52 protein-coding genes, 1 tRNA gene and 1 riboswitch (2 of these 54 only partly in view) are annotated in these 56,866 nt (G+C 66.0%); of the genes, 29 read left to right on the top strand and 24 right to left on the bottom strand.

Annotated elements, in window-relative coordinates; all coding sequences use genetic code 11:
- From IP86_RS05145 to IP86_RS05165, 5 genes are all read left to right on the top strand, one after another.
- Positions 1-476, top strand: partial view of a phosphoketolase family protein gene (locus IP86_RS05145; RefSeq protein ID WP_054161439.1) — the 3' end only. 1,879 nt of this gene lie to the left of the window's left edge; 476 of the gene's 2,355 nt are visible here — the last part of the coding sequence; the start codon falls outside the window, past its left edge; it ends in the stop codon at positions 474-476.
- Between the two features lie 154 nt (positions 477-630).
- Positions 631-1,128: a response regulator gene (locus IP86_RS05150; protein WP_054161440.1), complete on the top strand. Its 498-nt coding sequence runs from the start codon at positions 631-633 to the stop codon at positions 1,126-1,128.
- A gap of 416 nt (positions 1,129-1,544) precedes the next feature.
- Complete coding sequence (locus IP86_RS05155) at positions 1,545-2,417, top strand: CheR family methyltransferase (protein WP_054161441.1); 873 nt, start codon at positions 1,545-1,547, stop codon at positions 2,415-2,417.
- A 13-nt stretch (positions 2,418-2,430) separates the two neighbouring features.
- Positions 2,431-2,751 (top strand): hypothetical protein, encoded by a 321-nt coding sequence (locus IP86_RS05160; RefSeq protein WP_054161442.1) that lies wholly within the window; start codon positions 2,431-2,433, stop codon positions 2,749-2,751.
- 144 nt (positions 2,752-2,895) lie between these two features.
- Positions 2,896-4,137, top strand: a complete 1,242-nt coding sequence (locus IP86_RS05165; RefSeq protein WP_054161443.1) for an EAL domain-containing response regulator — start codon at positions 2,896-2,898, stop codon at positions 4,135-4,137.
- A gap of 28 nt (positions 4,138-4,165) precedes the next feature.
- Here IP86_RS05165 and IP86_RS05170 read toward each other — a convergent pair whose 3' ends face one another.
- Both IP86_RS05170 and IP86_RS05175 read right to left on the bottom strand, forming a co-directional pair.
- Complete coding sequence (locus IP86_RS05170) at positions 4,166-6,787, bottom strand: hybrid sensor histidine kinase/response regulator (RefSeq protein ID WP_082363855.1); 2,622 nt, start codon at positions 6,785-6,787, stop codon at positions 4,166-4,168.
- Positions 6,784-7,833 carry a tripartite tricarboxylate transporter substrate-binding protein gene (locus tag IP86_RS05175; RefSeq protein ID WP_082363857.1) on the bottom strand — a complete coding sequence of 350 codons (1,050 nt, stop codon included), beginning with the start codon at positions 7,831-7,833 and terminating at the stop codon, positions 6,784-6,786. Before IP86_RS05175 ends, IP86_RS05170 begins: the two co-directional genes overlap by 4 nt.
- A 289-nt stretch (positions 7,834-8,122) precedes the next feature.
- Between IP86_RS05175 and IP86_RS05180 the strand changes: the two genes are divergently transcribed.
- Positions 8,123-8,752, top strand: a complete 630-nt coding sequence (locus IP86_RS05180; protein WP_054161444.1) for a response regulator transcription factor — start codon at positions 8,123-8,125, stop codon at positions 8,750-8,752.
- Between the two features lie 403 nt (positions 8,753-9,155).
- Here the strand turns inward: IP86_RS05180 and IP86_RS05185 are convergent, their stop codons facing one another.
- Positions 9,156-9,938, bottom strand: coding sequence for an SDR family oxidoreductase (locus tag IP86_RS05185; RefSeq protein ID WP_054161445.1), 783 nt, complete (start codon positions 9,936-9,938; stop codon positions 9,156-9,158).
- Positions 9,939-10,046: 108 nt separating this feature from the next.
- On the opposite strand from IP86_RS05185, the gene IP86_RS05190 reads away from it, so the two are divergent.
- A complete protein-coding gene (locus tag IP86_RS05190; protein WP_054161446.1) occupies positions 10,047-10,808 on the top strand; it encodes a glucose 1-dehydrogenase in 762 nt (253 codons plus the stop codon).
- Positions 10,809-11,008: 200 nt separating this feature from the next.
- On the opposite strand, the gene IP86_RS05195 is transcribed toward IP86_RS05190, so the two are convergent.
- Complete coding sequence (locus IP86_RS05195; protein ID WP_054161447.1) at positions 11,009-12,613, bottom strand: GMC family oxidoreductase; 1,605 nt, start codon at positions 12,611-12,613, stop codon at positions 11,009-11,011.
- Between the two features lie 78 nt (positions 12,614-12,691).
- The gene (locus tag IP86_RS05200) at positions 12,692-14,125 is read right to left on the bottom strand and encodes a coniferyl aldehyde dehydrogenase (protein ID WP_054161492.1); all 1,434 of its coding nucleotides are present in this window, start codon (positions 14,123-14,125) and stop codon (positions 12,692-12,694) included.
- Between the two features lie 275 nt (positions 14,126-14,400).
- Here IP86_RS05200 and IP86_RS05205 point away from each other — a divergent pair.
- A tRNA-Met gene (locus tag IP86_RS05205) sits at positions 14,401-14,477 on the top strand.
- A 55-nt stretch (positions 14,478-14,532) separates the two neighbouring features.
- On the opposite strand, the gene cobF is transcribed toward IP86_RS05205, so the two are convergent.
- The 3 genes from cobF to cobT form a co-directional block, all read right to left on the bottom strand.
- Positions 14,533-15,288, bottom strand: a complete 756-nt coding sequence (gene cobF, locus IP86_RS05210) for a precorrin-6A synthase (deacetylating) (protein ID WP_054161448.1) — start codon at positions 15,286-15,288, stop codon at positions 14,533-14,535.
- Positions 15,289-15,369: 81 nt separating this feature from the next.
- Positions 15,370-16,137, bottom strand: a complete 768-nt coding sequence (cobS, locus tag IP86_RS05215; protein WP_054161449.1) for an adenosylcobinamide-GDP ribazoletransferase — start codon at positions 16,135-16,137, stop codon at positions 15,370-15,372.
- On the bottom strand, positions 16,134-17,195 hold the full coding sequence (cobT, locus tag IP86_RS05220) for a nicotinate-nucleotide--dimethylbenzimidazole phosphoribosyltransferase (RefSeq protein ID WP_054161450.1): 1,062 nt from the start codon (positions 17,193-17,195) through the stop codon (positions 16,134-16,136). The genes cobS and cobT overlap by 4 nt, the downstream gene beginning before the upstream one ends.
- A gap of 172 nt (positions 17,196-17,367) precedes the next feature.
- A riboswitch (cobalamin riboswitch) is annotated at positions 17,368-17,573 on the bottom strand.
- 224 nt (positions 17,574-17,797) lie between these two features.
- Here cobT and IP86_RS29565 point away from each other — a divergent pair.
- Complete coding sequence (locus IP86_RS29565; protein WP_254984333.1) at positions 17,798-17,932, top strand: hypothetical protein; 135 nt, start codon at positions 17,798-17,800, stop codon at positions 17,930-17,932.
- A gap of 52 nt (positions 17,933-17,984) precedes the next feature.
- On the opposite strand, the gene IP86_RS05225 is transcribed toward IP86_RS29565, so the two are convergent.
- From IP86_RS05225 to IP86_RS05235, 3 genes are all read right to left on the bottom strand, one after another.
- Entirely contained in the window at positions 17,985-18,422 is a 438-nt protein-coding gene (locus IP86_RS05225; RefSeq protein ID WP_054161451.1) for a DUF2147 domain-containing protein, read from the bottom strand.
- A 135-nt stretch (positions 18,423-18,557) separates the two neighbouring features.
- Positions 18,558-19,931, bottom strand: a complete 1,374-nt coding sequence (locus IP86_RS05230) for an MATE family efflux transporter (RefSeq protein ID WP_054161452.1) — start codon at positions 19,929-19,931, stop codon at positions 18,558-18,560.
- A gap of 104 nt (positions 19,932-20,035) precedes the next feature.
- Positions 20,036-20,560 (bottom strand): GNAT family N-acetyltransferase, encoded by a 525-nt coding sequence (locus IP86_RS05235; protein ID WP_054161453.1) that lies wholly within the window; start codon positions 20,558-20,560, stop codon positions 20,036-20,038.
- A gap of 126 nt (positions 20,561-20,686) precedes the next feature.
- Here IP86_RS05235 and IP86_RS05240 point away from each other — a divergent pair, with 126 nt between their 5' ends.
- The 3 genes from IP86_RS05240 (at position 20,687) to crcB (ending at position 23,386) form a co-directional block, all read left to right on the top strand.
- The gene (locus tag IP86_RS05240) at positions 20,687-21,922 is read left to right on the top strand and encodes an MFS transporter (RefSeq protein ID WP_054161454.1); all 1,236 of its coding nucleotides are present in this window, start codon (positions 20,687-20,689) and stop codon (positions 21,920-21,922) included.
- A 353-nt stretch (positions 21,923-22,275) separates the two neighbouring features.
- Positions 22,276-22,872, top strand: a complete 597-nt coding sequence (locus tag IP86_RS05245) for a superoxide dismutase (protein ID WP_054161455.1) — start codon at positions 22,276-22,278, stop codon at positions 22,870-22,872.
- A gap of 139 nt (positions 22,873-23,011) precedes the next feature.
- Positions 23,012-23,386 carry a fluoride efflux transporter CrcB gene (gene crcB / locus IP86_RS05250; protein ID WP_054161456.1) on the top strand — a complete coding sequence of 125 codons (375 nt, stop codon included), beginning with the start codon at positions 23,012-23,014 and terminating at the stop codon, positions 23,384-23,386.
- A gap of 544 nt (positions 23,387-23,930) precedes the next feature.
- On the opposite strand, the gene IP86_RS05255 is transcribed toward crcB, so the two are convergent.
- On the bottom strand, positions 23,931-24,425 hold the full coding sequence (locus tag IP86_RS05255) for a CinA family protein (protein WP_054161493.1): 495 nt from the start codon (positions 24,423-24,425) through the stop codon (positions 23,931-23,933).
- Between the two features lie 267 nt (positions 24,426-24,692).
- Here IP86_RS05255 and IP86_RS05260 point away from each other — a divergent pair, with 267 nt between their 5' ends.
- A complete protein-coding gene (locus tag IP86_RS05260) occupies positions 24,693-26,483 on the top strand; it encodes an acyl-CoA dehydrogenase family protein (protein ID WP_054161457.1) in 1,791 nt (596 codons plus the stop codon).
- A gap of 123 nt (positions 26,484-26,606) precedes the next feature.
- Here the strand turns inward: IP86_RS05260 and IP86_RS05265 are convergent, their stop codons facing one another.
- The 5 genes from IP86_RS05265 to IP86_RS05280 form a co-directional block, all read right to left on the bottom strand.
- Positions 26,607-28,076, bottom strand: a complete 1,470-nt coding sequence (locus IP86_RS05265) for an amidase (protein WP_054161458.1) — start codon at positions 28,074-28,076, stop codon at positions 26,607-26,609.
- A gap of 473 nt (positions 28,077-28,549) precedes the next feature.
- Positions 28,550-29,419 (bottom strand): cell envelope integrity protein TolA, encoded by an 870-nt coding sequence (gene tolA, locus IP86_RS05270; RefSeq protein ID WP_054161459.1) that lies wholly within the window; start codon positions 29,417-29,419, stop codon positions 28,550-28,552.
- Between the two features lie 51 nt (positions 29,420-29,470).
- Complete coding sequence (locus IP86_RS27965; protein ID WP_082363859.1) at positions 29,471-29,644, bottom strand: DUF1328 domain-containing protein; 174 nt, start codon at positions 29,642-29,644, stop codon at positions 29,471-29,473.
- 170 nt (positions 29,645-29,814) lie between these two features.
- Positions 29,815-31,359, bottom strand: coding sequence for an acyl-CoA synthetase (locus IP86_RS05275; RefSeq protein ID WP_054161460.1), 1,545 nt, complete (start codon positions 31,357-31,359; stop codon positions 29,815-29,817).
- Between the two features lie 217 nt (positions 31,360-31,576).
- Positions 31,577-32,752, bottom strand: coding sequence for an acetyl-CoA C-acetyltransferase (locus tag IP86_RS05280; RefSeq protein WP_054161461.1), 1,176 nt, complete (start codon positions 32,750-32,752; stop codon positions 31,577-31,579).
- Between the two features lie 132 nt (positions 32,753-32,884).
- Between IP86_RS05280 and IP86_RS05285 the strand changes: the two genes are divergently transcribed.
- The 9 genes from IP86_RS05285 to IP86_RS05325 all read left to right on the top strand — a co-directional run bounded on the left by IP86_RS05285 (position 32,885) and on the right by IP86_RS05325 (position 44,598).
- The gene (locus IP86_RS05285) at positions 32,885-33,556 is read left to right on the top strand and encodes a TetR family transcriptional regulator (protein WP_054161462.1); all 672 of its coding nucleotides are present in this window, start codon (positions 32,885-32,887) and stop codon (positions 33,554-33,556) included.
- Between the two features lie 586 nt (positions 33,557-34,142).
- Positions 34,143-34,901: an SDR family NAD(P)-dependent oxidoreductase gene (locus IP86_RS05290; protein ID WP_054161463.1), complete on the top strand. Its 759-nt coding sequence runs from the start codon at positions 34,143-34,145 to the stop codon at positions 34,899-34,901.
- Positions 34,902-35,139: 238 nt separating this feature from the next.
- Entirely contained in the window at positions 35,140-35,946 is an 807-nt protein-coding gene (locus IP86_RS05295; RefSeq protein WP_054161494.1) for an enoyl-CoA hydratase/isomerase family protein, read from the top strand.
- Between the two features lie 78 nt (positions 35,947-36,024).
- Positions 36,025-37,899 (top strand): AMP-binding protein, encoded by a 1,875-nt coding sequence (locus IP86_RS05300; protein WP_054161464.1) that lies wholly within the window; start codon positions 36,025-36,027, stop codon positions 37,897-37,899.
- 177 nt (positions 37,900-38,076) lie between these two features.
- Positions 38,077-39,204 (top strand): acyl-CoA dehydrogenase family protein, encoded by a 1,128-nt coding sequence (locus IP86_RS05305; RefSeq protein ID WP_054161465.1) that lies wholly within the window; start codon positions 38,077-38,079, stop codon positions 39,202-39,204.
- A gap of 165 nt (positions 39,205-39,369) precedes the next feature.
- The gene (locus IP86_RS05310) at positions 39,370-40,617 is read left to right on the top strand and encodes an acyl-CoA dehydrogenase (protein ID WP_054161466.1); all 1,248 of its coding nucleotides are present in this window, start codon (positions 39,370-39,372) and stop codon (positions 40,615-40,617) included.
- A gap of 201 nt (positions 40,618-40,818) precedes the next feature.
- A complete protein-coding gene (locus IP86_RS05315; RefSeq protein ID WP_054161467.1) occupies positions 40,819-42,066 on the top strand; it encodes an acyl-CoA dehydrogenase in 1,248 nt (415 codons plus the stop codon).
- A gap of 179 nt (positions 42,067-42,245) precedes the next feature.
- The gene (locus IP86_RS05320) at positions 42,246-42,944 is read left to right on the top strand and encodes a nitroreductase (protein ID WP_054161495.1); all 699 of its coding nucleotides are present in this window, start codon (positions 42,246-42,248) and stop codon (positions 42,942-42,944) included.
- A 598-nt stretch (positions 42,945-43,542) separates the two neighbouring features.
- Complete coding sequence (locus IP86_RS05325) at positions 43,543-44,598, top strand: pyridoxamine 5'-phosphate oxidase family protein (protein ID WP_197279634.1); 1,056 nt, start codon at positions 43,543-43,545, stop codon at positions 44,596-44,598.
- A 49-nt stretch (positions 44,599-44,647) separates the two neighbouring features.
- On the opposite strand, the gene IP86_RS05330 is transcribed toward IP86_RS05325, so the two are convergent.
- A complete protein-coding gene (locus tag IP86_RS05330; RefSeq protein WP_054161469.1) occupies positions 44,648-45,430 on the bottom strand; it encodes an enoyl-CoA hydratase/isomerase family protein in 783 nt (260 codons plus the stop codon).
- Between the two features lie 265 nt (positions 45,431-45,695).
- On the opposite strand from IP86_RS05330, the gene IP86_RS05335 reads away from it, so the two are divergent.
- The 3 genes from IP86_RS05335 to IP86_RS05345 all read left to right on the top strand — a co-directional run bounded on the left by IP86_RS05335 (position 45,696) and on the right by IP86_RS05345 (position 47,896).
- Entirely contained in the window at positions 45,696-46,370 is a 675-nt protein-coding gene (locus IP86_RS05335) for a Crp/Fnr family transcriptional regulator (RefSeq protein ID WP_054161470.1), read from the top strand.
- An 18-nt stretch (positions 46,371-46,388) separates the two neighbouring features.
- Positions 46,389-47,294 (top strand): DUF6537 domain-containing protein, encoded by a 906-nt coding sequence (locus IP86_RS05340; RefSeq protein WP_054161471.1) that lies wholly within the window; start codon positions 46,389-46,391, stop codon positions 47,292-47,294.
- 197 nt (positions 47,295-47,491) lie between these two features.
- Positions 47,492-47,896, top strand: a complete 405-nt coding sequence (locus IP86_RS05345; RefSeq protein WP_054161472.1) for a DUF3307 domain-containing protein — start codon at positions 47,492-47,494, stop codon at positions 47,894-47,896.
- Positions 47,897-48,113: 217 nt separating this feature from the next.
- Here the strand turns inward: IP86_RS05345 and IP86_RS05350 are convergent, their stop codons facing one another.
- On the bottom strand, positions 48,114-48,509 hold the full coding sequence (locus tag IP86_RS05350; RefSeq protein WP_054161473.1) for a hypothetical protein: 396 nt from the start codon (positions 48,507-48,509) through the stop codon (positions 48,114-48,116).
- A 232-nt stretch (positions 48,510-48,741) separates the two neighbouring features.
- Between IP86_RS05350 and IP86_RS05355 the strand changes: the two genes are divergently transcribed.
- Positions 48,742-49,167: a hypothetical protein gene (locus IP86_RS05355; protein WP_054161474.1), complete on the top strand. Its 426-nt coding sequence runs from the start codon at positions 48,742-48,744 to the stop codon at positions 49,165-49,167.
- Here the strand turns inward: IP86_RS05355 and IP86_RS05360 are convergent.
- Both IP86_RS05360 and IP86_RS05365 read right to left on the bottom strand, forming a co-directional pair.
- The gene (locus tag IP86_RS05360; RefSeq protein WP_054161475.1) at positions 49,164-49,496 is read right to left on the bottom strand and encodes a YkgJ family cysteine cluster protein; all 333 of its coding nucleotides are present in this window, start codon (positions 49,494-49,496) and stop codon (positions 49,164-49,166) included. The genes IP86_RS05355 and IP86_RS05360 overlap by 4 nt on opposite strands.
- 69 nt (positions 49,497-49,565) lie before the next feature.
- Complete coding sequence (locus tag IP86_RS05365) at positions 49,566-50,186, bottom strand: pyridoxamine 5'-phosphate oxidase family protein (protein ID WP_054161476.1); 621 nt, start codon at positions 50,184-50,186, stop codon at positions 49,566-49,568.
- A 98-nt stretch (positions 50,187-50,284) separates the two neighbouring features.
- On the opposite strand from IP86_RS05365, the gene IP86_RS05370 reads away from it, so the two are divergent.
- Positions 50,285-51,202, top strand: a complete 918-nt coding sequence (locus tag IP86_RS05370) for a LysR substrate-binding domain-containing protein (protein WP_054161477.1) — start codon at positions 50,285-50,287, stop codon at positions 51,200-51,202.
- Positions 51,199-51,849: a DNA oxidative demethylase AlkB gene (gene alkB / locus IP86_RS05375; protein ID WP_054161478.1), complete on the top strand. Its 651-nt coding sequence runs from the start codon at positions 51,199-51,201 to the stop codon at positions 51,847-51,849. Before IP86_RS05370 ends, alkB begins: the two co-directional genes overlap by 4 nt.
- A 9-nt stretch (positions 51,850-51,858) precedes the next feature.
- Here the strand turns inward: alkB and lldD are convergent, their stop codons facing one another.
- Both lldD and IP86_RS05385 read right to left on the bottom strand, forming a co-directional pair.
- On the bottom strand, positions 51,859-53,022 hold the full coding sequence (gene lldD, locus IP86_RS05380) for an FMN-dependent L-lactate dehydrogenase LldD (RefSeq protein ID WP_054161479.1): 1,164 nt from the start codon (positions 53,020-53,022) through the stop codon (positions 51,859-51,861).
- Between the two features lie 9 nt (positions 53,023-53,031).
- Complete coding sequence (locus IP86_RS05385) at positions 53,032-53,775, bottom strand: FCD domain-containing protein (protein ID WP_054161480.1); 744 nt, start codon at positions 53,773-53,775, stop codon at positions 53,032-53,034.
- Positions 53,776-53,930: 155 nt separating this feature from the next.
- Between IP86_RS05385 and IP86_RS05390 the strand changes: the two genes are divergently transcribed.
- The gene (locus IP86_RS05390) at positions 53,931-55,847 is read left to right on the top strand and encodes an FUSC family protein (protein ID WP_197279636.1); all 1,917 of its coding nucleotides are present in this window, start codon (positions 53,931-53,933) and stop codon (positions 55,845-55,847) included.
- Here IP86_RS05390 and IP86_RS05395 read toward each other — a convergent pair.
- Positions 55,825-56,866, bottom strand: the 3' portion of a protein-coding gene (locus tag IP86_RS05395) for a thiamine pyrophosphate-dependent enzyme (RefSeq protein WP_054161481.1). Its footprint extends 584 nt past the window's final position; only the last 1,042 of its 1,626 coding nucleotides appear in the window; its start codon lies beyond the right edge, outside the window; its stop codon occupies positions 55,825-55,827. The two genes, IP86_RS05390 and IP86_RS05395, sit on opposite strands and share 23 nt — an antisense overlap.

Consider the following 56,866-nt stretch of genomic DNA (forward strand, 5'->3'; position numbering starts at 1 on the left):
CGGTCGAGACGCTGGCGGCGGTCACGCTGCTGCGCGAATACGTGCCGGACATCCGGATCCGCGTCGTCAACGTCGTCGACCTGATGGTGCTGCAGCCGAGTTCGGAGCATCCGCACGGCTTCGACGACCGCCGCTTCGACGAATTGTTCACCGCCGACAAGCCGGTGATCTTCGCGTTTCATGGCTATCCCTGGCTGATCCACCGGCTCACTTATCGCCGGCACAATCACTTCAACATTCACGTCCGCGGCTACAAGGAAGAGGGAAGTACCACGACACCGTTCGACATGGTGGTGTTGAACGATCTCGACCGCTACCGGCTGGCGCTCGACGCGATCCGCCGGATCCCGCGGCTGGCCAGCGAAGTCGAAGCGGCCACGTCGCGCTACTGGGCGACGATGCAGCGGCACAAGCTCTACATCGCCGAGCATGGTGACGACATGCCCGAAGTGCGCGATTGGCGCTGGCCAAGCTGATCACGCTCGAATTGTCCAGAAGCCGCTAAGTCGCCGTCAACCACCGATCGAGCCGATCGGTCTGGCGGCGGCGCGCGGCCGATGAATTAACCAACGCTTGCAACCGGCCCGATATGCCTGCTGCCGTGAACTCAACGGCGAAAGGAGCGGGCCGATGGACACGCGCGACCATGATGCGGCGCATCCGGAGATCGGAGCCGATCGACTACTCGGCTTGCTGAACCTGCTGGTGATCGACGATGATGCCGTGCAGCGGATGCTGATCGCCGGTGCGGCCGAGAAGGCGGGCTACGCGGTGACCCATGCGACGTCGTGCGCCGAGGGCACCGCGCTGATCCAGCAGCGCCCGTTCGACTGCGTCACGCTCGATCTGATGCTCGACGACGGCGACGGCAGCGACGTGATGCGGGCGATGGCCGGTGCGCATTATGCCGGCCCGCTGATCGTGATCAGCGGGATGGATTCCGAACGTCGCCGGGCCTCGCGCGCGCTCGCCCGCTCGCTCGGCATGGACCTGCTGCAGAGCTTCCCGAAGCCGATCGACCTCGCTGCGCTGCGGATTTCGCTGGCCAACATCCGCAGCAATGTCGCCGGGCTGCCGATCGTGCATTCCTGGGGCGAGGTCTGCGGTCCGCGCTTCGAGCACGGCTAGGGCCGTATCGCCTTCGTGCAGGCGGCCGTGCAAGGCTTCTTGGGAGATGCGCGGCCTCGCAAGTTTACTCGGCCGCATCGCTTCGGGCGGGCTATTCGGCGGTGTGAGTCGGACTGATCAGTCGGTGTGCTGGTACGACTACGGGGGGCAAAAATTAACGAGAGTGAAGGCCAATCACAGCTAGAGCAGTCAGGACGTGAGTTCCGGGTCGACAGGTCGTTGTCAAACCCGCCACCGGAAGGTCGAAAAAGGCGCTCTGGAATGGATGACTTCACTCTGCAACGCGGCGCCGGCCTGCCGGCCTGGACGAGGTCCGCCGCGACGCTTTGCGAGGCCGTCACCGTGGCGCCGTGCGTCGGCCTCTCAACCGCCCTTCATCGCGATACGTCGTGCGCGAACGTGCCAGGAAGGATCCCATGACCCCGCTCGACTACGACTATCTGCAGAAAATCCTGAAGGACAGGTCCGGGTTGATGCTGTCGGCGGACAAGAAATATCTGCTGGAGAGCAGGCTGCTGCCGCTCGCCCGCAAGGCCGGCGTCGCCGGCATCAGCGAGCTCGTGCAGAAGATGAAGGCCGGCTCCGAGACGTTGATCCACGACGTCGTCGAAGCGATGACCACCAACGAGACCTTCTTCTTCCGCGACAAGACGCCGTTCGATCACTTCAAGGACAGCGTGATCCCGGAACTGATCAAGGCGCGCGCCGGGCGGCGCAGCCTGCGGATCTGGTGCGCCGCGTCGTCGACCGGGCAGGAGCCGTACTCGCTGGCGATGCTGCTGAAGGAGAAGGCGGCCGAACTCGCCGGTTGGCGCATCGAGATCATCGCCACCGATCTGTCGCCCGAGGTGCTGGCGAAGTCGAAGAACGGCCTCTACAGCCAGTTCGAGGTGCAGCGCGGCCTGCCGATCCAGCTGCTCGTCAAGTACTTCAAGCAGGACGGCATGATGTGGCAGCTCAACGCCGACGTTCGCGCGATGGTGCAGTTCCGGCAGTTCAACCTGCTGCAGGACTTCGCGCCGCTCGGCAAGTTCGACGTCATCTTCTGCCGCAACGTGCTGATCTATTTCGACCAGGCGACGAAGTCGGACATCTTCAACCGCCTGATGAAGGCGAACGAGCCGGACGGCTACCTGTTCCTCGGCGCGGCCGAGACCGTGGTGGGGCTGACCGACAGCTACAAGGTCTGTCCGAAACGGCGCGGCGTGTACCTGCCCAACGTGGCTGCTGCCGCGGCGCCGGGGCTTGCCGCCGGCGGCTTCAAGCCGGCGGGCTTTGCCGGGCGCTAGCGGAGGGTTCGGGTTGACCACGGAGAATATCGGCACCGAGCGTGTGGCATTCGGGCGTGGCTACGCGGTCTGGATCATGGGGATCGACGGGACGTGGCGCCGGAGCTGCGTGCTCAAGGCCGTCTCCAGCTTCGAGGCGGAACTCGAGCTCGAGGGCTCGATCGAGGGGCTCAACCTCAAGGAATTCTTCCTGCTGCTGTCGTCGACCGGCCTCGCCTATCGCCGCTGCGAACTGATCCGCGTCAACGGCTCCGAAATCGACGTGCGCTTCCTCAAGACCAAGAACAGGTCCGGCAGGCCGCTGGGCACCCGCGACGATCGCATGGATTCGTGACCCGCCGCGAGGGGAAAGCTAACCATTCGGCCGTTCCGCCGCCCGGTTGTATATTCGCAGAAGACTTCTTTTATGAGAAACGATTAGCGTTCCCGAGAGAGGTCTTGGCGAGACAAGATCGATGACTTTCTTGCGGACGCGCGGATGATGGACGGCGATCGAGCACCCACGCTACGGATCCTCGTGGTCGACGACGACCCGGTGCAGGGCGCCGTGATCTGCGGTGTCTGTCACCGGCTCGGCCATCAGCCGGTGTTCGCGGCGTCCTATCAGGCCGCGGCGGATCTGATCTCCGGCGACACGTTCGATTGCTACACGCTGGATCTGTCGCTCGGCGACCGCGACGGCATCGAGCTGTTGCGCCTGATCGCGGCCGACAGCGGTGGCCGCCGGGTGATCGTGATCAGCGGCTGCGATCAGCGGATTCTCAGCGCCACGGTGCGGATGGCGCACGCCGCCGGCATCGTCGACGCGGTGTCGCTGCCCAAGCCGATCGATCTGCGCTCGCTGCGCGAGGCCCTGACCTTCGACGCCGCCGGCCGCTCGTCGGCGCGGCAGCGCTCGGAGACGAGCGCGCGCCCGATCAGCGCCGAGGATCTGTCGCGCGGCCTCGCCGGCGACGAACTGTATGCGGTGTTCCAGCCGAAAGTGCATCTCGGCAGCGGGCAGGTGGTCGGCTGCGAAGCCTTGGCCAGATGGGACAGCCCGAGCTTCGGCGCGGTGAGGCCCGACGTGTTCATTCCGCTCGCCGAGCGGAGCGGCGCGATCAAACCGATCACGCTGCGGATGCTGCGGGAATCGATGCGGATGGCGCGGCGGTTTGTGCGACAGGATCCGTCCTTCGTGGTCGCCGCCAATCTCTCGGCGACGCTGCTGACCGACACCACGATCCTGCAGGAGATCGAGCAGATGCTCGACGAGACCGGCGTGCCGGCGCGGTCGCTGATGATCGAGGTGACGGAGTCCACCGCGATGTCGGACGTCGATCGTGCCATGGACGTGCTGCTGCGGCTGCGGATCAAGGGTGTCGGAATCTCGATGGACGATTTCGGCACCGGCTATTCGTCGCTGTCGGCGCTGGCCCGGATGCCGTTCAGCGAGCTCAAGATCGACCGCTCCTTCGTCAAGGACTGCCTGGTCGATCCGGACATGTGGAAGGTGGTGGCCGCCTCGGTGGCGATCGCGCATCAGTACAAGATGAAAGCCGTGGCCGAAGGCATCGAGGATCCCGAGACCTGGCGGGCGCTGGCCGAACTCGGCTGTGACATCGGGCAGGGCTACGGGATCTCCCGCCCGCTGAAGCGCGATGCGTTCGACGGCTGGTATCGCGCCTGGAACGCCGAGGCGTCGGTCCCGGCGCGCGGCCGGCGGGCGCAGGCGGAGTAGCTAGCTCCCTCGCCGACGCGGCCCGGCGTCAGGCGGCGCACTCCACGAGGCGATCGTCGCCCGCCGGAGCCTGCCGGGCAGCCGCAAAGGTCGCCTTGATCTGCCCGACCAGCGCGAGGTAGTCGGTCTGCGACAGTTCTGGAGCACGGCGTTCGAGATCGCGGGCGAGACCGGCCAGGCGATCGAGGCCGAACGTACCCGCCGCGCTCTTCAGCGAATGCGCTTCCCGCTCGATCCGGCGGCGGTCGTCCGGAATTCCCAGCGTGTCGAACAAACGCAGCCGCGCCTCGGTGTCGCGAATGAACACCGCGAGCACATCGCGGCTGGCGTCTTCGCCGATCTCGGCGACCAGATGCGCGAAGGCGGTCTTGCCGACATAGAGGCGCTTCGGCGCCCCGGTCTCGGAGGCCGGGACGGTCGCGCGCGGAGCCTGGCTGGTCGTCTGGTCGCGGGGAGGCGGCGGCGCCATCGTCGTCGCGGGGGCCGCCGGCGTGCTCGCGGCGGGCGCGGGCGGCAGCACGCGGAGGATCGCGTCGATCAGGACGTTCTTGCGGACCGGCTTGGCGATGTAATCGGTCATGCCGGCCTCGCGGCACGCGGCTTCGTCCTCGGCGAAGGCGTTGGCGGTGAAGGCGATGATCGGCACGGTCGCGAGCGCGCCGCCTTTGGCGCGGATCGCCCGCGTCGCTTCGAGCCCGTCCATCTCGGGCATCCTCATGTCCATCAAGATCACGTCGTAGTTGAAGCGGGTCGCGGCGGTGACGGCCTCGGTGCCGTCGCAGGCCGTGTTGCTCTGGATCGCGAACTCGCCGAGCATCCCCGCTGCCACGGCGCGGTTGGTCGGGTTGTCATCGACGATCAGCAGGCGCAGCGGCCGTCCGCCGGCCGCGATGCGTGCGCTCAGCTCCTGATATTGCGCCTGATGATCCTCCTCGATCGCGGGGAGATCGGCCGTCAGCGGGAAGCTCAGCGCGAAGCGGAACGACGAGCCGCGGCCGGGCGTGGACGTCACGCTGATCTTGCCGCCCATCTGCTCGACCAGCCGGCGGCTGATCGCGAGGCCGAGCCCGGATCCGCCGAAACGCCGGCGGATCGAACTGTCGGCCTGGACGAAATCGCTGAACAGCGACTCGATCTTTTCCGGATCGATGCCGATGCCGGTGTCGCTGACGGTCCATTGGATCCGCGCCGAGGCGCCGTCGTTCGCCAGACATTCGGCCGCGACAACGATCGTGCCGGACGGCGTGAACTTCACCGCATTGGAGATCAGATTGAGCATCACCTGGCGGATGCGCCCCGGGTCGCCGACCAGCGCGTCCGGCAGATCGTCGCTCAATTCGGTGCGGATGGTCAGGCCCTTGGCGGCCGCCCGCGGTCCGATCACGTAGAGCGGATGCTCGACGATCTTGCGCGGCGAGAACGGGATCAGTTCGAACGACAGCCGTCCGGCTTCGAGCTTGGAGAAATCGAGGATGTCGTCGAGGATCTCCAGCAGGCTGTCGCCGGCGTCGTGGATGCTGATCACCGCCTGGCGCTGCTCGGCATCCAGCCTGGTGTCGAGCAGGTTGCTGGTCAGGCCGAGCACCGCGTTCATCGGGGTGCGGATCTCGTGGCTCATCATCGCCAGGAAGCTCGATTTCGCCGCGCTGGTCGCTTCGGCCGCTTCGGCATAGACCGCCTGTTCGTTCCACCACCGGGCGATCGCGATGCTTCCGGTCAGCACGATCAGCGAGGTCAGCACCGACATCACCAGCAGCAACGTCGCCATCTCGTCCCAGCTCTGCAGCGCGCTCTCCTCGTTCTGCGTGACCGTGACCATCACCGGATAGTTCGGCAGCATCCGGGCGGATCGCAGCCGGGCCTTGCCGCCTGCGGTGGCGGCAGCCTCGCGCACATTGCCGCCGGCCTGCTGGGCCCGCCGGCCGCCCGCCTCGAGTTGCGGGCCGGCGCCGTCGCGATGCGGGTAGCTCGCCAGCACGACGTCGTCGTTGCGCACCAGCGAAGTCTCGGTGTCCGGGCCGAGCGTCGTCGCGGCGAAGAAATTCTCGAAATATTGCTGGGACATCGCGCCCAGCAGCAGGCCGATGAATTGACCGTCGGGGCCGTTGAGCCGCCGGGCGATGTAGATGTTCCAGGACCCCGTGCTCCGATTGCGCACCGGCATGCTGATGAAAGTCTCGAGGTTGCGGTCGGTGCTGAGCGCCTTGAAGTAGTCCCGATCGGCGACGTTCACGTCAGGAATCGGCCAACTGCGGGAGAAATTGAGCAGCTTGCCGCGATCGTCGATCATCGTCACCGCGTCGACCTGAGGCAGCCCGCTGACTTTTTCCTTGAGCAGCATGTGGGTGGTGTAGTCCGACATCGCCTTCCGATACGACTCGCTGTCGGTCACGCCGCGGCGCGCCAGATAATCGCTGACGCTGGACAGCACGAGGTCCAGCGATTTGAACGAGCGGTCGGCCTCCTCGGCGAGCGTCAGGCTGTAACGCTGCAGGTTGGATTCCGCGGTCCGCACGATGCTTTCGCGCAGATTGCTGAGGAACACGACGTTGGTGCTCATGATCGAAACGATCAGCGCGACGGCCACCAGCCGGAGCGCGATCTGGGAGCGCTTGAGTCGCGGCCGGATCGAGGTGGGAAGTTCGGTCATGGGCCCGCCCGTTGGTCGTCGGGCGCCAGCGCGGATTTCAGATGCCGTTTCCAGCGTAGAACCTCCTCGTCGACGTGACGGCCGAGCGCGGCCGGGCTGCGCTTGCCGGGCGGCGGAATCTCGCCGGCGAGAGCGGTCAGTTCCGCGCGGACCGAAGGATCGTCGAGCGCCTGGCCGAGGGCCGCGTTGAGGCGTTCGATCGGTTCGGGCGGGGTGTTCCGCGGCGCGAACAGCGCGTGCCACGCCGAAATATCGAAGTCCGGGAGGCCGGCCTCGGCGGCGGTGGGCACGTCGGGCAGGGCGGCACTGCGCCGACCGGCGGCGATCGCCAGCGCCCGGATTTCGCCGGCACGGATCCGATCGATCGAATTGACGATCTGATCACACATGTAGTCGACCCGCCCTTCGAGAAGCGCCTGGAGCGCAGGGCCGGTGCCCTGAAACGGCTTGGCCGTCGAATGCACATTGCCGATCGATTCCAGCAGGGTGCAGGCCGCGTGCGAGATGGAGCCGGCGCCGGCATGGCCCATCGTGGTTTCCGGATGATCGTGCAGGTGCCGGATCAGCTCGGGGAGGGTGCGCACCGGGAGCTGGTTGCGCGCGATCACCAGCACCGGCATTTCGACCACCAGGCCAATCGGGGCGAAATCCTTCGCGGGGTCGTAGGGCAGATGCGGATAGACCGCCGGCGCGCTGCCGTGCGTCCCCATCTGGCCCATGATCAGCGTGTAGCCGTCGGGCGGGGCGCGCATCGCGCGGGTCGCCGCGGTGGTGCCGCCGGCGCCGACCACGTTCTCGATGATCACCTGCTGCCCCAGCGTCATCGCCAGATGCGCGCCGACGATCCGGGCGACCGTATCGGTCGGTCCGCCCGTCGCGAACGGCACGATCACGGTGATCGTTCGGGTCGGATAGGTGGCGAAGCCCGGCGTCGCGGTCAGGGGTATGGCGAGCAAGCAGAGCATCGCGCGTCGCAGCCAGCCCACCAGGTTGTCCACCCGTGAGGTCGGCTTGAGCGCGGCCGCGCTTGCTCGAATCTGCTTCATGGTGCTATGCGAACAATGAGTTTCTCATTCATGAATATGTCGCTGACGAATGAGTAGCGTGAGGTCGGGGCAGCGGACGAGGCGTTCGCCATCGTGAACATCGGCGTGATATTTTTCACGGGAGATCGCTTCGCTCAACTGCGGCGGAAGCAGATAGCACCATCGTTCTCTTGGTTTCGTATTTCATTGTAACGATTTGGTTTTGTCTGGGCGTTAAGTTGTTTCCTCGGACTAATACGAGGTCGTTGCGTTAATTGCGTTCGTTTCAAAGCTGTTTGGAGGTCGATCGATGAATGAGAAGCCGTCAGGGGGGGAGGTCTTCGTCGTCGACGACGATCCGGCCGTCCGCGAAACGCTCTCGATCGTGTTGTCTGCGGCGGGTTACGAAGTCATTTGTTTTCCCGATGGCGAGTCGCTGTTGTCGGTCGCCCACAGCCGTAACCCGGCCTGTATTCTGCTCGACGTTCATATTCCCGGCCGATCAGGTCTCGACATTCTGGCCGAGCTGCATGCCGAGGATTACCCGGCGCCGATCTTCATGATTTCGGGAAAAGGCGATATCGCGATGGCGGTCAACGCCATCAAGAACGGCGCTCTCGACTTCATCGAGAAGCCGTTCCGCGGCAAGGAGATCGTCAGCCGGGTCGAGGAGGCGATCGAAGCATTCCAGCGCCGCCGGGAGCCCGGCAAGGTCGCCAAGGCGCCGTCCTATAACTTCCCCGGCAAGGAACCGCTGACGCTGCGCGAGCGCGAGGTGCTGGAGTTGTTTGCGTCCGGCAACACCAACAAGGAGGCGGGCCGCCAACTCGGCATCAGCCCGCGCACCATCGAGTATCACCGCGCCAACATCATGAAGAAGCTCGGCGCCCGCAACGCCACCGACCTCGTCCGCATCGTGATGACGGCACCGCGGGCGTAGGGCGGTCGGGCTCTGATAGAAACCGAGCGTAACTGGCCATTTGCGGCGTTGCCACAATCACACCCTCATGGCGAGGAGGCGCGAAGCGCCGTCTCGAACCATGGGCCGCAGGTACTGTGCGGCCCATCCTTCGAGACGCCCGGCTGCGCCGGGCTCCTTAGAGCCTGACCGGAAACTCATGCAGCAGAATCAGCTGCGTTTTCCGTCATTGCGAGCGAAGCGAAGCATTCCAGAGACGCCGAGCGCGGGGCTTCTGGATTGCTTCGTCGCTTGGTTCCTCGCAATGACAAACATTCAAGGCCGTATTTCTCGGATCGAACTTCCGGCCAGGCTCTCAGGATGAGGACGCAGTGCGCGGGTCAGGGCATGTCGCCTTGACCAATCGAAGCCCCTATCGCCGCTCTCACAGCGTGCCGGGGAAGGCGCCGCCGTCGAGCAGGATGTTCTGGCCGGTGATGTAGCCGGACCGCGCGCCGCACAGGAATGCGCAGGCGAGGCCGAACTCCTCCGGGTCGCCGAACCGGCCGGCCGGGTTCTCGTTCATCCGCGCCTGCAGGATCTGTTCGGGCGTGGTGCCGGAGGCCTTGGCCTGACCCGCCGCCACGCCGCGCAGCCGGTCGGTGTCGAACGGGCCGGGCAGCAGCGCATTGATCGTCACATTGTGCCGCACCGTCTTGCGCGACAGGCCGGCCACGAAGCCGGTCAGGCCGGTGCGTGCGCCATTGGACAGGCCGAGCACGTCGATCGGCGCCTTCACGGCGGCCGAGGTGATGTTGACGATGCGGCCGAACTTGCGCTCGATCATCTTGTCGACGGTCGCCTTGATCAGCTCGATCGGCGTCAGCATGTTGGCGTCGAGCGCCTTGATCCAGTCGTCGCGGGTCCAATCGCGGAAATTGCCGGGCGGCGGGCCGCCGGCATTGTTGATCAGGATGTCGGGCTCCGGGCAGGCCTGCAGCGCTGCGGCGCGGCCCTCCCGCGTGGTGATGTCGCCGGCGACCTCGAGGACCTCGACATCCGGATAGGCCTTGCGCAGCGCGGCGGCGGCCGTGGCCAGCGCGTCGGCGCCGCGCGCCGTCATCGTCACATGCACGCCCTCGGCGGCCAGCGCCTCGGCGCAGGCGCGTCCCAATCCCTTGCTCGATGCGCACACCAGCGCGCGGCGGCCCTTGATTCCCAGATCCACGTTTCACTCCCGGATGATCGGCGATGTCGGTGAGGCCGGCACTCTAGCCATCCCGGTCCGGCATGGTAAGGGGAGGGCAACGCATAACGCATCAACGGGAAACGCGGCATGGATCAACTGTTCGACGTCAGCAACGAAGTCATTCTGGTCACCGGCGCCTCGCAGGGCCTCGGGCGGCAATTCGCCCGCGTGCTCGCCGAGCGCGGCGCGGCCGTGGTGCTCGCGGCGCGCCAGACCGACAAGCTGAAAGCGCTGGAACAGGAGATCAAGGACAAGGGCGGCCGCGCCGTCGCGGTGCAGATGGACGTCACCGATCTGGCGTCGATGGCGAGCGCGCTCGATCAGGCCGAAGCAGCACTCGGCCCGGTCACCGTTCTGATCAACAACGCCGGCGTCGCCACCGAGAAGCTCGCGGTCGACACCAGCGAAGCCGATTGGGACAAGGTGATCGGCGCCAACCTCAAGGGCGCGTACTTCCTCGCCACCGAAGTCGCGCGCCGGATGATCGCGCGCCAGCAGGGCGGCAACATCGTCAACATCGCCTCGGTGCTCGGCCAGAGCGTGCTGAAATTCGTCTCGCCCTACGCGATCTCCAAAGCCGGCATCATCCAGGCCACCAAGGCGATGGCGCTCGAACTCGCCAGCTCGCGCATCCGCGTCAACGCGCTGGCGCCCGGCTACATCGACACCGACATCAACCGCGACCTGTGGGCGACGCCCGCCGGCGAAAAGCTGATCAAGAGCATCCCGCAACGCCGCGTCGGCCACGAAAGCGACCTCGACGGCGCGATTTTGCTGCTGTCGTCGAACGCGTCGAGGTACATGACGGGCAGCGTGGTGACGGTGGATGGCGGGTTCTTGCTGGGGTAGTTCGTCGCGTCAGCGAACGCCAGCTCGCCCTCTCGTTCGTCATTCCGGGGCGCGCGTAGCGCGAACCCGGAATCCATAACCCCTGCGCTATCGGTTAAGCAGGGTGTATCGACGGCCGCGCGACACAACAGGCCGCAGTGCGTATGGATTCCGGGCTCGCGAGCTACGCTCGCGCCCCGGAATGACGGGGAGGGGCGGTGCTAACGCATCTCCCCCCTGATCAAATCCGCCGCCTTCTCGCCGATCATGATCGTCGGCGCGTTGGTGTTGCCGCCGATCAGGGTGGGCATCACCGAGGCGTCGACGATGCGGAGGGCTTCGAGGCCGCGGACCTTGAGGTGCGGGTCGACGACGGCGGTGGCATCGTTCGCCGCGCCGATCTTGCAGGTGCCGACGGGGTGATACACGGTGTCGACGCGGGCGCGCAGGATGGCGCGGATGTCGTCGTCGGTGCGGACGTTCGCGGTGAACAGGTCCTTCTGCTGCAGAGCGCGCAGCGCCGGCGTCTCCATCAGCCGCTGAGTCGTCTTGTAGCCGGCGACCATCGCCTCGAGATCGTCCGGCTCGCCGAAGAAGTTCGGATCGATCCGCGGCGGCGCCAGCGGATCGGCGCTGCTGAGGCCAACGCTGCCGCGGCTCTTCGGGCGCAGCAGGCAAACGTGGCACGAGAACCCCGTGCCCCAGTGCCGCTTGCGGCCATGATCGTCGACCATCGCCATGCCGAAATGCAGCTGAATGTCCGGCACGTCGAGGTCCGGCCGCGTCTTCAGGAAGCCGCCGCATTCGGCGAAGTTGGTGGCGAGCGGACCGCGGCCTTCGCGGCGATATTGCCCGATGGTCGAGAGCAGCCGGCCGATACCGGTGAAGCTGGTGCCGGTGAAATACGGCGCGTCGGACTGATAGGCGAAGATGAAGTCGGGATGGTCCTGCAGATTTTGCCCGACGCCGGGGAGGTGATGCACGGTCGCGATGCCGTGCCGCTGCAGCATCTCGCCGTCGCCGACGCCCGACAATTGAAGTAATTGCGGCGTCTGGAACGCGCCCGAGGCGAGGATCACTTCGCGGCGCGCGCGCAGCTGCCGGATCTCGTTGTCCTTGCGGAATTCGACGCCGACGGCGCGGCCGCCCTCGAATAGAATCCGCGTCGCCTGCGCGCCGGTCTCGACCCGCAGGTTCGGCCGTGTCGCCATGTACGGATGCACGTAAGCCCGCGCGGCGCTCCAGCGTTCGCCGTCGTGCTGCGTGAGCTGATACAGGCCGAGGCCTTCCTGCTCCTCGCCGTTGAAATCGTCACGCACGCGGAACTGCGCCTCGCGTGCCGCCTGCAGGAAGATCTCGTGCACCGGGTTGTCGGTGCGCAGCCGGTTGACATGCAGCGGCCCGCTCTGGCCGTGATACGCGCCGTTGAATTCGGCGTTGTTCTCGGAGCGCTTGAAGTAGGGCAGCACGTCCGCATAGGACCAGCCGTCGGCGCCGAGTTCGGCCCAGTGGTCGTAGTCCCATTTGTGGCCGCGGATATACACCATGGCGTTGATCGCCGACGAGCCGCCGAGTGCCTTGCCGCGCGGCTGATAGCCGATCCGGCCGTTCAGCCCCGGCTGCGGCACCGTCTCGAAATGCCAGTTGTTGAGCTTGCTCGGCACCATCAGCGACAGCGCATAGGGCGTCTTCACCACCCAATTGTCGCCGGGGCCGCCGGCTTCGAGCAGCGCCACGGACGTGCCGGGATCTTCCGACAGCCGACCGGCCACCGCGCAGCCGCCCGAGCCGCCGCCGACCACGACAAAGTCATGCGTCTCCGTCATCGTTTCCTCCTGGATTCTTGTTGTTAGTTAGCCGCGCCGGCTCTGCGTCCGGTCGCTGGTCGTCAGGTCGTCGTCAGCTCAGGACAGCCATCGCAGCACTTTCGACAGCCGCGCGATCTTGCCGCCGTAGGGCGGATAGAGATCGGCGAAGCGGTTGTACGGCGAGCGATAGAACACCGGCTTGAGCTGGCTGAACGTGTCAAAACCCCATTCGCCGTGATACGCGCCGCTACCCGAGGCGCCGACGCCGCCCATCGGCTGGTTCTGTTGCGCGAAGTGCACCAGGCAGTCGTTGATGGTGACGCCGCCCGACACCGTGCGGGCCAGCACCTCGTCGCGCGCGGCGTCATCGGTGCCGAACCAGTACAGCGCCAGCGGCCGGTCGCGGCCGTTGATGAAGCGGATCGCCTCCGCCGGGTCATCGACGCCGAGGATCGGCAGCAGCGGGCCGAAAATCTCTTCCTGCATGATCTTCATGTCGGGCGTGGCGCCGAGCACCAGCGTCGGCGGAAACTTGCGACGGCTGCTCCACGCCGGATCGTCGGCGGATGCCGGCTGCAGCAGCTTGGCACCCTGCGCGGCGGCGTCGTCGACCAGTCCCTTCAGCCGCGCATAATGCCGGTCGGCGATGATCGAGGTGTAGTCGGTGTTGCCCGGATCGCTGCCGAACATCGTCTGCATCGCGGCGCGGATCTTCTCGGCCAGCGCGTCGACCTTGTCGCGCGGCGCCAGCACGTAGTCCGGTGCGATACAGGTCTGGCCGGCGTTCATCAGCTTGGCATAGGCGATCCGCGGCGCGACCTCGTCGAGATCGGCGGAGCGGTCGACGAGCGTCGGCGACTTGCCGCCGAGTTCGAGCGTCACCGGCGTGAGGTTGCGCCCTGCGGCCTCGGCGACGATGCGGCCGACCCGGGTCGAGCCGGTGAACATCAGGTGGTCGAACGGCAGCCGCGCGAACGCCTCGGCGATGCCGTCCTCGATCCCGGTCACCACCATCTCGTCGGCGTCGAATTTGGCCGCCACCGTCTCCTGCAGCAGCGCCGAGAACGCCGGCGACAATTCGCTCGGCTTGATCATCACCCGGTTGCCCGCGGCCAGCGCGCCGATCGCCGGCGCGATGGTCAGCTGCAGCGGATAATTCCACGGCGCGATGATGCCGACGACGCCGAGCGGCTGCGGCAGCAGCCGATTCTGCCCCGGCCAGAACTGCAGCTCGGTCTTCACCTTGCGCGGCGCCATCCAGCGCTTGAGGTGCTTGGACGTGTGTTTGATGTCGCCGAGCAGGCTGAGTGTCTCGGCGATCAGCGTCTCGACCGCGCAGCGATGGCCGAAATCGGCCGAGATCGCCTGCTCGAATCGTTTTTCGTTGTCGGTCAGCAGGCTGCGCAGCCGCTTCAAGCGGTCGAGCCGCTGCTCCAGCGTCGCCGGCGGATCGGTGCGGGAGCGCTCGACCATGCGGTGAAAGCGGTCGTGCAGGGCATTGGCCCCGAAACCGGTCAACGGCTGGTCCATGGTGCGCTCCCGATCCGGCCGGCTGTTCTGAAATGGGCCGGTTTCGGCGAAGTCTTGCAGGCGCGCCGCCGGTCCGCAACCGCATCCGGTTCCGGCCGTCATATAATCTTGAAAATCTGCGTCGCGGGGCTTCCCAAATCCCCCGCGCGTTGCTAGACACCCCTCGCGCCCCGGGCACTGCCCCGGGCCCCTTCTCAGGAAGCTTCCGGGAGGATCGATCGACGCCCTTGGGCGTTGATGGTCATCTGCTTTCTGTAGATCGCGCAAAGGTTTAACGCGGGGTGGAGCAGCCCGGTAGCTCGTCAGGCTCATAACCTGAAGGTCAGAGGTTCAAATCCTCTCCCCGCAACCAAATCGAACCCCGGTCCTCGCGGCCGGGGTTTTGTTTTGCGTGGCACCCGGCGCCGCTATCCGCCCCTGCGCAGCAGATAAATATCCATCACCCACCCCTTCGCCTCGCGCACCTGCCGCCGGGTGCGGCTGATCGTGTCGGCGACCTCTTTCAGCGGGCCGGAGATCAACACTTCGTCGGCGAGGCCGAGATTGGCGGCCCAGTAGATCTCGAGGTCGGCGGGGTCGATCTTGGCGAAGGTCTCGTCGCCGTCGAGCATCACCACGGTGCTGTCGGCGTCGATCGGCAGGCCCGCGGCGAGCTTGCGGCCAGTGGTGATGGTGATCGGTTCGCCGATGCGGTTGAGCGCGATGCGGTGCCGCGCCGCGAGCGCCTGCACGGCGGTGATGCCGGGGATGATCTCGTAGTCGATCGCCAGCCCCTGCGCGCGCAGCCGGTCGAGGATGCGCAGCGTGCTGTCGTACAGCGTCGGATCGCCCCACACCAGAAACGCGCCGGTGTCGCCATCGGCGAGTTCGCCGGTCAGCAGCGCCGCGTAGCGCGCCGCGATGGCGGCGTGCCAGTCGTCGACCACGGCGCGATAATCGTCGCCGGCCGGTGCGCGCTGCGGGATGTCGATGCTGACGAAGCGCGCGCCCGGCGCCGTGATGAAGCGGCGGCAGATGGCTTCGCGCGCCGTCTTCAGCTCGGCCTTCTCGGCGCCCTTGTCCGGCAGGAAGAACACGCTGGCGCGGTTCAGCGCCTCGACGGCCTGCAGCGTCAGGTAGTTGGGATCGCCGGGGCCCATCCCGATCAGGAGAAGTTTGCGCATCGGGCGTGTCCTATCGGTGAATGAATGGCGAAGAGAGATTGCGCGTTCGCGCGCGGAATGACGGCGGGGAGGGGGTGCGAACTAACCATGGCCGGCGATCGCCGCGACGCCGAGCAGCAGGCCGATCTGGGTGAGTTGTTCGGTGGCGCCGAGCACGTCGCCGACATAGCCGCCGATCAGCCGCGCGGCGGCGAGCGCCGGCAAGGCGCCGAGCGCCACCGCGCCGATCAGTCCGCAGGCGGCGGCGCCGGGCTCGGCTGCGACCAGCCACGCCACACCGAGCAGCGTCAGCATCGCGGCGACGGCTGCCTTCGCCGGATCGAGCTGGTGGTCCGGATAGCTGAGCTTGGCGGTCGCGACATTGCCCGCATAGGGCAGCGCCGACATCACCAGCAGGATGCCGGCGCGTCCCATGCTGTGGGCGGCGACCAGCGCGGCCGCGCCCAGCCAGGGCGGCAGCGTCGCCAGCACGGCGATGCGCAGCACGACGCTGCCGAGCAGCGTGATCGCGCCGTAGCTGCCGATCCGGCTGTCCTTGATGATCGTCAGCCGTTGCTCGCGGCTGCGGCCGCCGAACAGCCCGTCGGCGGTGTCGGCGATGCCGTCCTCGTGCAGCGCGCCGGTCAGCATCACGCCGGCCAGCACCGCCAGCACGGCGGGCACCAGGCCCGACCAGATCGCCGAGGCCGCGATCAGCACGCCGCCGCAGGCAAGCCCGATCAGCGCACCGACCAGCGGGAAGTACTTCGCGGCCGGCAGCAGCCAGTCGTCGTCGAACCGCGCTCCGGGCGCGGGCAGCACGGTCATGAATTCGACCGCATTGAGGAAAGGGCGCAGCTCGCGGGTCACGACGCCGGTCCGAGCGCGGCGAGGACGTCGGACAGATCCGCCAGCTCGGTCAGGATGCCGGCGGCGGCGCGCAGCAGCGGCACCGCCATCAGCGCGCCGGTGCCTTCGCCGAGCCGGAAGCCGAGATCGAGATACGGCGTCGCCGCCATCGCCTCGAGCAGCACCGCGTGGCCGCGCTCGGCCGAGCGATGCGAGAACACGCAATAGTCGCGCGCCTCCGGATGCAGCCGCACCGCGACCAGCGCGGCGGCGCTGGCGATGAAGCCGTCGATCACCACGGGCCGTCGCTTCGCCGCAGCGGCCAGCACCGCGCCGGCCATCATGGCGATCTCGTAGCCGCCGAATTCGGCCAGCACCTCGAGCGGTGCGGTCGCGGCCGTGCGCGCTGCCGCCATCTCGGCGATGGCGCGCTTGTGCGCGACGCCGGCCTCGTCGAGGCCCGCGCCGCGGCCGACGCAGTCGGCAACCGGCGTGCCGGTGAGGCGATGCGCGAGCAGCGCCGCCGACGTCGTGTTGCCGATGCCCATTTCGCCGATCGCCACGACGTCGACGCCGCCGTCGATCGCGTCCGACACCAGCGCGATCGCGGCGCTGAGCGCGCGGCGGGCGTCGTCGATGCTCATCGCCGGCTCGCGGCTCGCATTGCGGGTGCCATGGCCGATCTTGCGGTCGATCAGTCCGGGATGCGGCGGCAGATCGGCGGCGATGCCGGCATCGACCACGCACACTTCGGTGGCAGCGGCTCTGGCCAGCACGTTCATGCCGGCGCAGCCGGACAGATAGGCAGCGACCATCGCCTGCGTCACGCTGGCCGGGTAGGGCGAGACGTTGTCGGCAGCGAGGCCGTGATCGCCGGCGAACACGAACACCATGGCGCGCGCTGCACGCGGCGGCGCCGGGTGCCAGATCAGTCCGAGCTGAACGGCGAGATCCTCCAGCCGGCCGAGCGAGCCTGGCGGCTTGGCTTTGGCGTCGAGCCCGGCGCGGAGCGAAGGTTCGAGTGCGCGATCGACGGCAGCGATCGACAAGGTGGCGAGATGGTCGAGTGGTGCGTGCATGGTGCGGAATCGGTGCGGCGGGATGGTTCGGATGCGAGCGGACGACGCGGCGGACCGCGTCGCGCCCCGCGGGACAGCAGGCGCGGGCATCGGTGATCGGGCGCGGCCGTGGCGGACTATGGTGTGAACGGGAGCGGCATCGGAACGTCCTTCTTCGACCCACCGTCGAATGGCATTGCGCAGCTCTCCGGCCGGTCTCCTGGCTCGCGGATGTTGTCCCGATCGCCTTCCCGGGCCGGGGAGACGGCCACAGTGGCGGTGTGATCGGAGACGATCCGCTTACAGTTGCGGGGGCAGCCGCGGCCTCGGCGATCGCTCGCCTCACCGCATTCCCGTTTCACCCTTCCGCAGAAGGGCACCGAAGAGGCCCGGACAAGAGCACGCCGCCCGAGCGGACGCAATGCCGGCCGCCGCCTGCGGGCGCCGCGTCAGACGAAGGTGCAACGGCTCGTCAGCGTCGCGGCGTGTCGCGGATTTTTGACGCGGGGGGCGGTGCCTGCCTGGTCGTGACGCGCTATAAGGTCGCGCCCGGAGCGGGCCGCGGCCCGCAGCGGCGGCTCCGCCGGATCCCGGACAGCTCCGCCAGATGGAAACCTGATCGCTTGAAATCGCTCGGCATCATCGTTCTGCTGGCCTTGGCGGTTTTCGCCTATGGCCTGTATTCCGACGTCACCCTGACGCGCTGCGTGCGCGGTACGGTTTCGGCCGCGCTCGGCCTTTGCGCCAGCGGCGAGTGAGCCGCCGCTGCCGGTCGATACAGTTCTGAATCGTCGGACGAAGTGACGCGCGTCAGCGCCCCTCGAAGGTCCAGTTCTCGCCGCCGCACAGCGAGCCGACGCAGCCCTCGACATGCAGCGAGGTCGGGCCGGTGTGCGACAGGCTGGCCTCGTAGGTCTTGCCGTCGTCGGCGTTGTAGATGTGGCCGGACCATTTGCCCTGCGACACCGGCCGCATGTCGCCGAAGATCTGCAGCCCGATCACCGGCCGCGAGGCACGGGCCGGATCGGGATTTTTGTCGTCGATCTGCGGCTTGCCAGTGTTCGGATCGATCGGCTGGCGCAGCCACACGATCGTGCCGCACAGCGCCGCGCCGCAGCTCTTGATGCGCACCTTGGCATCGCCGGCCTGCGTCAGCCAGGTGCCCTGCGGGCCGGCCGATTGCGCGTGCGCGGCGGGCGCCAGCAAGGCGAGCAACGCGGCGGCGAAGAATGCGGATCGGGTGGTCATCTGTCCTCCAGGCATCGTCCAGCGCGCAACACGTCGCGTCGGTGCGGTGGCAGCGCGTGAATAGCAGAGGAGGTGGATTCGTGGCAAAGGCAAGGCGGACACAAACAAACACAAGATGCGCAGGTCCTGTGCGATTCACTTGACCCAGCGTGTCAGGTAGATCGCCATCACGGTGCCGAGCCCGTACACCACCATCGCAAGCGTCACCAATGCGAACAGCGTCCAGGCCGGCGCGCCGCTCGCCATCAGCGCCGCACCGCCGATCGCGACCAGCAGCAGCCGGGCGGTCGAGGCCAGCACCGGGCCGCCGACCTTCGCGGCGCCCTGCGAGGCGAAGTACAGCGTCACGCCGAGGCCGAAGAACGCGAAGGACGGGCCGGCCCAGTGGAAATAGGCATGGGCTGCCGCAGTCACCGCAGGATCGGCGGTGAACAGCGACACCCACAGCGCCGGTTGGATCGCCAGCACCAGGCCGATCACCCCGAGGATCACCGCCGACACGGCGCCTGATGTCCACGCGACACGCCGCGCCCGGGCGATCTGACCGGCGCCGATCGCCATGCCGACCATCGGGATCGAGGCGACGCCGACCGCGAACGCGATCGGGATCAGCAGGAATTCCAAGCGCGAGCCGATGCCGTAGCCGGCCAGCGTCGCGGTGCCGTAAGTGGCGAGAATCTTGGTGAAGATCAGGATGGTCAGCACCGATTGCAGCGGCGACAGGCAGGCCATCGCGCCGACCTTGAGGATGTCGATGAACAATCGTCGCTCGAACGTGAAGGATCTGAAGCGCAGCTTCAGCCGGGCGCGGCCGCTCGCCATGTAGCCGATCAGAAACAACGTGCCGAGCGTCCAGGCGATGAGTTGCCCGGAGGCGACGCCCGGCATGCCGAGCCGCGGCATCCCGAACAGGCCGAGGCCGAACGTGCCGCCGATCGTGATCTGCAGCACCGCGACCGCCATCAGCGTCGCCGAGGGCAGCACCATGTCGCCGGTGCCGCGTAGCACAGAGGCGAGGGTGTTCACGAGCCAGATCGCCACCGCGCCGGAGAACAGCACCACCGAGTAGCTGAAGGCCTGCTCAAGCACTTCGCCGCGGCCGCCGAGCAGCGTGTACAGCGATCGGCCGAACAGCTGCATCAGCAGCGTGAAGGCCAGGCCGCCGCCCAATCCGATGATCAGGGCGTGCAGCGCCAGGACCTCGGCACGAACCCGATCGCCGGCGCCGAGCGCGCGGCTGATCGCCGAGGAGACGCCGCCGCCCATCGCGCCGGCCGACATCATCTGCGTCAGCATCGCGAACGGAAACACCAAGGCCATCGCGGCGAGCGGCTCGGTGCCGAGCCGGCCAATATAGGAGGTCTCCGCAATCGACACGACGGCGGTGCCCACCATGGCGATGGCGTTCGGAATCGCCAGCCGCGTCAGCGTCGGCAGGATCGGTGCGTCGAGCAGCTGGTTCGGGGCCGCAGCGGGCAGGGGCGTACTCACCGGTGCGTCGATCGTCATGCGTGTCCTGCCTGTACGGACCGCTCCTCGGCGGCGGTCTTCATAATATTATGATCGACATATCAAGCGCGCGCAAGCGGTCTGCCGTGCGCCGGACGCAGGCGTCACCAGGGCAAACCGCAGAGGTCCAGCGTGCCGCCGCGAATCTTGCGCCGAAGATCGATCTGCAGCGGCATCAGATCGCGATACGGCGCCTTGCCGCCGCGCTGCTCGGCGACGATCTCGCCGTCGTAGCGCTGCCAGCCGCGCGCCAGGAAGAAACCGGCCTGCGGCTCGCCGCAGAACAGCAGCCCGCAATCGATCGCTTCGTGATCGCGCAGCGTTTGAACCGCGGCCCGGAGTGCGATCGCGCCAAAACCCTGCCGCCGGCTATCGGCGCGCGTCACCAGGCTGCCGAGACCGCCGACCTGGCACTTGCGGCCGTTCCAGCTCACGATCCGGATCGTGACGCCGACATGGCTCACCAGCTCGCCGGACGATTCGACCAGCACCCGCAGCGTCGGGTGGGCGGTCTCCGGTCCGGTCCGCTGCGGCGTCGTCTCGGCGCCCGCCGGCCACACCGATTCGAGCAGCGGCCGCACCATCGGCCACGCCGCCACGCCCGACAGAATGTCGATCTCGATCGTCATCCGCTCTCCTGTCACCGAACCCCTGCGTTCTGTGCAGGACCACGATACCGGTTGCAAGGATGGTCAAACACCGCGTTTCAGGGCATGAGTATGCTTAAAATGACGTCACCCAGAGGAAATCGTCCTATGAAGGCTTCAGAGCTCACCTCGTTTCAGCGCTGGTCGATCCTGATCGGCGCTTCGGTGCTGCTGAGCCTAGCGATGGGCATGCGGCAGAGCTTCGGTCTGCTTCAACCCTCCGTGATCCGTGACGTCGGTATCACCAGCGCTGACTTCTCGCTGGCGACGGCGCTGCAGAACATCATCTGGGGCGTCACCCAGCCGATCGTCGGCCTGATGGCGGACCGCTACGGTTCGCGCTGGGTGATGCTCGGCGGCGTGGTGATCTACGCGGCCGGCCTGGTGCTGATGATGATGGCCGACTCGGCGCTGACCTTCACGCTCGGCTGCGGTGTGTGCGTCGGCATCGCGCTGTCCTGCACCGCCTCGAGCATGACGATGACCGCGACTTCGCGCACCGTGTCGCCGGCCAAGCGCAGCGTCGCGATGGGTGCGGTGTCGGCGGCGGGCTCGCTCGGCCTGGTGCTGGCGTCGCCGCTGGCGCAGACGCTGATCACCACCTCGGGCTGGCAGATGGCGCTGATCGGCTTCCTCGGCCTCGCCGCGGTGATGTTGCCGTCGGCATTCTTCGCCGGCCGCTCCGACAAGATCGACATCGACAAGGCCGACGACAGCGAGCGTTCGGCCGGCGAGGTCGTGCAGTCGGCGCTCGGCCATTCCGGCTTCATGGTGATGGCGATCGCGTTCTTCGTCTGCGGCCTGCAGCTCGTGTTCATCACCACGCATCTGCCGAACTATCTGGCGATCTGCGGGCTCGACCCGTCGCTCGGCGCCAGCGCGCTGGCGACCATCGGGCTGTTCAACGTGCTCGGCTCCTACGTGTTCGGCTGGCTCGGAGGCCGCTATCCCAAGCAGTATCTGCTCGGCGGCATCTATATCGTGCGCTCGCTGGCGATCGCGGCGTATTTCTACTTCCCGGCCTCGGCCACCACCACGCTGGTGTTTGCCGCGGTGATGGGCGCGCTGTGGCTCGGCGTGATCCCGCTGGTCAACGGCCTCGTCGCGCAGCTGTTCGGGCTGCGCTACATGGCGACACTCACCGGCATCGCCTTCCTCAGCCACCAGGTCGGCTCCTTTATCGGCGCCTGGGGCGGCGGCATGATCTACGATCACCTCGGCAACTACGATCGCGCCTGGCAGGCCGCGGTGCTGATCGGCCTGATCGCCGGCACCGCCCAGATGCTGATGAACGTCCGCCCGCCACGCCGCCGCGAGGAGCTGGCGGTGCCGGTCACGGCGTGAGGAGTCGAAGCTCGGCCACAACTACACCCTCATGGTGAGGAGGCGCGCAGCGCCGTCTCGAACCATGGGCCGCGAGTCGGACGTGGCCCCACCCTTCGAGACGCCCGGCTTTGCCGGTCTCCTCAGGATGAGGAGTCAGTGCCTCCGGCTGCGGCCCGTTCGGTGAGGCGCAGCGCGCTCCGGTAAGATCACCCATCAGCGGTAACTGCTCCGGTACGCTCAGCATCTTGCGCCGATGACAGCCCTGCGACAGGGCGTTGCAATTCAGAATAGATATTGGGTCCAGCGGCGGAACCTTCTATAAGGGAGGCTCGTTAAGAAGCCGTCCCCCACCATTGTGGAAATGATGACCCATGACCTTCACGCTTCCTGAGTTGCCTTACGCCTACGACGCGCTCCAGCCCTACATGTCCAAGGAGACGCTGGAATATCATCACGACAAGCATCATCAGGCCTATGTCACCAACGGCAACAACCTGCTGAAGGGCACCGAATTCGAGGGGAAGTCGCTCGAAGAGATCGTCAAGGGCTCGTTCGGCAAGAACGCCGCGCTGTTCAACAACGCCGGCCAGCACTTCAACCACATCCATTTCTGGAAGTGGATGAAGCCGAATGGCGGCGGCACCAAGCTGCCGGGCGCGCTGGAAAAGAAGATCAACGAAGACCTCGGTGGCCTCGAGAAGTTCAAGGCCGATTTCGCCGCGGCCGGCGCCGGCCAGTTCGGCTCGGGCTGGGCCTGGCTGTCGGTCAAGGACGGCAAGCTCGAAATCTCCAAGACCCCGAACGGTGAGAACCCGCTGGTGCACGGCGCCACGCCGATCCTCGGCGTCGACGTCTGGGAGCACTCCTACTACATCGATTATCGCAACCGCCGTCCCGACTATCTGAAGGCGTTCGTCGATAATTTGATCAACTGGGAATACGTCGAAGAGCTGTATTCGAAGGCGTAAGCGCCGCGGCTCAATCACCGATTGAAATCGAAAAGGCGGCCTCGTGGGCCGCCTTTTCTTTTGATCGCAGCGCCTCTTGCGAGCGCCGGCCGGCTGCGTCACAACGTCTCGCCGGCCTCGCAACGTGGAGAGACGTGGAATGGTTTATCTGCTCGTATTCCTCGGTGGCGGACTGGGGACGATGCTGCGTCACCTCGTCAATACGGTGAGCGCCAGGATGTTCGGAACGGCGTTCCCGTATCACACGTTCTTCATCAACGTGTCGGGCTCTTTCATCATGGGTCTGATCGCCGGCTATTTCGCCTTCAAGGCCGGCTCGCCGCAATCCGTCCGGCTGTTCCTGATGACTGGCATCCTCGGCGGCTACACCACCTTCTCGGCGTTCTCGCTCGACGCCGCACTGCTGTACGAACGCGGCGCCGTCGGCCTGGCGCTGCTCTACGTGCTCGGCTCGGTGGCGCTGGCGATCGGCGGCCTGTTCGCCGGCATGGCCCTGATCCGCGCGATTACCTGAGCCGCGGCGTCACCCTCAGCCTCTCCGTCATTGCGAGTTGGGACCGACGAGCGCGTCGACACGCTTGGATGAAAGAACGCTGCCGCGCGAAAACCTCTCCCCGCGCGCGGGGAGAGGTCGGATTGCGCAGCAATCCGGGTGAGGGGGCGCCTACGCAAGCCTGAGCGCCTGCGATCCTGGGGCCCCGATGGCCCAACAAACTCGCGCTCGGCCTTGCTGAGACGCCCCCTCATCCCACCCTTCTCCCCGCACGCGGGGAGAAGGAGCAGGCCGTGCTCGCGGCGTGGCCTCGATCCAATCGAACTCTGACGTTGGCCAGCGCTTTAGCGATGCTGGGGACGCGGAAGAATCAGACCTTGTAGACGCCGGTATCACGAAATCCTCTCTAGGTATTTTAGTAACTTCTTTCTTCCTAGGAGCGGCAGCGACGAAGCAATCCATGCCGCACGCGTGGCGCTGGATTGCTTCGCTTCGCTCGCAATGACGGGGAGCGGACTTCGAGATAACTGCTGCTTCTTCGCGCGCTGCGCGTTGAGCTGATGCGTCAGGGTCGCTGCGAAAGATTGTGCAACAAAAACGTCAGCGCCGTGCTGGCGAAGACGTGCATGTTGTCGAGCCGGTCGGCGCTCGCGGTCTCCAGCGTCATCACCGCATTCGCAGGACCGGCGACGGCGATGCAGGTGTGGCCGGCGGCGTCGCCGTAGCGGTTGCCGCCCGGACCGGCGGCGCCGGTCTCGGACAGTCCCCAATCGGCGCCGAGCCGGCCGCGGATCTGCCTCGCCAGCAATTCGGCATAGGGCTCGGACGACGAGCGTACGCCCTCGACCTTCATGTCGGCATCCGGAATATCCATCAGCACGCGCCGCGCCTGCCGCGTGTACACCACCGCCGATCCGAGGAAGTAGGCCGACGCGCCCGGCACCGCGAGCAGCGCCGCCGCGATCAATCCGCCGGTCGATGATTCCGCCACCGCGATCGTCTGCTTTTGCGCGATCAGGTGCAGCGCGACCTTTTCGGCCAGGGGAACGAGGTCTTTCATGATTGCAACTCCGGCCTTGCCGCGCGTGCGCGAGCCCGTCCTGATCAGTGACTGCCGCCGGCGAATCCGGCCCGAACTGGCCGACAGCTGAGCGGAATTGTCCGGATCCGGCAATCCGATATTGAACCGCGTGCGGCGAGACGCAATCCGATGCGGCCGCGCAGCGCGGCGCATTGGGCTATGCCGTCGCGGCGGCTTGCGGGAACGGGCGGCTTTGTGTCTCACTCCGGTCCGACAGCGTTCCGCCTCCAACCACAAGAGACGCAGATGTCCGCAGGGAACACCCAAGGCGCCGCCGCTGTGGCGGCCGCGCCCCGCAATGCCGCGAACCTGATCGCGCCCGACACCACAGGGCTCAACTTCTATCGCGCCGATCCGTCGCTCGCCGATCTGTTGCGTATCCATCTGCCGGCCGATCTGGTCGCGCATCTCGAGCCGCATCTCGACCGGCTCGGCGAACTCGCCGGCGGTCCGCTCGATGAGTGCGCGCGGCTGGCCGATCGCCACACGCCGATCCTGCATCAGCGCGACCGCTTCGGCCGCGATGCGCAATCTATCGAGTATCACCCGGCCTATCGCGAACTCGAGAACGCGGCGTTCGGCACCTTCGGCATCCACGCGCTGTCGCACCGCAAGGGCATCATGGGCTGGCCGGAGGTCTATCCGGTGACCGCCAAGCATGCCTTCACGCTGCTGTTCAACGAAACCGAATTCGGCATGGGCTGCCCGATCAACGTCACTGACGGCTGCGCCAAGCTGCTGTCGAAATTCGGCGATGCCGCGCTGAAAGCGAAGTATCTCGACGGCCTGACCCAGACCGACATGAGCAAGCTGACTCAGGGCGGTCAGTTCATGACCGAGAAGGAGGGCGGCTCCGATGTCGGCACGTTGACCACGGTCGCGGTCTCCGAAGGCGATCACTGGCGGCTCTACGGCGAGAAGTGGTTCTGCTCCAACGCCGACGCCAAGGTGGTGATGCTGCTGGCGCGGCCGCAGGGCGCCGGTCCTGGTACACGCGGCGTCGGCCTGTTCCTGATGCCGCGCTTCCTCGACGATGGTTCGCCTAATCACTATCGGATCGTGCGGCTGAAGGACAAGCTTGGTACACGCTCGATGGCGTCGGGCGAGATCAAGCTCGAAGGCGCGATCGCCTATGCGGTCGGCAAGCTCGATCGTGGCTTCGTGCAGATGGCCGAGATGGTGAACTCATCACGCCTCTCCAACGGCGTGAAGTCGACCGCCCTGATGCGCCGCGCCTGGCACGACGCCATCACCGTCGCGAAGAACCGTGTGGTGTTCGGTCAGCGCATCGTCGACCTGCCGCTGGCGCGACGCCAACTGATGAAAATTCTGCTGCCGACCGAGCAGGCGATGTCGATGAGCTTCCTCACCGCCGATGCGCTCGACCGCGCCGAGGCAGGGAGTCAGGATGCCGCAGCCTTACTCCGCATCCTGACTCCGACATTGAAGTTCCGCGCCACCCGCGACGCCCGCAAGGTCTGCGGCGACGCCTTGGAAATGCGAGGCGGTATCGGTTACGTCGAGGAATTCGCGACTGCGAGGCTGTTGCGCGACGCCCATCTCGGATCGATCTGGGAGGGCACCGGTAATATCGTCGCGATCGATGCGCTCAAGCGGGCGATCGGCCGTCATGGCGCGGAGTCGGCACTTGCCGCTGATTTGCATGCGCGTCTGGACGATGCCACAGGTTTGCCCCAAGCCTGGAGCGACCGTTTGCGCGGCCTGATCGACCGCGCCATCGGCTTCGCTCGCGAGGTTGCGGGCCATGCCGAGAACGAGTCCGACGCCCGCCGCGCTACCAGCGCGCTGTACCACGTCGCCAGCGCGGTCTCACTGGCGTGGGAAGGCACCAAGATCGCCGCGATGCGCGGCGACGCCCGCCGCGCGCTGCTGTCGCGATTAGTCGTCGAGCATCGGCTGTATGCGCCCGACCCGTTCAAAGGCGGCGACGGCAAGACGGAGTTCGCGATCGCCGAGCTGCTGCTCGGCGAAGCCGATGCGCCGATGGATAAGGTGGCGCCGATGCTGACGGCGTAAGGCCGCACGTACAGCCTCTCCCCGTCATTGCGAGCGCAGCGAAGCAATCCAGCGTCGAGCACCGCGCTGGATTGCTTCGTCGCTTCGCTCCTCGCAATGACGGAGAGGTTGACCCAGTGATAACTAATCCACAAACGCCTTCGGTGGAACAAACCCGCCGAATTCCTGCTCGATCAGTTCGGCGAGCTTCAGCGGCGTGCGGTCTTCGAGCCAGGGGCCGACGATCTGCACGCCGATCGGCAGGCCTTCGCTCGACATGCCGACCGGCAGCGCCGTTGCCGGCAGGCCGGGCAAAGTGGCGATACCCGGCCACACCAGCTGATCGACATAAGGATGCGGCTGGTTATCGATCATGATGCGGCGTTCTTCCTGCGGCTCGTGATGATCCTGCGGATAGGCCGGCGTCGGCATCACCGGGCAGATCACCGCGTCGAACGACTTGAACAACTCGCGCCACTGCGCGCGCAGGCCGGTGCGGCGGCCGTCGGCAATCACCCAGTCGCGATGGCTCAGCACCATGCCGCGCAGGCGTTCGGCGCCGAGGCTGTCGTCGGCCGCATCGAGCTTGGTTACCGCGTTCTGCACGTCGGCGAGAACTTCCGGCGCGAAGCTTGCGGCAAGGAACGACAGCAGCATGCGCATATACACGCGCGAGGTTTCCGCGAGATCGGGCAGCAGCGGCGACTGACGGGTGATCGATACGCCGGCCTTGGTCAGGTTGCTCGCCAGCGTGTCAATCGCTTGGCGCACACTGGAGCCGGTCGGCAGCAGCGGATGCTGGTCCAGTATCAGCACGCGGAAGTCTTTCATCGCCGTGTGCCGCGCGGCCGGCAGGTCGAGCTTGTAGCCGATGCCGTCGAACACCGGATCCGGGCCGGCGATGACGTCGAGTAGCAGCGCGAGGTCGGCGGCGGAGCGCGCCATCGGTCCGATTACCGACAGGTCGCGATTGGACGGCAGCGGTGGCAGTCCGGGCGGCGTGTGGCCGCGTGCCGGACACAGCGCGAAGGTCGGCTTGTGCGCATAGATGCCGCAGTAATGACCCGGCACACGCAGCGAGCCGCCGATATCGGAGCCGAGCGACAGCGCGCCGAAGCCCGCCGCCAGCGCCGCCGACGAACCGCCGGACGAGCCGCCCGGCGTGCGGCTGAGATCGTAGGGGTTGTTGGTGGTGCCGTAGATCTCGTTGTAGCTCTGCCAGTCGGCGAGCGCCACCGGCACGTTGGTCTTGCCGACGATCACGCCGCCCGCCGCGCGTACACGCTCGATGGCGAGCGCATCGGTCTCGGCGACGAAGTTCTTCTGATCGGGGAAGCCCCAGGTGGTCGGCAGGCCGGCGACGTTGAAGCTCTCCTTCACGGTCATCGGAATGCCGAGCAACGGTTCGCGGCCGCCGCGCGAGAGCGCGAGATCGGCAGCGCGCGCCGTCTGCAACGCACGGTCGAAATCGCGGACGCAGATGGCGTTGACCTTGTCGTCGTGGCGCTCGATGCGGTCGATCGCCTCCTGGGTCAATTCGACGGCCGAGACTTTCTTGGCTTTCAGGGCGGCGCTGAGTTCGGTGGCGGTGGCGAAGCTGGTTTGCGATGTCAAAGGTTTCACTCCCGATGGCTGTCAGCCATATGCCATGCGGGCCAAGCTCAACGCAAATGCCGCTCAATAGCGGGATCATTCGATCGGCTCCGGGGCGACCAGGGTCAACGCCGCCATTCAGCAACAGATCGCCTGCGACGCGCAGGCGCGCCCCGGGCATTTGATCTTAATCAAGGATGATAGTTCGTTGGGAATGATCTGCTGCTGCAGACGTCTATGCCGCTGTCGATTAGTCGACCCGACCAGTCTTGCTATCGCGAAGATCAATTTCGGGTTGTGGCGGCACGGGGCATTGTTGCACGGAATTGAGCGATTTTGGTCGGCGCTGCCGATAGTTAGCTGCCTCGAAAGCCGGCTCGCGAGCCGTCTCGCAGGCTGTCGCAGCGTAAAGAGTCTCCCTAGACTTAAAGCTCCGGCTTCGGCCGGAGCTTTCTTTATGTGGGGATCCGGCAATCCACCGCGACACCCGACGGTCAGCCGCCGTGGAAGTTCTGCGGCGTAAAGTCGAGGTCGAGGACTTTCCACTCCTTGTACTTGTCCGCCGGCAACATGGAATAGGGCTGGCACGCGGTCAGCGCCTGGATCGCACCCTTCATCAGCGCCGGACCTTTGGTGGAGGCGCTGGCTTCGATCACGAACGGCTCCTGCGCCAATCGCCCGTCAGGCAGCAGCGGCACGCGCAGAATGATCTTCACATTGTCGGTGGGCGCGACGCCGGGCGGCAGTGTGGCGCAGGACTTCAGCTTGCGGCGCAGCGCGGCGATCGCATCGGCGCTGATGTCGGCGGCGATCTCCGCGGGCGCATCGAAGGTTGGATCGGCCGGCAGCCCCAGCGCGACCGAGTATTTCACCGTCAGATCCGGCTGCTGTGGGATCGCAGCCGGAAACGCCGCCGGCGTCGAGCTTGACGGGGAAGGTGGCTGAGACGTCGCGGGCGTCTGCGGCGACTCCGCCGCCGGCGCGGGTTTAGTGGGGGCTTCAGCCTTCTGCGGCTGACGTTCGGATGTGGCCGGCTCCGGCTTCGCCTGCTCGGGCTTGGATGCTTGTTGGGGCGCTGGTTCAGGCGCCGCTGGTTTGGTTTCGGCTGCCGGCGTCTCGCTTGGCATCTCCAAGGCCGGCTTCATCTCCGGCTTCGGTTCAGGCTGCGGCGGCGCCTCGTCGGCTGTGACGACATCCACTTCGACCCGCTGCTCCGGCACGTCGGCAAACGGCCGGACTTCGGCCAGCAGCAGCACGGCCGCCACCAGCCCCAGATGGGCCAGAACGGAAACCGACAGACCGGAGCGAAGCTTGGCGAACGAGATCATCACATGGACCGGGGCGAGGCGCCTGCCGGACAGCATAGCGCGTCGCCCTCGGTCGATGGACTCCGATCTTTGCCGGAACGCCGGCCGTCAGAACACCAGCTGACCGGCGGTGAACGCCAGAATCAGGAACAGCAGGAACAGCGCGAGGGAGAGGAAGAACAGCAGCTTCGAGATCCGCGCTGCACCGGCGGCGATATTGGTGAAGCCGAAGAAGCCGGCCACCAGCGAGATGACCAGAAAGATGATTGCCCATTTCAACATGTTCGATGCTCCCAGCGGCCCTTCCGTCTCGTGGTGAGACGTCTTCCTCGCGCGCGCTGCAGGAACAAACGCCGCGGGCTTCGGTTCCCGCGGCGTCACTAGTTCTAGTTCCCTGCGAAGCGGGAAGATGCTGCAACCTGTTCAGACAGCCGCAGCCGTCCGTGTGCTGTTCACGCCGCGGCGGCTTCCTTCTTCGGCCAGTAGCGGTCCTTGAGGTGGCGCTTGACCAGCTTGCCGGTCGGCGTGCGCGGCAGCTCGGTCTCGAAGTCGATCGAGCGCGGGCACTTGATCGGCGACAGGTGCTCGCGGCAGAAGCCGATCAGCTTGGCCTCGAGATCCTTGCCGGGTGTCACGCCTTCGCGCGGCTGCACCACGGCCTTGACCTCTTCGCCCATCTCCTCGTTCGGCACGCCGAACACCGCGACGTCGGCGACGTCGGGATGCGTCAGCAGCACGTCCTCGGTCTCCTGCGGATAGATGTTCACGCCGCCGGAGATGATCATGTAGCTCTTGCGGTCGGTGAGATACAGGAAACCCTCGTCGTCGAGATAGCCGACGTCGCCGAGCGTCGACCAGCCCTTGTCGTTGTAGGCGTTTTTGGTCTTGTCCGGATCGTTGTGATAGCTGAACGACGGCGCGTCGGCGAAATACACGGTGCCGATCTCGCCGACGGGCTGTTCGTCGCCGGTCTCGTCGAGGATCTTGATGGTCCCGACCACGGCCTTGCCGACCGTGCCGCGATGCGTCAGCCATTGCTGCGAGGTCGAGACGGTAACGCCGTTGCCTTCCGAGCCGGCATAGTACTCGATCAGGATCGGCCCCCACCATTCGATCATCTTGGCCTTGACGTCGACCGGGCAGGGGGCGGCGGCGTGGATCGCGCCCTTCAGCGTCGACACGTCGTAGCGGGCGCGCACCTCGTCGGGCAGCTTGAGCATTCGCACGAACATCGTCGGCACCAGCTGCGACTGCGTGACCTTGTACTTCTCGACCAGCGCCAGGAATTGCTCGGCGTCGAAATGCTCCATGATCACCGAGGTGCCGCCGAGCGTGGTCGCCATCATGTTGAAGCGCAAAGGAGCTGCGTGATACAGCGGCGCCGGCGACAGATAGATGCTGCCTGCGTTCATGCCGCACATCTTCTCGCACAAAAGGCGCAGGAACGGGCTCGGCACGTCGATGGCGTTGCCTTCGAACTCGCGCTTGATGCCCTTGGGGCGGCCGGTGGTGCCCGACGAATACAGCATGTCGTAGCCGGCGACTTCGTCGGCGATCGGCGTGGTCTTTTGCGCGCCGGCCTCCTTGTCCCAGGAGCGGAAGCTCGCGGCCGGCTCGTCGACCATGAAGAACTCGACGCCCGGCAACTTGCCGACCAGCGGCGCAATCGCTGCGGAGCCCTGGGGCGAAGTGATCACGACCTTGGCGCCGCAATCCTGCACGATGTAGGCGATTTCGTCCTGCTTCAGGTAGCGGCTGATCGCCGTATAGTAGAGCCCCGAGCGCTGCGCTGCCCAGCAGATCTCCATGAATTCGAGGCGGTTCTCCATCAGCAGTGCGATGTGGTCGCCTGCCTTCAGGCCCAGCGAGCGAAACAGGTTCGCACCTTGGTTCGAGCGCTCGTCGAGCTGCCGGTAGGTAATGGCCTTCCCGGTCGATGCCATCTGATAGGCGATCTTGTCGGGCGTATTGCGGGCATGAATCGACGGATGCGTCATGAATGTTTCCTCTTGGTGATGCGGCGGATTGCTTTCCGCTCTGAAGTTGTTCGGCGTGCCCCGGATGCAGTGCGCTGCGCCGCTCTTGCGGCGTGGTGCGCTGCTGATCCGGGGCCCCGGTGCTTATTGCCGGCGCTCGACCGGGGTCCCGGATCTGCGGCGCAGCGCTTTGCGCTGCACCTTGTCCGGGACACGGGGGTGGCGTGATACGGACGGCTTACAGCCGCTCGATGATGGTGACGTTGGCCATGCCGCCGCCTTCGCACATGGTCTGCAGGCCGTAGCGCTTGTTCTGCTGCTTCAGCGCGTGCACCAGTGTGGTCATCAGCTTGGTGCCGGAGCCGCCGAGCGGATGGCCGAGCGCGATCGCGCCGCCATTGACGTTGAGGCGGGCCGGATCGGCGCCGGTCGCCTTCAGCCAAGCGGTCGGGATCGACGCGAAGGCTTCGTTGACCTCGAACAGATCGATGTCGTCGATCTTCATGCCTGCCTTTTCCAGCGCGCGCTTGGTCGCGGGCAGCGGGGCCTCCAGCATGATCACCGGATCGCCGCCCATCATCGTCATGTGATGCACGCGCGCCAGCGGCTGCACGCCGAGCTGCTTCAGCCCCTTCTCGTTCACCACCATCACGCCGGACGCGCCGTCGCAGATCTGGCTGGCGGTCGCAGCGGTGAGTCGGCCGCCGTTCTCGTTGATCAGCTTGACGCCCTTGATTCCCTCGAGCGTCGCATCGAAGCGAATGCCTTCGTCGATGTGGTGGGTGTCGGTGGTGCCGTCGGCGCGGGTGATCTCGAGCGGGATGATCTCGTCTTTGAACTTGCCGGCCTGAGTCGCAGCGATCGCGCGCTGGTGGCTTTGGAAGGCGTATTCGTCGAGCAGGTCCTTCGACAGGTCGTATTTGTGCGCGACCATCTCGGCGCCAGTGAACTGGTTGAACTGGATGTTCGGATAGCGCTCTTCCATCTTCGGGCTCTTGTAGGTGCCCATTCCGGCCTTGGCGGCGAGGATGCTCGGCGAGCCCATCGGCACGCGGGTCATGCTCTCGACGCCGGCCGCGATCACGATATCCATGCTGCCGGACATCACCGCCTGTGCGGCGAAATGCAGCGCCTGCTGTGACGAGCCGCACTGCCGGTCGACCGAGGTCGCCGGCACGCTCTCCGGCAGCTTCGAGGCGAGAACCGCATTGCGGCCGATATTGACGGCCTGTTCGCCGGCCTGGCCGACGCAGCCCATGATCACGTCTTCGATCTGATCCGGCGCGGCGCCGGAGCGGTCGACCAGCGCATTCAGCACGGAAGCAGCGAGATCGGCAGGATGCCAGCCTGCGAGGCGGCCTCCCTTGCGGCCGCCAGCAGTGCGGGCGGCGGCGACGATATAGGCCTCGGCCATGGGGTTTTCTCCCTTGATGTTGGTTGTTTCGGCTGTGCCGATAGGCGGCGGATTAAAGGGGTGGCTTCCGATTTAGTCAATCAATCAATTAACGCTTGAGCCCGGCGCCGCGATGGGCTAATTGCGACGCCGATGGCAGCTCAACCGACCCAAGCGCTGGCGACCCGAGTACCGGTGGTGAAGAATTCCACCGCCGACAAGCTGTTGGTCGCCGCCGGCGAATTGATGATCGAGCGCAACTCGGTCGAGATTTCGCTGTCCGACATCGCGCAGAAATCGGGCGTCAACGCCGCGCTGGTGAAATATCACTTCGGCAACAAGGATGGTCTGCTGCTGGCGTTGCTCGAGCGCGACGCGTCTCACGAGATGACTCATCTCGAATTTCTGCTGGCGCAGCCGCTGTCGCCGACCACCAAGATGAAGCTGCATATCGCCGGCATCATCAAGGCCTACCACCAGTTTCCGTATCTGAACCGGCTGATCCACTATTTGCTGCACGGCTCGAATCGCGATGCCGCAGACGAGGTCACGAAATTCTTCGTCGGTCCGCTGCTCGATTTCCATCGCAAGCTGATCGCCGAAGGGATCGCCGCGAAGGAGTTTCGCAACGTGGATCCCGTGCTGTTCTACACCACGTTGATCGGCGCTTGCGATCACCTGTTCTTCGGGCGTCAGACCATGATGCGGGCGGCCGGCGTCGGTCCGGTCACCGATGAAGTCTGTCGCGCTTATATCAGCCATATCGAACAGATCGTCCTCGGCGGGCTGTTGCTGCGAAGAAGCGACCAGGCGTCGCGTTCGTAACACCTGCCGCGGACCAACCAGCTAATAATAAGAAGAAACGACTCCAAGCAACTGAGAGACCTTCAATCAGGACCCGGGACACGCCGAAGAAAATCCGAACAACAACAATAACGCCCAAGGACCAGTTCACGGAATCTGCCCGAAAGAGGCAGGCGGAATGGAACAGCAGGCACCCCCGGGACATCGTTTGAAGTGTTTCGATAACAACAAGAAAACAGCCAGGAAACGCCCGAGTATCTTCAGGTATCGATCGTCCCGCCCCGACAGGCGGCCGCAAGGCGCGAGGGGTGGAGAGCGCAACAACAATCCGAGCCCAACAGCTCAGTCCAGGGGGCGCGCTTCGCCCTCCTTCTGAGAGTCGCGACTTGACCAGGACGGCCGCGCCGCACCGGCGGAGAGCTTTCCGGAAACGATAAATCGGGGAAACGCCCAAGGGTCCGTTGAACATCCCGGTTCGAAAGCGCAAGAAGAGCACGCCAAGGGGCCCGCGCGAGGTCCGTCGAACAGTTCAGGAAACGCCCGAGGACCGGCCCCGTCACGGCTTCGACCAAGAGTTTCAGGAAGCGCCCAAGGAAAGGGATTACCAATGCAGTTGAAAGACGTCTCCGTTCTCATCACCGGCGGTGGATCGGGACTCGGCGCCGCGACGGCGCACGCGATGGCCGCCAAGGGCGCCAAGGTCGCCGTGCTCGATATGAACAAGGACAATGCCGACAAGGTCGCGGCCGAAATCGGCGGCGTGGCCTGCGTCGGAGACGTGTCGCAGGAAGCTCCGGTCAAGGAAGCGATCGCCAAGGCTGAAGCCGCCCATGGCATCGTCCGCGTGCTGGTGAACTGCGCCGGCATCGGCGGCGCGGTGAAGACCGTCAGCAAGAACGGCGCCTATCCGCTCGACCACTTCATGCGCATCATCAACGTCAATCTGATCGGCAGCTTCAACTGCATCCGTCTCGTTGCCGAGCGCATGCAGAGCGCCCCGACGATCGGCGAAGAGCGCGGCGTCTGCATCAACACCGCGTCGGTCGCGGCCTATGATGGCCAGATCGGCCAGGCCGCTTACTCGGCGTCGAAGGGCGGCATCGTCGGCATGACCCTGCCGGTGGCGCGCGACCTCGCCTCGATGAACATCCGGGTCATGACCATCGCGCCGGGCCTGTTCCTGACGCCGCTGCTGATGGGTCTGTCGGAAGAAGCCCGCAAGAGCCTCGGCTCGCAGGTGCCGCATCCGGCCCGCCTCGGCGATCCGTCGGAATACGCGTCGCTCGCGGTGCAGATCGTCGAGAACCCGATGCTGAACGGCGAGACCATCCGTCTCGACGGCGCCATCCGCATGGCCCCGCGGTAGTAACACCTGAACCCTCTCCCCTTGTGGGAGAGGGTGGCGAACGAAGCTCGCCGGGTGAGGGGGATCCGGGAGTCCGAACCCCTCACCGGGCAGCGTTCGCAGTCGACGCAAACAGGCCCTCTCCCACAAGGGGAGAGGGCGCAGCAACGAGCGCCGAGGCGGCGACAACGTCGTCCGGCGAAATAACAAGCTTCGCGACAGCGGGGCATGAAAACAACGTGTTGCGGGAGTGAAGAGCGTGTCCCAGGTGCTGCTGGTCGATCATCGCGATGGCGTCGATTGGGTGACGCTGAACCGTCCCGACAGCCTGAATGCGCTGGATCCCGAACTGGTCGATGCGCTCAACGATTATTTCGGCCAGCTGCAGCGCAATCGCGACACGCGAGTCGTGGTGCTGAAGGGCGCCGGCAAGAACTTTTGCGCCGGGCTGGATCTGAAGGCGGCGATGGGCCGCCGCGGCAAGCAACAGGAGCCGCCGGGCGTCACCGAGTCGCTGGATTCGCAGCGCCGGATCGCCGACATCGTGATTTTGATGCGCCGCTGCCCGCAGCCGATCATCGCGCTGGTGCAGGGCGCGGCCGCCGGCGGTGGCTTTGCGTTGGCGCTGGCTGCCGATGTTCGTATCGCTGGACGGACCGCGCGGATGAACTGCGCTTTCATCAAGCTCGGCCTCGGTGGCTGCGACATCGGCACCAGCTACTTTTTGCCGCGCCTCGTCGGCGTCTCGGTCGCGTCCGAACTGATCCTCACTGGCCGGTTCATCGGCGCCGAGCGCGCGCTGATGACGGGGCTGGTCTCCGAGTTGGTCGAGGACGATCAGCTCGATGCCGCGGCGCAACCCTTTGTCGATGCGATGATGGCGGCGTCACCGGTGGGTTTGCGGCTGTCCAAGGAATGCCTCAACATGGCGGTCGATGCCGGCTCGATCGAGCAGGTGATCGCGATGGAAGATCGCAATCAGGTGCTGTGCTCGCGCTCGGAGGATTTCGCCGAGGGCATCGCGGCCTTCCTGGAGAAGCGCAAGCCGGTGTATATTCGCCGCTAGGCGAGTGCGCGCTGCGGTGAGCATTGCGACGTAGAAGAACAGCGGCCCGGAAAGAGGCCCAGACGGGAGAAACCAGGAATGACTTCAAGCGCAGCCGCGGTGTTGACCAAGCCGGCCTTCCGCAAGGTCAATTGGCTGCCACGCGACATCGACGTCGAGCGTCGTCCCGATGGCGTGATTGTGATGAAGTCGCGTTTCCCGCTGCGGGATCACGATCCGCATCTGCCGATGGCGCTCGCCAAGTGGGCCAAGCAGCGACCGGATCATACCTGGCTGGCGCAGCGCGGCGGCGCGGACCGGCAATGGCGCAAGGTTTCCTATGCCGAGGCCAAGCGGATCGTCGACGGCCTGACCCAGGCGCTGCTCAACCTGAAGCTGCCGGAAGGTCGCCCGGTCACCATCCTGTCGGGCAATTCGATCGAGCATGCGCTGATGATGATGGCGGCGATGCAGGCGCGGATCCCGACTGCGCCGGTGTCGCCGGCCTATTCGCTGATGAGCCAGGATCATCAGAAGCTCAAATATCTGTTCGACCTGGTGAAGCCCGCCGTGGTGCTGGTGCAGGACGGCGCGCAGTTCAGTAAGGCGCTGCACGCGCTGGATCTCACCGGCGTGCAGGTGGTGCACGTCGCCAATCCGGCCGAGGGCATCGCCAGCGTGTCGTTCGCCGAGATGGCCGCGACCCCGGTCACCGCCGAGGTCGAGCAGTCGGTCGCGCAGATCACGCCCGATACCGTCGCCAAGCTGCTGTTCACCTCCGGCTCGACCGGCATGCCGAAGGCGGTGATCAACACCCAGCGCATGATGTGCGCCAATGCCGCGATGATGATGCAGGTGCGGCCGCGCGATCCGAACGGACCGCTGCCGGTCAACCTCGACTGGATGCCCTGGAATCACACCATGGGCGGCAACGCGTCGTTCAATCCGCTGCTGATCGAAGGCGGCACGATGTACATCGACGACGGCCGCCCGGTGCCCGGCATGATCGAAGAAACGCTGCGCAACCTGCGTGAGATCTCGCCGACCTACTACGCGAACGTTCCGGCCGGCTACGCCGCACTTGCGGCGGCGATGGAAAAGGACGAAGCGCTGTGCCGGTCGTTCTTCAAGAACCTCAGCCTGATGGCTTACGGCGGCGCGCGCTTGCCGGACGATCTCTACGAACGGATGCAGACGCTGGCGGTCCGCGCCACCGGCGAGCGTCTGGTGTTCTACACCGGCTGGGGCTCGACCGAGACCGCGCCGACCTCGACCGGCACGTATTGGGACACGGAGCGTGTCGGCCTGATCGGTCTGCCGTTTCCCGGCGTCGAGCTGAAGATGCTGCCGATCGGCGACAAGTACGAACTACGTCTGCGTGGCGTCAACGTGATGCCCGGCTATTACGGCCAGCCGGAGCTGACCGAGAAAGCGTTCGACGAAGAGGGCTTCTACAAGATCGGCGATGCCGGCGTGTTCGTCGATCCGAACGATCCAGTGAAGGGCATCATTTTCGCCGGCCGCGTGGTCGAAGACTTCAAATTGATGACCGGCACCTTCGTGCATGTCAGCACGGTGCGCACCGATGCGATCGCCGCCGCGACGCCGGTGGTGCAGGACGCGCTGGTGGCGGGGCAGGATCGTGAATTCATCGGCCTGCTGGCGTGGCCGAACCTGCACGCCTGCCGCCAGATCGTCGGCAATCCGGACGCGACGTTCGAGGACGTGGTGAAGCATCCGGCGGTGCTCGCGGCGTTCAAGGCCGGCCTTGAGAAGCATAACGCCGAGGTCAAGGGCGTCAGCTCGATGCGGATCGCGCGCGCCATGCTGATGAGCGAACCGCCGTCGATCGACGGCAACGAACTCACCGACAAGGGCTACATCAACCAGCGCGCCGGCCTCGAGCGCCGCGCCGCGTTGGTCGCGCGGCTGTATGCCGCGACGCCGGATGATGATGTGGTGGTGCTGAAGTGAGCGGCGCTAACACCCTATCGTTCGTCAATCCGGGATGCGCCCCTTGGGGCGCAGGTCCGGAATCCATAACCCCCGGCGGTGATTATGGATTCCGGGTTCGCGCTGCGCGCGCCCCGGAATGACGAACGTGAATGTATCGAATGACAGCTAACAACTAACAACAAACGAGACACGGCCATGAACTTCGATTTCTCCGACGACCAGAAGCAACTGCGCGATCAGGCACGGCGGTTTCTTGCCGAGAAGTGCCCGCCGCGGGCGGTGCGCGCCGTGCTCGAGGGCAAGGCGGATTACGATCGTGACCTCTGGAAGGGACTGGCCGAGATGGGCTTCCTCGGCGTCGCGATTCCCGAGGAATTCGGCGGCACCGGGGCGGGGCATCTCGAGCTGTGCGTCATCGCCGAAGAGCTCGGCCGCGCGCTGGCGCCGGTGCCGTTCGCCTCGACCGTCTATCTCGCGGCGGAAGCGTTGCTGATCGCCGGCTCGGACGAGCAGAAGCAGAAGTGGCTGCCGAAGATTTCCTCGGGCGAGGCGATCGGCACGCTGGCGCTGTTCGAAGGCACCGGCAATCGGTCGCACAAGGCCGTCAAGGTCACGGCGTCAAACGGCACGATTTCAGGCACCAAGAAGCCCGTCGCCGACGGCGCCATCGCCGACTTCGCGATCGTCGCGGCGCGCACCGGCAACAGCGGCCGTGAAGCCGATATTTCGTTGTTCCTGGTCGATCTCAAGGCCGGCGGCGTCACTGCCAAGCCGCTGCAGAATGTCGATCCGTCGCGGCAGCAAGCCGAGTTGGTGTTCGATGGCGCCAAGGCCGAGCCGCTCGGCGCCGCGAATGAAGGCTGGAGCATCCTGTCGCGGGTGATGGACCGCGCTGCGGTGCTGATCGGCTTCGAGCAGGTCGGCGGCGCCGACCGCGCGCTGGAAATGGGCCGTGACTACGCGCTCGACCGCATCGCATTCGGCCGGCCGATCGGCTCGTTCCAGGCGGTCAAGCACATCCTCGCCGACATGTACGTCTCGGCGACGCTGGCGCGCTCGAACTGCTACTACGGCGCCTGGGCGCTCTCGACCGACGCGGGCGAACTCGCCGAAGCCGCCGCCGCGGCGCGGATCAGCGCCACGCAGGCGTTCCAGCATTGCGCCAAGCAGAACATCCAGGTGCACGGCGGCATGGGCTTCACCTGGGAGTTCGATTGTCACCTGTACTATCGCCGCTCCAACGCGCTGGCGCTGGCGCTCGGCAGCCAGTCCTATTGGGAAGACCAACTGATCGACCGCATGCGCCAGAAGAACGCGGCGTAATTACGCTCGTGTCCCGGACGCGGTGCGGCGCGCAGCGCTGCTCCGCAGATCCGGGACCCCGCTTGAGCGCTGTGAACCGGGGCCCCGGATCAGCAGCGCACCACGCCGCAAGGGCGGCGCACTGCGCTGCATCCGGGGCACGAGCTGCGAGATGAGGATAGGCAGATGAACTTCGACGATACCCCGCAGGAAGCCGAATTCCGCGCCAAGGCGCGCGCCTGGATCGACGCCAATGCGCCGAAGCAATACGAGGACGATTTGCGCAAGGCGTCGCTCGGCCGCGTGGCGCTGAAGGGCGCCAATGTGCTCGATGTCGCCAAGGCCTGGCAGAAGAAGAAGGCCGACGCCGGTTGGGCCGTGCCGCATTGGCCGAAGGAATATGGCGGCCGCGGCGCGTCGCCGATCGAGCGCGTGATCTGGCAGCAGGAGGAGGGCGTGTTCGGCAAGCTCACGGCGATGTTCATCATCGGCCAGGGCATGTGCGGTCCGACCATGATGGCCTACGCGTCGGAAGAGCAGAAGCGGCACTATCTGCCGCCGCTCGGCTCCGGCGAGCAGGTGTGGTGCCAGCTGTTCTCCGAGCCCGCCGGTGGTTCGGACGTCGCTGGCCTGCGCACCCGCGCCGAGAGGGATGGCGACGACTGGGTGATCAACGGCCAGAAGATCTGGACCTCCGGCGCGCACTACTCGGACTATGGCATCCTGATCACTCGCACCGACCCGACCGTGCCGAAGCACAAGGGTCTGACGATGTTCTTCCTCGACATGAAGAGCCCCGGCGTCGAGATCCGGCCGATCAAGCAGGCCAACGGCAATTCCGACTTCAACGAGGTGTACTTCACCAACGTGCGGATCCCGGATAGCCAGCGCCTCGGCGCCGTCGGTGACGGCTGGAACGTGTCGCTGACCACGTTGATGAACGAGCGCATGTCGATCGGCGCCAATGTGGCGACCGGTTTCCCTGAGCTGTTCGACTATTGCAACTCGCTGACGCTCGACGGCGCGCCGGCGCTCGACGATCGCGCGGTGCGCAGCAAGCTGGCGAACTGGGCCGTGAAGGCGAGCGGGCTGAAATATACCAGCTTCCGCTCGATCTCGGCGCTGTCGAAAGGCCAACGTCCCGGTCCGGAGAACTCGATCGGCAAGCTGGTCGCCGGTTCGATGATCCAGGAGGTCGCGATGTATGCGCTCGATCTGCAGGGCGCCGCGGGAGTGTTGAGCGCGCCCGAGGATGCCGACGTCGGCGGCCGCTTCCAGGCGATGCTGCTGCGTTCGCCGGCAACGCGCGTCGAGGGCGGCACCGACGAGATCCTGCGCAACATCATCGCCGAGCGCGTGCTCGGCCTGCCGGGCGACATCCGTGTCGACAAGGACGTGCCGTTCAACCAAATCCCGACGCGGGGGCGGGCGTAGTCACCCCGTGTCCCGGACGCGGTGCGGCATTCTTCATGCCGCTTCGCAGATCCGGGACCCCGGTTCGGCGCCGAAGAGTACAGCGGGGCCCCGGATCTGCAGCGCACCACGCCGCAAGGGCGGCGCGCTGCGCAGCGTCCGGGGCACTCACTGATTAGTGGACACGCCGCGCGTGGGCCACGTTACGATGAGGAAGCGACGATGAATTTCGACGATACCCCGCAGGAAGCTGAGTTTCGCGCCAAGGCTCGGGCGTGGATCGACGCCAACGCGCCGAAGCAATACGAGCAGGAATTAGCGAAGTCCGGCCTCGGCCGCATCAGCCTGAAGAACGCCGACATCGTCGAAGTCGGCAAGGCGTGGCAGAAGAAGAAGGCCGAGGGCGGCTGGTCCTGCCTGACCTGGCCGAAGGAATATGGCGGCCGCGGCGCGACGCCGATCGAGAAGGTGATCTGGCAGCAGGAAGAGGGCGTCTACGGAAAGCTCACCCAGCCGTTCCAGATCGGCGAGGGCATGTGCGGTCCGACCGTAATGGCCTATGGCAGCGAGGACGACAAGCGCAAGTATCTGCCCAAGCTCGCCTCGGGCGAGAACATCTGGTGCCAGCTGTTCTCCGAGCCGGCGGGCGGCTCCGACGTCGCCGGTCTGCGCACCCGCGCCGAGAAGGATGGCGACGACTGGATCATCAACGGCCAGAAGATCTGGACCTCGGGCGCGCACTACTCCGATTACGGTTTGCTGATCACCCGCACCGACCCGAATGTGCCGAAGCACAAGGGCCTCACCATGTTCTTCCTGGACATGAAGAGCCCCGGCGTCGAGGTGAAGCCGATCAAGCAGGCCAACGGCATGCAGGAATTCAACGAGGTGTTCTTCACCAACGTGCGAATTCCGGACAGCCAGCGGCTCGGCGCCGTCGGCGACGGCTGGAACGTCTCGCTGACCACGCTGATGAACGAACGTATGTCGATCGGCGCGCGGCTCGCCACGGGCTTCCCGGAGATCTTTGCGTTCTGCAACGATCTGGTGACGGAGAACGGCCCGGCGATCGACGATCCGGCGGTGCGTAGCAAGCTGGCCAACTGGGCCGTCAAGGCGAGCGGCCTGAAGTACACCTCGTACCGCTCGATCTCGGCCCTGTCGAAGGGCGAGCGTCCGGGACCGGAGAATTCGATCGGCAAGCTGGTCGCCGGTCCAATGCTGCAGGACATTGCTGCCTTCGCGATGGATCTGGAAGGCGCCGCGGGCGTGTTCACCGATCCGGCCGAGGCCGAAGCCGGCGGCAGCTTCCAGGCGATGATGCTGGGTTCGCCGTCGATGCGCATTGCCGGCGGCACCGACGAAATCCTGCGCAACATCGTCGCTGAGCGCGTGCTCGGCCTGCCCGGCGATATCCGCGTCGACAAGGATGTGCCGTTCAACAAGATCCCGACCAAGGGACGGGGTTAGCCTCTGCGTGTCCCGGACGCGCCGCAGCGCGAAGCGTTGCTGCGCAGATCCGGGACCCCGGTTCGGGCACCGACAAACAACGCCGGGGCCCCGGATCAGCAGTGCACCACGCCGCAAACGCGGCGCGCTGCAAAGCATCCAGGGCACGTTCCATTTCAAGGCATGCAAGGATGTCGCCGATGACCGAGAAATCCGACCACTCCGCTCCGATCGATGTCCTTGAAGACCTGATGGCGGCGCGCTATTCGTGCCGGCGCTTCAAATCCGATCCGGTGCCGCGCGCAACGATCGAGCGGATTCTGACCGCAGCGCAGAAAACCGCGTCGTGGTGCAACAGCCAGCCGTGGCAGGTGGTGATCACCTCCGGCGAGGCAACGTCGAAGTTTCGCGAGGTGATCTACCCGACCGCGGCCGGCGGTGCGCCGATGACCGGTGACTTCGAATTCCCGCGCGAGTATCGCGGCGTCTATCTCGACCGCCGGCGCGAGAGCGGATTCCAGCTCTACAATGCGGTCGGCATCGCCCGCGGCGACAAGGCAGCCGCCGCCAAGCAGGCGCTGGAGAACTTCAACTTCTTCGGCGCGCCGCATGTGGCGATCATCACCAGCGACGAGGCGCTCGGCGTCTACGGCGCCGTCGATTGCGGCGGCTACGTCACCTCGTTCATGCTGGCTGCGCAGGCGCTCGGCGTCGCCACCGTGCCGCAGGCAGCGCTGGCGTTCCACGCCGCCGTGGTACGCAAACATTTCGGCCTGTCCGAGGATCGCCGCGTCGTCTGCGGCATCTCGTTCGGCTACGCCGACACCGAGCACAAGGCTAACAGCTACCGCACCAATCGCGCAGGCCTCGGCGAAGTCGCGACATTCGTCGAATCGTAGCAGGCTCAGCGCGCTCGCTGCGCGCGTTCCTTCTCCACGGCGTCCGTGGTGCCGCGTAGGAACGCCATGTGGCGCCTGGAGAGGCGCCGAGCACCTTGAGAAACATGGTGACGAAGCATCGGCAGAAACAGCCGCTGAACCGAGCTTGCGCCGATCTCGTCCAGTAGCGTGGCGAACACGCGGGTCTCACGCCCGCCTTCTGGATGCAGCACGGGAAAAATAGCGGCGCGGACCAGGAGTTCGCAGCCGTGGCGTCGCCGACAGCGTGCCGCAGACGTTGGGCATCCCCGCCAGCATCTCTGGCTCGATAAACACGTCGTAGCCCTCCACCGTCCTCGATGCCTGGATGGCGTGCATCGCGCCGCCGGGAAACCACATCGCGTGTCGATGCGGCGCCAGTTCCTGAGCCGAGCCGGCCCATGTGATTTTGTATGCGACGACGCGACCGGGCGCATTGTCCGGCTCGATCCAGTCATCGGAAATGGCTGTTGGTCGAGGATCGGCACCAGTGATGGATGCTCAGGTGGGATTGGCCGGATCTCGAAATAAACTGGCATATCCGCCAGATACCGCCAACCGCTCGCGGCCTTATAGGTAAGTGCTGCCGGTTGCTCCCGGCAGCTATTGCGAAAGGAGTACTCGAATGAATGATCGCATTCGTTCGGTGGCCGATCTGGAAGCCGTTGTCGGGACGACGCCAGACTTAATGAACCTCAAGGTGATCGATCACCTCGACGACGGTGCTTTGCGTTGGATTGCGGCGTCGCCGATCCTGTTCGCCGGCTTTGCCTGTGCGGGGGCGGTGGCCGTCACCCTCGGCGGTGGCGAGGCTGGATTCGCGAGCGCCGACGCGCATCGGCTCCGCTTGCCCAAAGCTGTGCTCGACGATCCCGCTCCGGCGAGGCCCGGACAGGGGTTCGGCTCGCTGTTCCTGCTGCCCGGCACCGTGGAAATGTTGCGCATCAACGGTCGCATCACGGAGGTGCGCGATAACGAGATCTGTATCGAGGTGGAGCAATGTTACGGTCATTGCGGCAAGGCGTTGCTGCGCTCCGAATTCTGGATGGCGATGCCGCTCGCGACTGCGCCGCAGGACGTTAAAGGCTTCGCAGCCGAGAGCCGTCTGATGGCGCTGGCGACGTGTGACGCAGCGGGACGTACCGATCTCAGCCCCAAGGGCGATCCGGCCGGATTGCTTCGACTCGACGACGGCTGCGCCTGGTTCGCCGATCGACCCGGCAATCGTCGCACCGACAGCTTCCGCAATATCCTGTTGCAGCCGCGTGTGGCGGCGGCGCTGCTGATCCCCGGCGCGTATTCGATCGCTCTATTATCGGGGCTGGCCCGGATTACGTCGGATGCGGGCAAACGGACCGCTTTCGCGGTCGACGGCAAAGTCCCGGCGCTGGTGACCGCGATCGACGATGTGACGATCGAGCTGCACGATAGTCCCGCGCTTCGCCGCGCCAAGCTTTGGCCGCTGCATCCGCCGACCCACGGGATCGACGCCGCCAAGCTGTTCGTCGAGCACATCAAACTGAACAGGAATGCCGGATTAGGCGCCCGCCTCACCAGCGCCGCACTGTCCGTACCCGGCGTTTCCGGCTTGCTGAAGAAGGGATTGGACAAGGAGTACAAGAACAATCTGTACTGACGACCCTCACGTCGTCGCTCACGCGAGTCATCCGACGTTCTGTCCTGCCTCAGAACCGCGGCGGACGCTTCTCTTTGTAAGCGGCGATGCCCTCGAGGATCTCGTCGCTGCGCATCGATGAGCGAGCGCGGGTATCGGCAGCTTGCTCGTCGAGTGCCTGGCGGGCGAACTCATTGATCGCGCGCTTCATGCCGGCGACGGCGTTGGGCGCATTGCCGGCGAGCGTCGTGGCCAGCGCATCGACTTCGCGGTCGAGCCGATCCATCGGTACCATCTGTGTCAGATAGCCGATCCGGAGCATCTCGGCGGCGTCGATACGCTGAGCGGTCAGGAACAGTCGCTTGGCGTTGTCGACGCCGAGGCGGGTGACGTAGCGCTTGATGCCGTTCGGGTAATAATGCAGCCCTAGCCGCGCCGCCGGCATGAACATTTCGGCACTGTCGACGCCGATGCGGAAGTCGCAGGCCAGCGCCAGATCGGTCGAGCCGCCATAGACCCCGCCGTTCAACCGACAGATCGTCGGCATCCGAAGCGCCTCCAGCCGGTCGACCACTTGTTCGAACGCCGCACCTGGAGATTCGCTCTCGGTGTCGCTGGCCGCGCGCTCGGCGATCTGGCCGAGATCGAACCCGGCCGAGAACGCGCGGCCGGTGCCGGTGAGCACCAGCACGCGGACCGCCGGATCGGCGTCGATCTGGTCGAATTGGCTCAGCAGTGCGGTGAGATCTTCGGCCAGCAGGCGATTGAGATGTTTCGACCGATTCAACCGGATGATGGCGCGCGGGCCGTCGAGGCTGAGAAGCGGCGTGCTGTCGCCGTCCGTGTCCGACATCAATCCGAACTCCTGGGGACATGGAAGGTGGGGCGCGACCCTCACCGCGCCGCCTCGGGCGATCCCGGCTGGCTCCAGATCACATGCCTGCGTCGGCCCCCGCACGTCAATGATCGGGCCGATCCGGGCCGGTGGCGCTCCCGGTACCGGGTTGTTTATACTCCGGTCCGTTTCAACGTGTATTCCGGGCGCGCGGCTCTGGCGGTCCGGTGTCCGCTGCGCATGTCGGCGTCTCGATCAGGTTCTCGAACACGGGTTGGCAAAGATGGATATTGCCCATATCGCCCAGCATGCCGGCATGGCGGGCAGCGTATTCGCGACCATCTTCGTGGTCGCCACCGCCACGATGCGGACCATGATCCCGCTGCGCGTGTTCGGGATCCTGACCAATGCCATGCTGATCGCGGTGTCGATCCCCACCCACAACTATCCGACGCTGGCGCTGCATGCAGTGCTGCTGCCGCTCAACGTCTGGCGGTTGCACCAGATGCTGCAGCTCGTGCGGGACGTGAAGAAGTCCGTCAACAGCGACCTGTCGATGGAGTGGCTGAAGCCGTTCATGACCGAGCGCAAATGCGCTGCCGGAGAGGAGCTGTTCTACAAGGACGAGAAGGCCGAGCACATGTTCTACATCGTCAGCGGCCGTTTCCGCCTGGTGGAGTCCGGCATCGAATTGCCGGTCGGCGCGATCGTCGGCGAGTTGGGCATGCTGTCGCCGTCGCATACCCGGACCCAGACGCTGGAATGCATCGAAGCCGGCGTCGTGCTTGGCGTCAGCTATCGGCAGGTCGAGGAGCTGTATGTGCAGAATCCCGAGTTTGGCTTCTACTTCCTGCGGCTCGCGAGCGCGCGGCTGTTTCAGAATATCGAGACGCTGGAAGCGCGGCTGGCGCAAGCTCACCTTGCGGTGCCGGTCGAAGTCGCCACCGAAACGGCTTAGCGTGGCGAGGGCGGAACAGTGGCTGGCTATATCGATGCGCTGCGGTCCACGCTCGCCGAACTGCTCGGGGAGCGCGACGGCGTCGTGTCGCTCGAGCTTCCGAGCGGGCTGTCTCCGCGGGTCGAGCGGCTGGTGCGCGAGGCGGTGGAGCGGCTGGTCGAATACCAGAACCGCCGCTACGCGCAGCTCTATCTCGAGCGGATCGGCCGGTTCGCTCGCCGCCTCGATATCGGCGAGGATCTGCTGATCGAGATCGCGCGGCTGATGGCGGCGCGGATGACGTATGAGGATCCGATCCGGCTGGCTCAGCTCGCGCTGAAGGAGGCGGCGATCGGGCCGGACGGCGCTCCGCGCAACCGGGTCGATCGCAAATGCCGGTTTCGGATCGACGAGGTTGTGTCGGCACTGCCGATCGTCGTTGCAAACCCGATCCTGAAGGTCCTCGGGGCGCTGGGCTGGCAGCACATGCCGCTGAAGATTCGCTTCAACGCGACCGACTGGCTGGGCATTCGCCGACTGCGGATCGAGGCGTGGCTGCGGCGCTGGCGGATGTTGTCGATCCGCTTCGCCCAGGAACGGATCTGGGTGGAGCGCTGGCTGCATATGATCGACCGGTGTCTGGCCAAGCGGCCGGAGGCGGTCTGGGCGGTGCTGCAGAGCGCCACCATGATCGGCGGCTACGGCGATGCTTATCGGTACGGCCTCGCCAATTGGACTCTGATCATCGACACTCTCGTCAAGCCGGTGTTCGCCGGCACCCTGCAGCTCGACGATCTCGCAGCCGCGATTGCTGAGGCGCGCGCAGCGGCGGTCCCCGACCGGCGGCAAACGGCGCTGAAGCGGACCATCGCCGCCATTCGCGCCCGTGCGACGGCAGTTGCGACCCCGGCAACGACCATGGCCACGGCCGCGAGCGGGCCCTAACCCCACCATCGGGAAAGTTGGTGGGCCGCCGCGCCCCGCAGTTTCCGCCACGTGCATTCTGGAACCAGAAGTGTCATAAAGGAGCCACGGTCCTTGACCGGTGGAGATGCTCAGCGCCCGCGCGGAGCTCCGGACGACGAACAGCGCTGCCTGTTCATGCCGCGATGCTTCCTCGGGCCCAGGCAAAGGGCGTGAGATTGATCCTTCCCCAATTGTCGTCGACGGTCTCCGTTGGTGCGCTCGTCGGATGGATGCTCGTGCTCACCGTCAAGCACGTCGCGGCCGACTTCTATCTGCAGAACAAATGGATGGCGCTCGGCAAGGATCAGAAGTCCGGGTGGGCGCTGCCGCTGCTGGCGCATTGCGGCGTGCATCTGCTGCTGACCACCGCGGTGATGCTGGTACTGGCGCCACGCTACTGGTTTATCGGCCTGATCGATTTCGCCATCCATCTGGCGATCGACCGCACCAAGGGATTCTGCGTCGCTCATTTCGACGTCACGCAGGAATCACGCTGGTTCTGGTGGCTGATCGGAACCGATCAGGCACTCCATCACCTCACCGGATTTGGTCTGGCCGTGGTGCTCGCCGCGAATCCATAAGCGCGGGAATCATGCGTCGGCGTCCTGCTACGTCTGCGTGCCGAGCCTCACTACGCTGGCGGACGCTCTTGAGCGGCTTTGAGCACGACGATCAGTAGGCATGACGCGATCCGATCGATGAAACGGCATCGAGCACGGTCCAATAACCACGTCACGTTTCGCTCATCGGCGCCATCGAGCGCCGGTGAGCCTATTCGCGTGCGATACACGTCGCCGATCAGGCGCTGATCCGGTCGTCCACGCCGCTGGTGGTGGTGACATCGGCAGGCGGCACGCTAGCGGTCTGGGTTCCGTGCGCGGCGATCTTGGCGTTGGCCTTGGTGAACTGCTGCTGGAAGGCGAGCACGTCCTCCAGCAGCCGCGCCATCGCGCCGCTCACCCAGTCCTGATATTCGCGAACCGCATCGAGCGGGGTTGTCGCCTCGCCGATCCGCCGCGCGGTTTCGAGAGCCGCATGGGTGCCAACCCGCCGGCGCTCGAACCATCCATCGGAAAAATCTTTCATGCCGGCGAGAATAGTTTCTTCGTTTTCCCAGAAGGTGATGCCGGCCGGAGCATAGGACTTGGCGCTCGGCGCCAGCAGGTTCGGAAACAGTGTCACGGGATCGCTCATTCGAATTCTCCGTCGTGACTGAACAAATGCGACCAGATCGCCGCATTCGCGAAATGTTAACGCGAATCTGTCGGCGGAAGTGATCAATTCCGGGCGATCGTAAAAACGTGATCGCGTTTTCGTTCCATGCGAATCGAGGGGAGCGACAGGGAGGTATCAGGGGCGATAGTTAAGAGCTCATTAACAACTTCGACCGCATCCTCGGCATCGTAGTCGCCTCGGAGTAACGCCGATGTTGTCGAGCCGTGAAGCCTTCGAAAACGACCACTGTCCCGTCCGGGATGATCTCCTCGGTGCGATGTATCGCGCCAATGAGCACGGACTGCCGGCCCTGGTCGAAAGTGTCTCTTCCGACGTCCGTGCCCAACTTGCGCTGTTCTGCTACCGCCGGGCGCATCTTCACGCCCTGGCGCTCACCATCGCGGCGAGCTGCGACGAGCGCGATCTGATCCATCATGGTGGAAGGGTCGGTTCCGTTCTGGCAGCGCTCGCGCGAGAGACGGCAAAGCCGCGCCATCGGCCGTCGTCGACCTACAGCCACCGCAAGGCGATCACGCTGTCGACCAAGCCGCTGTCGAGCTTCGCGCCGCTGGATCAGGACGATCTCGACGAAGACGATACGCCGGCGAGCCAGACCGGCCTGATCGGGCTGGCTTAGATCGGACGGGCGTCAGGCAGCGGCGGAAGCTTATGCTTCCGCCGGGCCATGGCGCATTCCGGATCGCCCGGCTGGCACTCGCGGCAGACCTCGGGCCGCAGCGTATAGATCGTGCAGGCGGTGGTCTCGCCGATCGTTCCGCTGAGCGCCGCGCAGCGGTCGGCATCGCAGCGCATGCCGGACAGGCGTTCGTTGACGAGGTTTGCCGGGATCGCGTCGAGCGCAGCGTCGTCCTCGACCGTGAAGCGCGGCCAGTTCGCCGAATAGGCGCAACAGGCGCCGCAGCTTTGACACGGGCTAACGGCTTCGATGGGGGTAAGCGCACTCATCGGCTTCCTTTAGCCCGGCAAGTTCGTGCGCGAAACCAGCCGGCGACGACGGACCGGCGAAATTGTCGATCATTCCTTCGGCTGCGTGGCGGCTGCCAGCAGAGCTTCGAGTTCCGCGATCCGGATATCGCGCGTGGTGATCGCCGCGGCAACGTCTGCGGCGTCGAATTTTTGCGGGATGTGCTGCGGGCAATTCGTATCCCAGGCCTCGACTTCGAACAGGATCGCCTGTTCGGGCCGCGCTTTGTAGCCCTTGGGCATCAGCCGCGCGACCAACTCCGGATCGTCTTCGATCACCTTGGCGCGTCCCCAGAGCTTGATCCGCCGGCGGTGCGCATAATCGATCGCGAACAGATAGGCCTTTGGATTCTCGGCCAGGTTCCCTTGGGTGATGAACTGCTGATTGCCCTTGAAGTCGGCGAAGCCGATGGTGTGTTCGTCGAGCACGTGGAGGAAGCCGGCCGGCCCGCCGCGGTGCTGGATGTAGGGTTGTCCATCGGCGCTCGCGGTCGCGAGCAGCACGCTGGTCTGGGCTTGCAGAAACGCCGCCAGATTGTCGTCGATGGCGGTCGCCCAGCCGCCATTGCGCTCGACGCGTGCATAAGTGTCGCGTGAGCCCTTGCGGGCCTGGATTGCCTTGACGACCGGGGTGAAGGCGATGTCGCTGGAGACGTGCAATGCTTCGGTCATGAGACCCTCCTGCTTACTGTCCCCAAGATCGTCACTTCTTGTTCTCAGAACAATCAGGTGATTTGACACTTCATTGTTGCTCGTTTTGAAATAGTGACATGGACCGTCTGGACACCATGAGCGCGTTCGTCGCCGTTGCCGATCTGCAGGGCTTTGCGCCGGCGGCGCGGAAACTCGGGCTGTCGCCGTCCGCGGTAACGCGGTTGGTTGCAACGCTGGAACACCGCCTGGGCACCCGGCTGCTGCAGCGGACGACGCGCTCGGTCGCGCTCACCGACACAGGTGCACGCTACCTGGAGCGCGTGCGGCGGATCTTGGCCGATGTCGAAGAGGCCGACGCGTCGGCTTCGGCGGAGCGCGTGACGCCGTCGGGGCGGCTCGTGGTGTCGGCGCCGGTCGGCTTCGGCCGGCGCTATATCGCGCCCCTGCTGTCGGATTATCTGAAGCGCTACCCGGAAGTCGCCGGCGAATTGAGACTGTCGGATCTGATGATCAATCTGATCGACGACGGCGTCGATTGCGCGGTTCGGATCGGTCATCTGGCGGATTCGAGCCTGGTGGCGCGGCAGCTCGGTGCGATGCGGCGGATCGTCGTGGCGGCGCCGGACTATCTGGCGGCGCGCGGCACACCTATTATGCCGGCCGATATCACTGCGCACGACATCGTTCACTTCGGCCAGACCGGAGCCCAGATCGACTGGCGCTTTGTCGTCGATGGGCGCGACGTGCGTGTGCCGTGCGCGCCACGCTTCGTCAGCAACGTCGCCGATGTCGCGATCCTCGATGCCGAGCGCGGCGGTGGGCTGACCCGCGTGCTGGCCTATCAGGCTGCGGATGCGATCGCCGCGGGCCGTCTGGAGATCGTGCTGGCGGACTACGAGGTGCCGCCGCTGCCGATCGCGATCGTTTATCCGACGTCGCGGCTGCTGTCGGCAAAGGTGCGCGCTTTCATCGACCTTGCGGTGGCGGCCGGCGACTGGCGCTTCGGCAGCGACGCCGAGCGGAGCGGGGCATGATGGCGGATCTGTTCGATCATTTCGACGAGCCGCCACGCCGCGAAGACATTGCCCCTGGCGCCGCGCTGCTGCGAGGCTTTGCCCGCGCCGAGGAGCGCGAGTTGCTTGCCGCGATCGATGCGGTGGTGGCGCGCGCGCCGTTTCGCCATATGATGACGCCGGGCGGCCACACGATGTCAGTCGCGATGACGAGCTGCGGCACGGCCGGCTGGGTCACCGATCGCCGCGGCTATCGCTATTCGCCGGACGATCCCGAAAGCGCGAGGCCCTGGCCCGAGATGCCTGCCGTGCTGCGCCATCTCGCGCAGCGCGCCGCAGCCGCAGCCGGCTTCACGAATTTCGACCCCGACGCCTGCCTGATCAATCGCTACGTGCCCGGCGCCAAAATGGCGCTGCATCAGGACAAGGACGAGCGCGACTTTGACGCGCCGATCGTTTCGGTTTCGCTCGGTTTGCCGGCTGTGTTCCAGTTCGGCGGCATGGCGCGCGGCGACAAGCCGCGCCGCTACGAGCTGCGTCACGGCGACGTCTTCGTGTGGGGCGGCCCGTCGCGCCTCGTGTATCACGGCGTGCTGACGCTGAAGGACGGCGAGCATCCGCTGCTCGGCCGCCAGCGCATCAACCTGACGTTTCGCAAGGCCCTGTGACGCGCGGCGTCAGGCCGCCAGATCGAACTCGGCGATCCCGGCCGAGACCAGGCTGTCGCGGCTGATATCGGCAATCCGGCGCGCGCCGGTCAGCGTCATCGCCACCCGCATTTCCTTGTCGATCAGTTTGAGCAGCTTGCTGACGCCGTCCTCGCCGGCGGCCGCCAGCGCATAGATGAAGGCGCGGCCGAGCAGCACCGCGTCGGCGCCCTGCGCCAGCATGCGAACGACGTCCAGGCCGGAGCGGATGCCGGAATCAGCCAGCACGGTGAGATCACCTTTGACCGCATCGGCGATCGGCGGCAGCGCCCGCGCGGTCGACAGCACGCCGTCGAGTTGCCGGCCGCCATGGTTGGACACCACGATGCCGTCGGCCCCGAACCGCACCGCATCGCGGGCGTCCCGCGGATCGAGGATGCCCTTGAGGATCATCTCGCCCTTCCAGCTGTCACGGATCCATTGCAGATCGTGCCAGCCGATCGACGGATCGAAATTGGCGCCGAGCCAGCCGACGTAATCGTCGAGCGCGATCTTCTTCTTCAGATAGGTGCTGACATTGCCGAGATCGTGCGGCCGGCCACGCAGCCCGACGTCCCACGCCCAGCGCGGATGGCTGATCACTTGCAGCATCCGGCGGAACGCGGCGTGCGGGCCCGACATGCCGGAATGCGCATCGCGATAGCGCGCGCCCGGCACCGGCATGTCGACGGTGAATACCAACGTGCGAACCCCGGCCGCCCAGGCGCGCTCCAGTGCGTTGGCCATGAAGCCGCGGTCCTTCAGCACGTAGAGCTGAAACCAGATGGGCTGATCGACCTGGCTCTGCACCTCTTCGATCGGACACACCGAGACGGTCGAGAGCGTGAACGGGATGCCACGCTTCGTCGCGGCGCGTGCCGCCTGAACCTCGCCGCGGCGCGCGTACATGCCGGTCAGCCCCACCGGCCCGAGCCCGACCGGAAGCGTGATGTCGCGGCCGAACAGCCGCGTCGACAGATCGACTTCGCCGACCTCCTTCAGCACCCGCTGATGCAGCGCCAGCCGCTGCAGGTCTTCGCAATTGCGCCGCAGCGTCTGCTCCGCATAGGCGCCGCCGTCGATGTAGTGAAACAGGAACGGCGGCAGGCGGCGACGGGCGGCTTCACGAAAATCCAGCGGAGATGAGATGATCATGACGGGCGTTCACTCCTGAGCGATGTGTTGTTGCGCGCGCGAGGCCCGGCGCTGGCGTTGTGCGTCGTCTTCGATCAGCGCAAGACGCTGCTCGACGAAATCGAGATGCCGGCCGGCCGCGTCGCGCGCGCTGTCGGCATCGCCGCCGATCACGGCGTCGAGAATGTCGCGGTGCTGATCGTTCAGTTCGGCGAGAATGCCGGGCAGGTGATAGAGCCGGCGAAGGCTCTGCGAGATGCTGGCTTCCAACAGCCCGAGCAGCCCGGCCATCACCTGTTGCAGCACCACATTGTGGGCCGCGGTGCAGACCGCCATGTGGAAGGCGGCGTCGAGCCGCGCCTGCGACTCGACGTCGTCGGCCGGTGCGTTCACCACGCCCTGATAGGCAGCGCAGAGCCGCGCTCTGTCGGCCTCGTCGGCTCTCAGTGCGGCGAAGTACGCGGTCTCGCCCTCGATCAGCCTACGCATTTCCATCACGTCGCGCCAATAGCCGGCCTCGCTCCGCGCCAGCGACGCCAGCGGCAGCAGGGCGCTGCGCACCGGATCGGACTCGTCGGAGGCGCTGACGAAGGTGCCGCCGCCGCGGCGGCTGACCAGGACGCCGCGACTGGCAAGCTGGCGAATGGCTTCGCGCAGGGTCGGCCGCGACACGCCGAAATCGGCGGCGAGCTGCCGCTCAGACGGCAGCCGATCCCCTGGGGTGAGGTTGTGTGCCGCGATCAGTGCTTCGATCCGGCCCGCTACGGAAACCATGGACGTTACAACCTTTGATATTGGTAAGACCAGTTGGCGCGCCAGGATGCGGTAGACGCTGATATTTCTGCGGTATATGCCCTCAATTGATCTGGATCAAGTCAGTTATTGGTCTGACCAATTCGGCTCCGAATACCTGCCGGTGGAGAGAGGCAATGAACGAAGGTCTGATGCGGACCCGCCCGGCCAAAGCGCGGGCGCCGGTGATGCAGTCGACCGCGGGCTGGCTGCGCTGGGCGGCGCGGCGGCTGGAGCTGCGCGCGATCGGCCTTGCGCCCGAACAGTTCAGCCTCGCCGAAGGCGCGCGCGCCGCCGTCGCCGTCGCGGTACCGCTGCTGATTGCTGTCGGCTCCGGACAAAGCTGGATGGGCTGGTCGGTATTCGCCGCGTTCTGGACCTGCCTGTGCGACAGTCCCGGCTCGGACCGCTTGCGCCGCCGTCTGCTGCTGAGCTTCGTCGTGTTCGGCACGGTGATTAGTTTCGTCGGCGCATGGGCCGCGTCGCTGGCGCCGGCTGCCGGACTCGTCGCCGGTCCGCTGTTGGTGTTCGCCGTGATCCTGCTGGCGTCGTCCGTTGCCTACGGCGCCTTGCTCGGGACGCTGCTTGCGGTGGTGGCTGTCGTCGCGGTCGGCTTTCCGCGACCGCTCGATCTGGCGGCCGTGCAGGCCGCGGCTTTCCTGGCAGGTGCCGGATGGGCGTGGCTGCTGATCAATTGGATCTGGCGGATCGATCCAGCGGCGCCGCTGCGCCAGAACGGGGATGCGGTGCTAGCCCGCCTCACCGACATGACGAGCGATCTGCTGGCGATCGGACGCGGCTCGCATCGCGATACGCATTGGCACAGCGAGCACGCCGAGCATCGCCGCGCCGTGCGGCTGGCGCTGGAGCGGCTGCACGGATTGCTCGGCCGCTATGCGGGCGAGCCTGAAGCGGCAACCGAGCCGACGCGGCGCCTACTGGAATTCGCCGAGACGGTGTTCAGCGCGCTCATCGCGCTGGATCAGGCTTTCATCGACGGGCTGGGCTCGGCGCAGGAGCGGGCGGCTGTGACACGCGCGTTCGGCATTGCGCTTCGATACGTGCGTCGCGTTCGCCACGATCCGGCGAAGCTGTTCAGCGTGCGGCGTGGCCCCTCGCGGCTCGCTATGTTACGCGCGCGCCTATCCGATCCTCTTCTCGCCGGATGCGTTGTCGCGCTGGAAGATGCGTTGGTCCTGATGGCTGATCGCGGTCGGCGCCGCCCCTCGGAAGAGTCCGCTCCACAGACCGATCGTTTGACGTGGCGCGACAGGCTGAGGCCCGGCTTGCGCCAGGCGGCGCGGCAATCGGCCGGCGTCGTCGCCGTCTATGCCGCGGCGCTCGCGTTCGATCTCGGCTATCCCTATTGGGCCACGATGGCGGTCGTCGTGGTTCTCCAAGGTGGCGTCCGCTCGACCTGGACGCGCACGATCGAGCGGGTTCTGGGAAGCCTACTCGGCGGCTCGCTGGCGCTGGCGCTACTTCACGTGACCGACGCCAAAGTGTTGCTGTCGGCCGTATCGGTGCCGTTGGCGACGGCCGCGATATCGCTGCGCAGCGTCAACTACACGGCCTTCGTGGTTTTTTTGACGATGCTGTTCATCATCGTCGCCGAGATGCTGCAGCCCGGGACCGGCATTGCCTCGGCCCGCATGCTCGACAACGTCATCGGCAGCATCGCGGCGCTGTTGTCGGTGATCGTGTTCTGGCCGGAACTCGGCCCGCCGCTGCAGGCGCGGATCGAGCGTAGCCACGACGCCAACCGGGCCTATCACGACGCGGTGCTGTCCGATGCGCCGATCGAGACCATTCACCGGCTGCGGCGGGCGGCCGGCATGGCCAGCATCGAGGCGGAGATCGCGTTGCACGACTTCGGCGGCCTGCTGCGCTGGCGGCAGCGGCTGTCGACCGAGCAGGCCGCGGTGCTGATGGACGTGCGCCGGCTCGCCGGCCACGCCGCCGTGGCATGGCATCAGCGCCTCGCAGCTTCGCTGCGGGGCGCTGCCGATCGCAACGATCAGCGCGAGCCGATTACGGCTTCGCCGGGTGAATGAACGGCCACGGGCTGGCTTCGCTGTCGCGCGGGACGTCGATGGCGATCAGTTGCGGGCCGCCAGCGGCGAGCGCGTTCTCCAGCGCCGGGCGGAAGTGATCAGGCGAGGTGACCCGCGATGCACCGACGCCGAACGATTCGGCGAGCTTGACGAAATCCGGATTGACGAGGTCCGACGCCACGACGCGGCCCTCGAAGCCGTGCAACTGATCGCGGCGGACGTTGCCGTAGGCCGAGTTGTCGAACACCAGCGTCACCACGCCGATCTTGTACTGCACGGCGGTGGCGAGTTCCTGCACGCCGAACATGAAGCCGCCGTCGCCGGTGATCGCGACCACGGGCTTGTCCGGGCAGGCGACCTTGGCGCCGAGCGCGGTCGGGAAGCCGGAGCCGAGCGTGCCCTGATAACCGGAGGTGAGGAAGGTGCGCGGCTGATAGATCGGGAAGCCATACCAGGAGGCGAAGCCGACTTGGGAGAGTTCATCGGTGACGACGGCGTCGTCCGGCAGCACGTCGCGCAGGATCTTCAAGTACGACATCTGCGGCTGGATTGCCTGGATGTCCTGCTGCGTCTTCGCGGTGGCGGCGCGGATCACCTCGCGGCGGCCCTTAATTCTGCTGTAGCCGACCTTGCTCACCGCATCGGCGAGCGCACGCGCGCCGGCTTTGGAGTCCGACACGATCGCCGCATCCGGCGTGTAGCGGCGCATCTCCGCCGGGTCGATGTCGATGCGCACCGACTTCAGCCCGTCAGGCCGGAACGGCCAGCGGAAGGTTGTCGGCAGTTCCATGCGGCTGCCGATGCCGATGATCAAATCGGTCTGCGGCCACAGCTGATAGGCGGCCGCGAAGGTCAGGCCGAGTTCATGCCGGTTACTGACGATGCCGCGGCCGGAGCGGAACGCCACCACCGGCGCGTCGATCATCTCGGCGAGCTCGAGGATCTCGTCGCCAGCCTCGAGCGCGCCGCCGCCGACGAAGATCATCGGCGCCTTGCTTTGCGCGATCAGTTTGGCGGCC

It is taken from the genome of Rhodopseudomonas sp. AAP120 (assembly GCF_001295845.1).
Lineage (GTDB): Bacteria > Pseudomonadota > Alphaproteobacteria > Rhizobiales > Xanthobacteraceae > Rhodopseudomonas.

Coding starts and splice junctions, on each gene's coding strand:
- IP86_RS05150 (WP_054161440.1), top strand. CDS start 631: ATGGACACGCGCGACCATGATGCGGCGCATCCGGAGATCGGAGCCGAT.
- IP86_RS05155 (WP_054161441.1), top strand. CDS start 1,545: ATGACCCCGCTCGACTACGACTATCTGCAGAAAATCCTGAAGGACAGG.
- IP86_RS05165 (WP_054161443.1), top strand. CDS start 2,896: ATGATGGACGGCGATCGAGCACCCACGCTACGGATCCTCGTGGTCGAC.
- IP86_RS05170 (WP_082363855.1), bottom strand. CDS start 6,787: ATGACCGAACTTCCCACCTCGATCCGGCCGCGACTCAAGCGCTCCCAG.
- IP86_RS05175 (WP_082363857.1), bottom strand. CDS start 7,833: ATGAAGCAGATTCGAGCAAGCGCGGCCGCGCTCAAGCCGACCTCACGG.
- IP86_RS05180 (WP_054161444.1), top strand. CDS start 8,123: ATGAATGAGAAGCCGTCAGGGGGGGAGGTCTTCGTCGTCGACGACGAT.
- IP86_RS05190 (WP_054161446.1), top strand. CDS start 10,047: ATGGATCAACTGTTCGACGTCAGCAACGAAGTCATTCTGGTCACCGGC.
- IP86_RS05195 (WP_054161447.1), bottom strand. CDS start 12,613: ATGACGGAGACGCATGACTTTGTCGTGGTCGGCGGCGGCTCGGGCGGC.
- IP86_RS05200 (WP_054161492.1), bottom strand. CDS start 14,125: ATGGACCAGCCGTTGACCGGTTTCGGGGCCAATGCCCTGCACGACCGC.
- cobF (WP_054161448.1), bottom strand. CDS start 15,288: ATGCGCAAACTTCTCCTGATCGGGATGGGCCCCGGCGATCCCAACTAC.
- cobT (WP_054161450.1), bottom strand. CDS start 17,195: ATGCACGCACCACTCGACCATCTCGCCACCTTGTCGATCGCTGCCGTC.
- IP86_RS05225 (WP_054161451.1), bottom strand. CDS start 18,422: ATGACCACCCGATCCGCATTCTTCGCCGCCGCGTTGCTCGCCTTGCTG.
- IP86_RS05230 (WP_054161452.1), bottom strand. CDS start 19,931: ATGACGATCGACGCACCGGTGAGTACGCCCCTGCCCGCTGCGGCCCCG.
- IP86_RS05235 (WP_054161453.1), bottom strand. CDS start 20,560: ATGACGATCGAGATCGACATTCTGTCGGGCGTGGCGGCGTGGCCGATG.
- IP86_RS05240 (WP_054161454.1), top strand. CDS start 20,687: ATGAAGGCTTCAGAGCTCACCTCGTTTCAGCGCTGGTCGATCCTGATC.
- IP86_RS05245 (WP_054161455.1), top strand. CDS start 22,276: ATGACCTTCACGCTTCCTGAGTTGCCTTACGCCTACGACGCGCTCCAG.
- crcB (WP_054161456.1), top strand. CDS start 23,012: ATGGTTTATCTGCTCGTATTCCTCGGTGGCGGACTGGGGACGATGCTG.
- IP86_RS05255 (WP_054161493.1), bottom strand. CDS start 24,425: ATGAAAGACCTCGTTCCCCTGGCCGAAAAGGTCGCGCTGCACCTGATC.
- IP86_RS05260 (WP_054161457.1), top strand. CDS start 24,693: ATGTCCGCAGGGAACACCCAAGGCGCCGCCGCTGTGGCGGCCGCGCCC.
- tolA (WP_054161459.1), bottom strand. CDS start 29,419: ATGCTGTCCGGCAGGCGCCTCGCCCCGGTCCATGTGATGATCTCGTTC.
- IP86_RS27965 (WP_082363859.1), bottom strand. CDS start 29,644: ATGTTGAAATGGGCAATCATCTTTCTGGTCATCTCGCTGGTGGCCGGC.
- IP86_RS05275 (WP_054161460.1), bottom strand. CDS start 31,359: ATGACGCATCCGTCGATTCATGCCCGCAATACGCCCGACAAGATCGCC.
- IP86_RS05280 (WP_054161461.1), bottom strand. CDS start 32,752: ATGGCCGAGGCCTATATCGTCGCCGCCGCCCGCACTGCTGGCGGCCGC.
- IP86_RS05285 (WP_054161462.1), top strand. CDS start 32,885: ATGGCAGCTCAACCGACCCAAGCGCTGGCGACCCGAGTACCGGTGGTG.
- IP86_RS05290 (WP_054161463.1), top strand. CDS start 34,143: ATGCAGTTGAAAGACGTCTCCGTTCTCATCACCGGCGGTGGATCGGGA.
- IP86_RS05300 (WP_054161464.1), top strand. CDS start 36,025: ATGACTTCAAGCGCAGCCGCGGTGTTGACCAAGCCGGCCTTCCGCAAG.
- IP86_RS05305 (WP_054161465.1), top strand. CDS start 38,077: ATGAACTTCGATTTCTCCGACGACCAGAAGCAACTGCGCGATCAGGCA.
- IP86_RS05310 (WP_054161466.1), top strand. CDS start 39,370: ATGAACTTCGACGATACCCCGCAGGAAGCCGAATTCCGCGCCAAGGCG.
- IP86_RS05315 (WP_054161467.1), top strand. CDS start 40,819: ATGAATTTCGACGATACCCCGCAGGAAGCTGAGTTTCGCGCCAAGGCT.
- IP86_RS05320 (WP_054161495.1), top strand. CDS start 42,246: ATGACCGAGAAATCCGACCACTCCGCTCCGATCGATGTCCTTGAAGAC.
- IP86_RS05330 (WP_054161469.1), bottom strand. CDS start 45,430: ATGTCGGACACGGACGGCGACAGCACGCCGCTTCTCAGCCTCGACGGC.
- IP86_RS05335 (WP_054161470.1), top strand. CDS start 45,696: ATGGATATTGCCCATATCGCCCAGCATGCCGGCATGGCGGGCAGCGTA.
- IP86_RS05350 (WP_054161473.1), bottom strand. CDS start 48,509: ATGAGCGATCCCGTGACACTGTTTCCGAACCTGCTGGCGCCGAGCGCC.
- IP86_RS05355 (WP_054161474.1), top strand. CDS start 48,742: ATGTTGTCGAGCCGTGAAGCCTTCGAAAACGACCACTGTCCCGTCCGG.
- IP86_RS05360 (WP_054161475.1), bottom strand. CDS start 49,496: ATGAGTGCGCTTACCCCCATCGAAGCCGTTAGCCCGTGTCAAAGCTGC.
- IP86_RS05365 (WP_054161476.1), bottom strand. CDS start 50,186: ATGACCGAAGCATTGCACGTCTCCAGCGACATCGCCTTCACCCCGGTC.
- IP86_RS05370 (WP_054161477.1), top strand. CDS start 50,285: ATGGACCGTCTGGACACCATGAGCGCGTTCGTCGCCGTTGCCGATCTG.
- alkB (WP_054161478.1), top strand. CDS start 51,199: ATGATGGCGGATCTGTTCGATCATTTCGACGAGCCGCCACGCCGCGAA.
- lldD (WP_054161479.1), bottom strand. CDS start 53,022: ATGATCATCTCATCTCCGCTGGATTTTCGTGAAGCCGCCCGTCGCCGC.
- IP86_RS05385 (WP_054161480.1), bottom strand. CDS start 53,775: ATGGTTTCCGTAGCGGGCCGGATCGAAGCACTGATCGCGGCACACAAC.
- IP86_RS05390 (WP_197279636.1), top strand. CDS start 53,931: ATGAACGAAGGTCTGATGCGGACCCGCCCGGCCAAAGCGCGGGCGCCG.